At 71.6% G+C, this 56590-nt stretch carries 50 protein-coding genes (1 of these 50 only partly in view); 26 read left to right on the top strand and 24 right to left on the bottom strand.

Features of this window, described 5'->3' with window-relative positions; all coding sequences use genetic code 11:
- Positions 1–617, bottom strand: partial view of a HelD family protein gene (locus tag ACIHFD_RS52650; RefSeq protein ID WP_397373319.1) — the beginning only. 1384 nt of this gene lie to the left of the window's left edge; 617 of the gene's 2001 nt are visible here — the first part of the coding sequence; it begins with the start codon at positions 615–617; its stop codon lies beyond the left edge, outside the window.
- Between the two features lie 418 nt (positions 618–1035).
- Between ACIHFD_RS52650 and ACIHFD_RS52645 the strand changes: the two genes are divergently transcribed.
- Complete coding sequence (locus ACIHFD_RS52645; RefSeq protein WP_350738530.1) at positions 1036–1371, top strand: hypothetical protein; 336 nt, start codon at positions 1036–1038, stop codon at positions 1369–1371.
- Between the two features lie 218 nt (positions 1372–1589).
- On the opposite strand, the gene ACIHFD_RS52640 is transcribed toward ACIHFD_RS52645, so the two are convergent.
- The 3 genes from ACIHFD_RS52640 to ACIHFD_RS52630 all read right to left on the bottom strand — a co-directional run bounded on the left by ACIHFD_RS52640 (position 1590) and on the right by ACIHFD_RS52630 (position 5295).
- A complete protein-coding gene (locus ACIHFD_RS52640; protein WP_350738527.1) occupies positions 1590–3236 on the bottom strand; it encodes a DNA repair helicase XPB in 1647 nt (548 codons plus the stop codon).
- 136 nt (positions 3237–3372) lie between these two features.
- Entirely contained in the window at positions 3373–3723 is a 351-nt protein-coding gene (locus ACIHFD_RS52635; protein WP_350738524.1) for a hypothetical protein, read from the bottom strand.
- Positions 3724–3816: 93 nt separating this feature from the next.
- The gene (locus ACIHFD_RS52630; protein ID WP_397373318.1) at positions 3817–5295 is read right to left on the bottom strand and encodes an AMP-binding protein; all 1479 of its coding nucleotides are present in this window, start codon (positions 5293–5295) and stop codon (positions 3817–3819) included.
- Between the two features lie 351 nt (positions 5296–5646).
- On the opposite strand from ACIHFD_RS52630, the gene ACIHFD_RS52625 reads away from it, so the two are divergent.
- Positions 5647–7074 (top strand): hypothetical protein, encoded by a 1428-nt coding sequence (locus ACIHFD_RS52625; protein ID WP_397373317.1) that lies wholly within the window; start codon positions 5647–5649, stop codon positions 7072–7074.
- A 142-nt stretch (positions 7075–7216) separates the two neighbouring features.
- Here the strand turns inward: ACIHFD_RS52625 and ACIHFD_RS52620 are convergent, their stop codons facing one another.
- The gene (locus ACIHFD_RS52620) at positions 7217–9646 is read right to left on the bottom strand and encodes a helicase-associated domain-containing protein (RefSeq protein ID WP_397373316.1); all 2430 of its coding nucleotides are present in this window, start codon (positions 9644–9646) and stop codon (positions 7217–7219) included.
- Between the two features lie 45 nt (positions 9647–9691).
- Here ACIHFD_RS52620 and ACIHFD_RS52615 point away from each other — a divergent pair, with 45 nt between their 5' ends.
- A complete protein-coding gene (locus tag ACIHFD_RS52615) occupies positions 9692–10531 on the top strand; it encodes a hypothetical protein (RefSeq protein ID WP_397373315.1) in 840 nt (279 codons plus the stop codon).
- Here ACIHFD_RS52615 and ACIHFD_RS52610 read toward each other — a convergent pair.
- Complete coding sequence (locus ACIHFD_RS52610) at positions 10524–11141, bottom strand: helix-turn-helix domain-containing protein (RefSeq protein WP_363970162.1); 618 nt, start codon at positions 11139–11141, stop codon at positions 10524–10526. The two genes, ACIHFD_RS52615 and ACIHFD_RS52610, sit on opposite strands and share 8 nt — an antisense overlap.
- A 56-nt stretch (positions 11142–11197) precedes the next feature.
- The gene (locus tag ACIHFD_RS52605) at positions 11198–11593 is read right to left on the bottom strand and encodes a hypothetical protein (protein ID WP_350738507.1); all 396 of its coding nucleotides are present in this window, start codon (positions 11591–11593) and stop codon (positions 11198–11200) included.
- Between the two features lie 101 nt (positions 11594–11694).
- On the opposite strand from ACIHFD_RS52605, the gene ACIHFD_RS52600 reads away from it, so the two are divergent.
- A complete protein-coding gene (locus tag ACIHFD_RS52600; protein ID WP_364263654.1) occupies positions 11695–12315 on the top strand; it encodes an HAD family hydrolase in 621 nt (206 codons plus the stop codon).
- Positions 12316–12404: 89 nt separating this feature from the next.
- The gene (locus tag ACIHFD_RS52595) at positions 12405–12800 is read left to right on the top strand and encodes a cold-shock protein (protein WP_185068960.1); all 396 of its coding nucleotides are present in this window, start codon (positions 12405–12407) and stop codon (positions 12798–12800) included.
- An 11-nt stretch (positions 12801–12811) separates the two neighbouring features.
- Here the strand turns inward: ACIHFD_RS52595 and ACIHFD_RS52590 are convergent, their stop codons facing one another.
- A complete protein-coding gene (locus tag ACIHFD_RS52590; protein ID WP_397373314.1) occupies positions 12812–14314 on the bottom strand; it encodes an MFS transporter in 1503 nt (500 codons plus the stop codon).
- 137 nt (positions 14315–14451) lie between these two features.
- On the opposite strand from ACIHFD_RS52590, the gene ACIHFD_RS52585 reads away from it, so the two are divergent.
- On the top strand, positions 14452–15255 hold the full coding sequence (locus ACIHFD_RS52585) for a DUF3027 domain-containing protein (protein WP_397373313.1): 804 nt from the start codon (positions 14452–14454) through the stop codon (positions 15253–15255).
- A 56-nt stretch (positions 15256–15311) separates the two neighbouring features.
- Entirely contained in the window at positions 15312–18344 is a 3033-nt protein-coding gene (locus tag ACIHFD_RS52580) for a sacsin N-terminal ATP-binding-like domain-containing protein (protein WP_397373312.1), read from the top strand.
- 51 nt (positions 18345–18395) lie between these two features.
- Here ACIHFD_RS52580 and ACIHFD_RS52575 read toward each other — a convergent pair whose 3' ends face one another.
- Both ACIHFD_RS52575 and ACIHFD_RS52570 read right to left on the bottom strand, forming a co-directional pair.
- Positions 18396–19844: an alpha/beta hydrolase gene (locus tag ACIHFD_RS52575; RefSeq protein WP_397373311.1), complete on the bottom strand. Its 1449-nt coding sequence runs from the start codon at positions 19842–19844 to the stop codon at positions 18396–18398.
- A gap of 93 nt (positions 19845–19937) precedes the next feature.
- On the bottom strand, positions 19938–20147 hold the full coding sequence (locus ACIHFD_RS52570) for a DUF2530 domain-containing protein (protein WP_350738492.1): 210 nt from the start codon (positions 20145–20147) through the stop codon (positions 19938–19940).
- A gap of 83 nt (positions 20148–20230) precedes the next feature.
- Here ACIHFD_RS52570 and ACIHFD_RS52565 point away from each other — a divergent pair, with 83 nt between their 5' ends.
- The 4 genes from ACIHFD_RS52565 to thpR all read left to right on the top strand — a co-directional run bounded on the left by ACIHFD_RS52565 (position 20231) and on the right by thpR (position 24101).
- Entirely contained in the window at positions 20231–21673 is a 1443-nt protein-coding gene (locus tag ACIHFD_RS52565; RefSeq protein ID WP_397373310.1) for an NCS2 family permease, read from the top strand.
- Positions 21674–21791: 118 nt separating this feature from the next.
- On the top strand, positions 21792–22244 hold the full coding sequence (locus ACIHFD_RS52560) for a MarR family transcriptional regulator (RefSeq protein WP_355209525.1): 453 nt from the start codon (positions 21792–21794) through the stop codon (positions 22242–22244).
- A gap of 23 nt (positions 22245–22267) precedes the next feature.
- Positions 22268–23491 carry an MFS transporter gene (locus tag ACIHFD_RS52555; protein WP_363970176.1) on the top strand — a complete coding sequence of 408 codons (1224 nt, stop codon included), beginning with the start codon at positions 22268–22270 and terminating at the stop codon, positions 23489–23491.
- 52 nt (positions 23492–23543) lie between these two features.
- Positions 23544–24101 (top strand): RNA 2',3'-cyclic phosphodiesterase, encoded by a 558-nt coding sequence (thpR, locus tag ACIHFD_RS52550; RefSeq protein WP_350738481.1) that lies wholly within the window; start codon positions 23544–23546, stop codon positions 24099–24101.
- 95 nt (positions 24102–24196) lie between these two features.
- On the opposite strand, the gene ACIHFD_RS52545 is transcribed toward thpR, so the two are convergent.
- Positions 24197–25165 (bottom strand): aldo/keto reductase, encoded by a 969-nt coding sequence (locus ACIHFD_RS52545; RefSeq protein ID WP_397373309.1) that lies wholly within the window; start codon positions 25163–25165, stop codon positions 24197–24199.
- 88 nt (positions 25166–25253) lie between these two features.
- Here ACIHFD_RS52545 and ACIHFD_RS52540 point away from each other — a divergent pair, with 88 nt between their 5' ends.
- On the top strand, positions 25254–26522 hold the full coding sequence (locus ACIHFD_RS52540) for an MATE family efflux transporter (RefSeq protein WP_397373308.1): 1269 nt from the start codon (positions 25254–25256) through the stop codon (positions 26520–26522).
- On the opposite strand, the gene ACIHFD_RS52535 is transcribed toward ACIHFD_RS52540, so the two are convergent.
- Together ACIHFD_RS52535 and ACIHFD_RS52530 are read right to left on the bottom strand one after the other, a co-directional pair.
- Complete coding sequence (locus ACIHFD_RS52535) at positions 26519–27667, bottom strand: hypothetical protein (protein WP_397373307.1); 1149 nt, start codon at positions 27665–27667, stop codon at positions 26519–26521. The genes ACIHFD_RS52540 and ACIHFD_RS52535 overlap by 4 nt on opposite strands.
- Positions 27664–28191: a SigE family RNA polymerase sigma factor gene (locus ACIHFD_RS52530; protein WP_397373306.1), complete on the bottom strand. Its 528-nt coding sequence runs from the start codon at positions 28189–28191 to the stop codon at positions 27664–27666. The genes ACIHFD_RS52535 and ACIHFD_RS52530 overlap by 4 nt, the downstream gene beginning before the upstream one ends.
- Before the next feature lie 89 nt (positions 28192–28280).
- On the opposite strand from ACIHFD_RS52530, the gene ACIHFD_RS52525 reads away from it, so the two are divergent.
- The 4 genes from ACIHFD_RS52525 to ACIHFD_RS52510 all read left to right on the top strand — a co-directional run bounded on the left by ACIHFD_RS52525 (position 28281) and on the right by ACIHFD_RS52510 (position 32403).
- A complete protein-coding gene (locus ACIHFD_RS52525) occupies positions 28281–29327 on the top strand; it encodes a hypothetical protein (RefSeq protein WP_397373304.1) in 1047 nt (348 codons plus the stop codon).
- 123 nt (positions 29328–29450) lie between these two features.
- A complete protein-coding gene (locus ACIHFD_RS52520; RefSeq protein WP_397373303.1) occupies positions 29451–30692 on the top strand; it encodes an MFS transporter in 1242 nt (413 codons plus the stop codon).
- Positions 30693–30694: 2 nt separating this feature from the next.
- Positions 30695–31582, top strand: coding sequence for an NmrA family NAD(P)-binding protein (locus tag ACIHFD_RS52515; protein ID WP_397373302.1), 888 nt, complete (start codon positions 30695–30697; stop codon positions 31580–31582).
- Positions 31579–32403, top strand: a complete 825-nt coding sequence (locus ACIHFD_RS52510; protein WP_397373301.1) for a hypothetical protein — start codon at positions 31579–31581, stop codon at positions 32401–32403. The genes ACIHFD_RS52515 and ACIHFD_RS52510 overlap by 4 nt, the downstream gene beginning before the upstream one ends.
- Here the strand turns inward: ACIHFD_RS52510 and ACIHFD_RS52505 are convergent.
- Entirely contained in the window at positions 32351–32749 is a 399-nt protein-coding gene (locus ACIHFD_RS52505; RefSeq protein WP_363970193.1) for a hypothetical protein, read from the bottom strand. The genes ACIHFD_RS52510 and ACIHFD_RS52505 overlap by 53 nt on opposite strands.
- Positions 32750–32866: 117 nt before the next feature.
- Between ACIHFD_RS52505 and lhgO the strand changes: the two genes are divergently transcribed.
- The 6 genes from lhgO (at position 32867) to ACIHFD_RS52475 (ending at position 40482) form a co-directional block, all read left to right on the top strand.
- Positions 32867–34057, top strand: coding sequence for an L-2-hydroxyglutarate oxidase (gene lhgO / locus ACIHFD_RS52500; protein ID WP_397373300.1), 1191 nt, complete (start codon positions 32867–32869; stop codon positions 34055–34057).
- Between the two features lie 17 nt (positions 34058–34074).
- Entirely contained in the window at positions 34075–34767 is a 693-nt protein-coding gene (locus ACIHFD_RS52495; protein ID WP_225963761.1) for a response regulator transcription factor, read from the top strand.
- Complete coding sequence (locus ACIHFD_RS52490) at positions 34767–36179, top strand: sensor histidine kinase (RefSeq protein ID WP_397373299.1); 1413 nt, start codon at positions 34767–34769, stop codon at positions 36177–36179. The genes ACIHFD_RS52495 and ACIHFD_RS52490 overlap by 1 nt, the downstream gene beginning before the upstream one ends.
- A 65-nt stretch (positions 36180–36244) precedes the next feature.
- Positions 36245–36898 (top strand): response regulator transcription factor, encoded by a 654-nt coding sequence (locus tag ACIHFD_RS52485; protein WP_397373322.1) that lies wholly within the window; start codon positions 36245–36247, stop codon positions 36896–36898.
- A gap of 99 nt (positions 36899–36997) precedes the next feature.
- On the top strand, positions 36998–38818 hold the full coding sequence (locus ACIHFD_RS52480; RefSeq protein ID WP_397373298.1) for an ABC transporter: 1821 nt from the start codon (positions 36998–37000) through the stop codon (positions 38816–38818).
- Positions 38815–40482, top strand: a complete 1668-nt coding sequence (locus tag ACIHFD_RS52475; RefSeq protein ID WP_397373297.1) for a YfjP family GTPase — start codon at positions 38815–38817, stop codon at positions 40480–40482. The genes ACIHFD_RS52480 and ACIHFD_RS52475 overlap by 4 nt, the downstream gene beginning before the upstream one ends.
- 97 nt (positions 40483–40579) lie before the next feature.
- Here the strand turns inward: ACIHFD_RS52475 and ACIHFD_RS52470 are convergent, their stop codons facing one another.
- The 4 genes from ACIHFD_RS52470 to tdh all read right to left on the bottom strand — a co-directional run bounded on the left by ACIHFD_RS52470 (position 40580) and on the right by tdh (position 45073).
- Positions 40580–41746 (bottom strand): MFS transporter, encoded by a 1167-nt coding sequence (locus tag ACIHFD_RS52470; RefSeq protein WP_397373296.1) that lies wholly within the window; start codon positions 41744–41746, stop codon positions 40580–40582.
- Between the two features lie 43 nt (positions 41747–41789).
- Positions 41790–42692, bottom strand: a complete 903-nt coding sequence (locus ACIHFD_RS52465; RefSeq protein ID WP_397373295.1) for a LysR family transcriptional regulator — start codon at positions 42690–42692, stop codon at positions 41790–41792.
- Positions 42693–42874: 182 nt separating this feature from the next.
- On the bottom strand, positions 42875–44044 hold the full coding sequence (locus ACIHFD_RS52460; RefSeq protein WP_397373294.1) for a glycine C-acetyltransferase: 1170 nt from the start codon (positions 44042–44044) through the stop codon (positions 42875–42877).
- Positions 44045–45073 carry an L-threonine 3-dehydrogenase gene (tdh, locus tag ACIHFD_RS52455; protein WP_397373293.1) on the bottom strand — a complete coding sequence of 343 codons (1029 nt, stop codon included), beginning with the start codon at positions 45071–45073 and terminating at the stop codon, positions 44045–44047.
- 220 nt (positions 45074–45293) lie between these two features.
- Here tdh and ACIHFD_RS52450 point away from each other — a divergent pair, with 220 nt between their 5' ends.
- From ACIHFD_RS52450 to ACIHFD_RS52440, 3 genes are read left to right on the top strand one after another with little or no spacing between them, the layout of a single operon-like run.
- Positions 45294–46463, top strand: a complete 1170-nt coding sequence (locus ACIHFD_RS52450; protein ID WP_397373292.1) for a Gfo/Idh/MocA family protein — start codon at positions 45294–45296, stop codon at positions 46461–46463.
- Between the two features lie 53 nt (positions 46464–46516).
- Positions 46517–47098 (top strand): RNA polymerase sigma factor, encoded by a 582-nt coding sequence (locus tag ACIHFD_RS52445; protein ID WP_397373290.1) that lies wholly within the window; start codon positions 46517–46519, stop codon positions 47096–47098.
- Positions 47095–47694 carry a hypothetical protein gene (locus ACIHFD_RS52440; RefSeq protein WP_397373289.1) on the top strand — a complete coding sequence of 200 codons (600 nt, stop codon included), beginning with the start codon at positions 47095–47097 and terminating at the stop codon, positions 47692–47694. Before ACIHFD_RS52445 ends, ACIHFD_RS52440 begins: the two co-directional genes overlap by 4 nt.
- 12 nt (positions 47695–47706) lie before the next feature.
- Here ACIHFD_RS52440 and ACIHFD_RS52435 read toward each other — a convergent pair whose 3' ends face one another.
- From ACIHFD_RS52435 to ACIHFD_RS52420, 4 genes are all read right to left on the bottom strand, one after another.
- Entirely contained in the window at positions 47707–49368 is a 1662-nt protein-coding gene (locus tag ACIHFD_RS52435) for an alpha-amylase family protein (protein ID WP_397373288.1), read from the bottom strand.
- 53 nt (positions 49369–49421) lie between these two features.
- Positions 49422–50585 carry a PucR family transcriptional regulator gene (locus ACIHFD_RS52430; RefSeq protein ID WP_397373287.1) on the bottom strand — a complete coding sequence of 388 codons (1164 nt, stop codon included), beginning with the start codon at positions 50583–50585 and terminating at the stop codon, positions 49422–49424.
- A 63-nt stretch (positions 50586–50648) separates the two neighbouring features.
- Positions 50649–50849, bottom strand: a complete 201-nt coding sequence (locus ACIHFD_RS52425) for an EF-hand domain-containing protein (RefSeq protein ID WP_192788314.1) — start codon at positions 50847–50849, stop codon at positions 50649–50651.
- Positions 50850–50882: 33 nt separating this feature from the next.
- Positions 50883–51761, bottom strand: a complete 879-nt coding sequence (locus ACIHFD_RS52420; RefSeq protein WP_363970218.1) for a LysR substrate-binding domain-containing protein — start codon at positions 51759–51761, stop codon at positions 50883–50885.
- A 62-nt stretch (positions 51762–51823) separates the two neighbouring features.
- Between ACIHFD_RS52420 and ACIHFD_RS52415 the strand changes: the two genes are divergently transcribed.
- Positions 51824–52804 carry an aldo/keto reductase gene (locus ACIHFD_RS52415; protein ID WP_397373286.1) on the top strand — a complete coding sequence of 327 codons (981 nt, stop codon included), beginning with the start codon at positions 51824–51826 and terminating at the stop codon, positions 52802–52804.
- A 60-nt stretch (positions 52805–52864) separates the two neighbouring features.
- Here ACIHFD_RS52415 and ACIHFD_RS52410 read toward each other — a convergent pair whose 3' ends face one another.
- Positions 52865–54160, bottom strand: coding sequence for a hypothetical protein (locus ACIHFD_RS52410; RefSeq protein WP_397373285.1), 1296 nt, complete (start codon positions 54158–54160; stop codon positions 52865–52867).
- A 129-nt stretch (positions 54161–54289) separates the two neighbouring features.
- Positions 54290–56551, bottom strand: coding sequence for an MMPL family transporter (locus ACIHFD_RS52405; RefSeq protein ID WP_397373284.1), 2262 nt, complete (start codon positions 56549–56551; stop codon positions 54290–54292).
- Between the last annotated feature and the right edge of the window lie 39 nt (positions 56552–56590).

The following is a 56590-nucleotide window of genomic DNA, read 5'->3' as shown; positions in this document are numbered from 1 at the left end:
GTCTTCCCGGTGCCGGGGGCACCCTGGACGCACACCGTCTGGGCCAGGGTGGATCGGACGATCTCGTCCTGGTCCGGCTGGATGGTGGCGACGATGTCACGCATCGGGCCGGTGCGCGGGCGCTCGATCTCGTCGGTGAGGATCTGCGACGGGCCGATCTCGCCGCCCTCGCCCAGCGGCTCGTCCTCGAACGCGGTCAGCGCGCCGCCGTGGTACCCGAAGCGGCGCCTCCGTACGACTCCCATGGGGTCGGCGGGGCTGGCCTGGTAGAACGCCTGGGACACCGGCGCGCGCCAGTCGATGACCAGGGGCTTGCTGCCGCCGTCGTGCACGTGGCGGCGGCCCACGTAAATCGTGCCGGGGAGGTCGTCACCCGCCTGCCGGTCGAGGCGGCCGAAGAACAGCGGGGTGTCGGGGTGGTCGGCCAGCGCGGCCACGCGCTGGTCGAGGAGGGACTGGAGGATCTGCTGCGACACCCAGTCACCCGCCGCGTCCGCGGACAGCGACTGGGCGTGGGCGCGCATCGCCTTGAGCGCGGCCCTGGACTCGGCCAGGTGAGCCTGCTCGGAGGCCAGTACGTCGGAGGGTATGTCGGGGGCCAATTGGTGTCCGGGCATGCGAAAGCGCCTCCCTGGGTCGGAAACGAAGGTGGTAAGGCAGCGAATCGGCCAGTCTAATGGCGACGCGGGGCGGCCTCCAAAGCATTTACCCCTCCGGCCCCCCACGCGCCGCGCCACCCACCGTCCTCGCCGTTCGCCCGCCGCTGCTCTCAGCCTCGGCGCCCAACCGGCGTCGTCGGCAGGGTTCCTCGGAGGGCAGGCACGGCGGCGGGTCGGGCGAGCGGTCATGAGGGTGAGGTACGGGGCCGATGGGCGACGCGTCCGCTCGCCCGGCCCGGGTCGGCAACCGGCGTGCGGCGGGGGAGGGATACTCGACCGGGCGAAACGACGTCGCGCTGCGCCGGGGAGTCCAAGCGCGGCGGTGGGGTGATGATCGGGGCGAGTAGCGGTCTGCGGGGAGGGGTAGGGACAGGTGATGGCGCGGATTCAGCTGCGTTTTTCGCCGATCATTCCCACGATCGCCAGCTTCCTGCTCGCCGCCCTCTGGGCGTTGTCCGTCTTTGCGGGCTGGGGATCGGAGGCGTTCTGCCAAGGCGGCGAGTCCGCTTCGACCTGCTCCCAACGTCTTGGTACGGTCTCCACGGTGTCGGGGCTGTTCGCCGCGCTCGCCGCCTGCTGCACGGCGGCCGCCTGGCTCATCCCGTGGTCCAGGCAGGACCCGCGCACGTTCGGGCGGGTCATGGGCGCGGGGGTGGGCGCCTGGGTCGTCGCGGAGGGAGTGCTGTTCCTCGGCGGCCTGATGGCGCGGTAGGGCGCCCCCGCCGGCTCGAAGCTTCCCATCGGTAACAATCGGGAAATACCGAAAAATTCGGGCATATCAGGTGCGTTTGTCGGATCATGGGGGTATGTCGCAGGCGGCGTGATAGTACGCAGGTGAGGGGGGTGGTTCGATTGTCTTCGGCCCGCGGAGTTTCGTGGACGTGACAGCACGCTGAACATGCCTGGCCGCTCGAGACGAGCGGCCGGGCGTCACACCTCGCCGTGCACGTCGTCGGCGTCGATGATCTGGTACGCGTACCCCTGCTCGGCCAGGAACCGCTGCCGGTGCGCGGCGAACTCCTGGTCCACCGTGTCCCTGCTGACCACCGTGTAGAACCGGGCGCCCCCGCCGTCGGCCTTGGGCCGCAGCACCCGGCCGAGCCGCTGGGCCTCCTCCTGGCGTGAGCCGAACGTGCCCGACACCTGGATCGCGATCGCGGCCTCCGGCAGGTCGATGGAGAAGTTCGCCACCTTCGACACCACCAGCACCTGGATCTCCTTGTCGCGGAAGGCCTGGTAGAGCCGCTCCCGCTCCTTGACCCTGGTCTCGCCCTTGATGACGGGCGCGTTGAGGTGCTCGCCGAGCTCGTCGAGCTGGTCGATGTACTGGCCGATGACCAGCACCTGCTCGCCCAGGTGGCGGCGGACCAGCGCCTCGGTGACGTGGGTCTTGGACGGCGTGGTGGCGCAGAAGCGGTAGCGCTCCTCGGACTCGGCCATCGCGTACGCCAGCCGCTCCTCGTCCGTCAGCGTGACGCGCACCTCCACGCAGTCGGCGGGCGCGATCCAGCCCTGGTTCTCCATCTCCTTCCAGGGCGCGTCGTACCGCTTGGGACCGATCAGCGAGAACACGTCGCCCTCACGCCCGTCCTCGCGCACCAGCGTCGCGGTCAGCCCCACGCGCCGGCGGGCCTGAAGGTCGGCGGTCATCCGGAAGATCGGCGCGGGCAGCAGGTGCACCTCGTCGTAGACGATCAGGCCCCAGTCGCGGGCGTCGAACAGCTCCAGGTGCGAGTAGACGCCCTTCCGCCTGGTGGTCATCACCTGGTACGTGGCGATGGTGACGGGGCGGATCTCCTTCTTCGAGCCGGAGTATTCGCCGATCTCGTCCTCGGTCAGCGACGTGCGCTTGATCAGCTCGGTCTTCCACTGGTGGGCCGAGACCGTGTTCGTCACGAGGATGAGCGTGGTGGCCTGCGCGTGTGCCATGGCGGCCGCGCCGACGATGGTCTTGCCCGCGCCACACGGCAGCACGACCACGCCGGAGCCGCCGTGCCAGAACGCGTCCGCCGCCTCCTGCTGGTACGGCCGCAGCGCCCAGCCGTCCTGCAGCAGCTTGATCGGGTGGGCCTCGCCGTCCACGTAGCCGGCCAGGTCCTCCGCCGGCCAGCCCAGCTTGAGCAGAGCCTGCTTGACGTTGCCGCGGTCGCTCGGGTGGACGATGACCGAGTCGGCGCCGAGCCGCTCGCCCAGCATCGGCTGGATCTTCTTGGAGCGCAGCACCTCCTCCAGCACCGCCCGGTCGGTGGAGGTCAGGACCAGGCCGTTGACCGGGTCCTTCTCCAGCCGCAGCCGGCCGTACCTGGCCATGGTCTCGGCGATGTCCACGAGCAGGGCGTGCGGCACGGGGTAGCGGCTGAAACCGATCAGCGCGTCGATGACCTGCTCGGCGTCGTGTCCGGCGGCGCGGGCGTTCCACAGGGCCAGGGGGGTGACGCGGTAGGTGTGCACGTGTTCGGGAGCTCGCTCGAGCTCGGCGAACGGCGCGATCGCCTTACGGCAGTCGTTCGCTCGTTCGTGGTCGACCTCGAGCAGCAGTGTCTTGTCCGACTGGACGATCAGCGGTCCATCGCTCACTGGCTTTTCTCCGTGGGGTTCCGTACGGGGCCTCGCGCAACAGGACCATCGTCTCCCGATCCTGGCTCTCCCGCTCCGAGACTCCAACAACCCGCGCGCCCGGATTAGTCCTCGGACGGGCCAAGAGCCGCGGCCGTCAGTCGTCGAGATAGCCGGACAGGCCCAGGAAAAGGATGATGCCGGCGCTGAGCACGAAGCCGAGCCCGAACATGATCCAGCTCCAGATCACCATCGTGCGGGCGGCCTGCGGCTCCGTGCGGCCCTTGCTGAGTGCCAGGCCGGCCAGGATCGCGCCGGGCAGGCCGAGGAAGTTGCAGCAACCGACGAGCGCGAGGAGGTTGAGCACGAGGGAGACGATCGCGTTGGCGCTGGGCCCGTCGTCGCGCCGCGGCGGGGGATAACCGTAGCCGTACGGCGGCGGCGGCTGCTCGCCGTAGGGGGCGCCATAAGGCTGGTACGGGTAGCCCGACGGATCTTCCTGGCTCATGTTCACCTCCAGACACGTCAACACTTATCACGGAAAGGAGGCGCGCCTGACCGCGCTGTGAGATCCCACCATGGATCGCCAGGCCGAAGGCGGTCAGTCGAGGCGGGCCCGCAGCGCCTTGCGATCGAGCTTGAGCACGCTCGTCACCGGCACCGAGTCCACGAACCTCACCTCGCGCGGATACTTCACCCGCCCCACGCGCTCGCGGGCCCACTCGATCAGCTCCTCGGCCGTCACCGTCGCGTCCTGCCTGAGCTGGACGAACGCCACTACCTCCTCGCCGATCCGCGGCTCCGGGCGGCCCACGACACCCGAGACCACCACGTCGGGGTGGCGGTTGAGGGCGTCCTCGACATCGCGGGGGAACACGTTGAAGCCGCCCCGGATGATCAGGTCCTTCTTCCTGTCCACGACATAGAGGTAGCCGTCGTCGTCCACGCAGCCGATGTCACCGGTGCGCAGCTCCCTTCCGATCAGCGCGGTGCCCTCGGGGTCGGGTTCGTGCTCGCCCCAGTAGCCGAGCATCAGCGCCTCGCCCGAGACGCAGATCTCGCCGACGTCCCCGGCCTCCAGCTCCTCGCCCTCGCCGTCGCGGATGGCGATCGTGTAGCCGGGCAGCGGGAGGCCGACGCTGCCGGCCCTGCGCCTGCCCGGCGGGTTGAACGTGGTCACCGCGCTGGTCTCGGTCAGGCCGTACCCCTCGAGGATCTGCACGCCCGGCACCCTGCGCTCGAACTCCTCCAGCACGTCCCTGCCGAGCGGCGCCGCGCCGCAGGTGAGGAAGGACAGGTCGGGCAGTGGGTGCGACTCCAGCGGCTCGGCGAGGAGCAGTTGGATCATGGAGGGTACGACGGTGCCGTACTGGACGTGCTGCTCGGCGGCCAGCGCGAGGAACGTCTTCGGCTCGAACCAGCGCATCAGCACCGCCTGCTGCGGCTCCGTCGCGTGCATCGAGGCGACCGAGATGATCAGCCCGTACGCGTGCGAGAGCGGCACGGGCACCAAAGCACGATTTTTCCCTTCTTGGTGGGACATGTCCCAGACGTCCTTGGCCACCCGCCAGAGGCCACCGTGGCTCAGCATGACGCCCTTGGCCCGGCCCGTGGTGCCGCCGGTGTACATCAGAGCGGCCAGATCGCCGGGGTCCCTGGTCGCCGGGCCGCGTTCGGCTGACCGTTCCAGCTCGGCCGTGTCCACAAAAATCGGGATATCGACGGCGGTGGCCCGTACGGTCTCCACCAGTTCGGGCGAGGTGACGATCGCGGACGCGCCGCTGTCGAGCAGGATGTGCCGCAGCTCGTCGGCGCCCACCAGGAACACCGCCGGAGTGACCACCGCGCCCGCCGCCCACAGCGCCTGGTAGATCAGCGGCACCTCGGGGGAGTTCGCCATCATCACGACCACCCGGTCGCCGGGCCCGATCCCGCCCTCGGCGAACCCGCCGCACATCCGGCGCGCCCGCTCGGCGAGCGCGTGGCTGCGGTGCCAGACGCCCTCGTAGAACGTCGCGTCGTGATCGTCGAAGCGGCCCCAGGACTCCTCGGCCAACTGGCCCAGCGTTTGCTCGGTCACATGCCCAACCTGATGCGATCGTGGTCACGCCGTCAACCCTTGACTAGTCATGGTGGACGGGGCCCAGTTGACTGGTAAATGACAACATATCTCCCTCTATAGTCGTTCGTGTTTTCTTGTTGGCCTAGATCGTGTAATGGTGGAAGATCTAGGGGCCATGGGGCCTGCCGAGGCAAGGGAAGTCATGATCGACATGTCCGCGTCAAGCGGCCCCGAACGCGAACGTCACGCGAAAGACCAGGTCAGGGTGGCTTTGGTGACGCTCTGCGAGCTCTTCGTAGTAAAAGAAGAAACTTGTTAGGCGTAGTTATTTTCTGTAGAAAACTTTCCAGTCAACCCTGAGGTGAATTCGTGACCGAAACGCCTGAATCGGGCGAGATCGACCTCGATGACATAACGCTCGGCCAGAGCTTCTTAACGGTGTACGAGCACCTGCGGCCGCTCGCCGCGCCGGTCACCAGAGACCTGAAGCGACGGGACGCCGACGCGCTCCTGCGCTCCTACCTGGAGCCCGGCTGCTTCCCCGAGGCCGTACGCCGGCTCAGCGTCCGCCACCTGCTCGTCCTCGTGGGCGAGGAGGAGACGGGCAAACGACTGGGCGCCATCGCCCTGCTCTCCCGGATGTCCCTGGCCGAGAGCACGATCACCGTGCTGTCGCCCGCCGGCAGCGCCGCCGACCTGCTGTCCAGGACCGAGTACGAGCCGGGGCGGGCGTACCTGCTGCACGACTGGATCGCCGAGAGCACCGACAGGATCGAGCTGCTCAACCTGGCGCGCAAGCTGGCCGAGCTGGGCTCGTACCTGGTCATCACCAGGAACGGCGTCCCCTCCCAGGCGGCCGAGGTGGAGCAGCCGTGGGGCGTGCCTGAGCCGGGGGAGCTGTTCGACCTGTGCCTCAGGGCGTACGGACTGCGCGCGGGCCACAGCCCCGAGGAGCTCGCCCGGGCCCGGGACCTGGCGCTGACCCTGCCGACGCCGGCCGAGGTCGTGCGCCTGGCCGGACGGCTGGTGGGGGACGACGAGCCTTCGGGGGAGGACGTGGCGGCCTGGTTCGACACCAAGCCGCTGCTGCACGAGGTGCGGGAGGTGGCCGCGCTCGCGTTCCTGCACGGGGTGGGCGGGCCGGTGTTCGAGCGGCAGTTCGCCAGGCTTGAGAGGATCTGCCAGGCGCAGGAACGGCGGGTGCCGCGCGTGTCCCATCCGCTGGTCGCCCATGAGGAGGGCCGCGTCGCGTTCCGGGTGCCGCACCACCGCGGGCAGGTGCTCGCGGAGCTGGTCGGACGGTACGGGTTCTGGCTGTGGCAGCCGCTGCGCGAATGGGTGCGGTCGCTGGCCTGGGAGGGGGCCGACGTCCGGACGCGGGCCGCGGAGGGGGTGGCGTTGCTGGCGGCGTACTCGCTGAAGGATGCCCAGCTGGAGTTCCTGGACGTGTGGGCGCGGGGCGGGAACGCGGAGCGGCTGGCGGCGGGGGACGCGCTGTCGTACATGTGCGCCGACGACACGCTCGCCACCGAGGCGCTCAGGATCGCGCTCGCCTGGACGGCCGATCCCTTGGACCCGCGGGCCACGGCGGCGGCCGTGGCGCTGGGCGGCGGGCTGTCCGTCCGGTATCCGGCCGACGCGGTGCGGCGGTTGCGGCGGCTGGAATCCGGTGGCGGGCCCTCGGCGGGTGTGGCGGGACGGGCGTCGGCGCTGCTGGCCGAGCACGCGGGCCGGTGCCACGACGCCCGGGCCCGGACGGTCACCGCGCTGTCCGCGACCCTCGCCACGGACGGCTGACCCCACCCCGATGACGCTCGCCGGGGCCGCGGGACCCCGGCGAGCCCCCGCGCGTCGGGACCCCGCGCATCGAGACCTCAACGCTCCGGGGCCCCCGCTGGGACCCCCGCGCGCCGGGACTTCGGCGCGGCGGAGGCCGGGGTCAGAGGCCGGCGACGCCGGTGATGCGGTGGAGGGCGAATCGGTGGACGGCGGCCCGGGTCTCGTCGTAGGCGGTCAGGTAGCCGCCCTCCATCCGAGCCGGCTCCAGGATGCGCGAGGTCGCGTTCCCCTGCGAGTCGAGGTACCCGATCCACACGCGTACCCCCTGCTTGATCGCCTCCTGCAGGGCCGAGATCGTGGCCGTCGCGGGCCCGCGCGGCACCTGCCCGCCCGGCGCGTCCACGGGCTCGCGCCGCGCCAGGTGCGCCGCGTCACCGGCCCGCAGCGCGCGCACGGCCGCCGTCGCCACCTCCGGGTCCAGGCCGTTGGGCGACGCCACGGCGCGGACCGGGGCCAGCCCTTCGGTACGGCGGCTGTCGAGCTGCGAGATGATCACGTCGCCGTCGAGCGACTCGGCGACGGGCGCGTACCCCATCGCACGCAGCGAGTCGACCAGCGCCGCCCTGGACGAGCGGGAGGCGATCACGGTGGGGGCCAGCCTGCGCAGCCGCAGCGCGGTGGAGCGCCGGTCGGCGGTGATCTGGTCGAGCAGCGCCGGGTCGTCGCAGCGGATGTACGCGCTGGCCGTGCCCACCCGGATGCGCCCGTGGCGCCTGGCCACGTCGGTCACCAGGTACGACAGCGCCTGCGGCACCGGCGTGGCCGAGTGGCGGGTCAACATCGACACCAGCTCCTCGCCCCCGTGCCCCGCGTCGAGCGCCCGCCGGATCGAGCTCTCGCTGAACCGGTAGACGGTGGCCCCGCCCTTCGACTCCACGTCGGCGGTGAGCGTCATCCAGCGGTTGAGCTCGCTCGTCAGCGGCCCCGGCGCGACGGCGGTGAGGTCGGCCTGGAGCAGCACGTGATCGACGGGCTCGGGCAGCAGCGGCGCGAGCACCTCGGCGGGCTCGCCGCCTTCGAGCAGCGCCCGCCCGTGCGCCGACAGCGCGCCCAGCCCCGTCACGCCGACCTGCTCGGCCTCCCGCAGCGCGAACTCGGTGAGCTGCTCGCGCAGCGGCCCCCGGCGGCGCGGTTGCTCCCACGCCAGCCGTTCGAGGACCGAGTCACGCGAAGGCGCGAGGCCGGGCGCGGCGGCGAGCACGCCCAGCGTGGCCGCCCTGACCCCGGGCGCGGAGGAGCGGCGCAGGTCGGTGTGCAGGGCGTTGAACGGCCTGTCGCGCTCGTCGCTGCGTTTGATGGTCGCGCCCGCTTCGCCACTCGTTGGCATCGCTCCGCCCGCTCTCTCCTGGCGAGCTCCTGCGCTCCGGCCACCGACCAGGCCCGGTACACGGTCCATGTGCAGCCAGGTGAGCGCGAGGGTGACCCACCGGTCGGCGGTCGCCCTGACCCGCCAGAGGTCGTAGCCGGAGGTCGGCAGCCACTCGCCGTCCACGCCGCCCCCCGCCGCGATCAGCCCGGCCGCGTGCGCCACCTCGATGACCAGCGCCGCCGCCCACTCGGGCAGGTCCAGCTCGCCCGTCGCGCGCTTGAGGTCGCGCACGCCCAGGCCGCCGGTACGCAGCACGCCGGGCGGCTCGACACTCCACCGCTCGCACAGCTCCTCGACCGACCTGACGAACGCGAACGCCTGCCCGGCCGCCGTACGATCGGCCAGCTTCCGGTCGCGCGCCGTCCCTTCGAGCGGCGGCGGGAGGGCCAGCAGGCCGCGGTGCACCCGGCCGCCACGCAGGTAGAGGCCGACCTCGCGGGGGAGGGTCACGCTCTCCTCGCCGGTGGCCGCCAGCAGCCCTCTGGCCAGCAGCTCCTCGATGGGCGAACGGGCGGAGGCCACGCTCACCTCGCGCCTGGCGTTGGGCACGCGCCCGGTCGGCGGCCCCCAGGCGAGCTGGTCGAGCGCGCCCCTGGCCTCGGGTGAGACGGACCCGACCAGGGCGGCGGGCTCCGCCAGCGCGGCAGCCAGCCGTTCCTTGCCCGAGCCCTCGGTGCCCGGCGCGACCTCGTCGGCCATCTCGTCGAGCTGCTCGGGCGCGTGATGCCGGAACGCGTCGACCGCCTTCGGCCCGAGCCCGGCCGGGTCCTCGAGCACCTTGCGCACGCCGGGCCCCAGGTCGAGCGCGTCGTCGGGCCCGAAGACCAGCGCCAGCTCGAACAGCCGGTCCAGCGCGGCCGACAGCGCGGGCTCGGCGTCACGCGCGCCGCTCTCCGCGTCATCGTCCGCCAGGGCCGCGGCCACGAGCTCGCGCAGCCGCTCCTTGGGTATCGGCCCGTCCCGTACGGCCAGCGTCTCGACGACCGCCAGCGTGAAACGGTCGAGCCGGTCGAGCACCCTGGCGATCGCCGACGGGCTGCCCGCCCGCGACGCCAGACCTTCCAGATGCGCGGGCACCGGAGTGATCAGCTCGGGCCGCGCGGAGACGAGCGCCCGCAGCTGTTCGTCGGTGCGCCCCCTGATCCACTCCGTGAACTCCATCGTTGCCATGGTATGTCCCACCTGATTGGGGCAGCATTGCTTGACGTGATAGAGCGCGCGGACCAGCTCGTCCTGAACTACGTCTCCAAGGCGGCCGATGCCGCCCACGGCGTGCTCAGGGCCGACCAGCGGCTCGACTTCGCCAAGCGATTGCGCGCCAGGATCGAGGAGGAGCGGCGCGGCAGCCAGAACGCGCGCGAGGTGTCGAAGGTGCTGGCCAGGTTCGGCGACCCGGTGGCGCTGGTGGAGCGCGAGGCACGCCGGCTCGCCGAGGCGGGCGCCCCCACCATGCGCACCCCCATGGGCTCCGCCGAGGAGGGTCAGCCGTCCGGGGACGAGAGCTCCACGCGGCGCTTCCCCACGATCGTGGACGACGCCGACGCGCCCCCTGGCGTCCAGACGTACCGGAGGATCGCCAGGGAGAGCCTCGGCAGGGGCCGGGGCCTGCCGTTCGCCGGGCTGCGCAGGATGGCCATGTCCAGCGCGAACCCCATGGCGACCGGCGGCAGGGACGCCAGGACCCTGGTCAAGGAGCATCCGCGCGACGCCGCCGCGATGGTCGTCCTCGTGGTGGCCGCGCTGCTGCTGCCGTTCGACCTGCCGCCGGTGGCGATCTTCGAGATCCCCGTGCTGGTGTGGGCGGCCGGGGCGGTGCTCGTGCTGTTCAGCGAGAGCTGGAGCCTGCGCGACAAGCTGCTCGGGATCGGGGCGCCGCTGCTCGGCTACTCGGCGGGCGGTGTGCTCGTCGGTGGCCTGCGGGTGGGGAGCGAGCCGGGGTTACAGGCGTTCTTCGCGCAGTTCTACAGCGTCAGCGGCACCATGTTCATGATCGGTACGGGGCTGGGCGTGGTGTGGCTGGCCTACCGGCTGCTCGACGTCAGCTGACCGGCGCGGGGCTGGGCAGCAGGCCGACCGCCAGGCGCACCCACCCGGCGACGAACTGGTCCTTGTCCGCGTAGCCCGGCAGCTCGCCCACCGTCTCTTGGAACAGCCGGTAGTGCACCACGGAGCCGCCCAGCACCACGGAGATGCCGGCCCAGTCGACCTCGACGTCCTTGTACTCGGGCTGCGCCCTGAACCAGGTGACGATCGCGTCGAACATGGGCTGCAGCAGCCCTTCCCTGACCACGGCGACCAGCTCGGGGAACTGGCTCAGGTCGCGGAAGAACACCCGCGTCAGCTCGGACTCCTCGCGGACCTTGGCCAGCCCGGCGCGGCACAGGTGGGACAGGCGATCTTCGAGCGCCGCCGACGCCTCCATGCTGCTCAGCTCGGCCAGGCTCTCCGCCACCTGGCTCCTGGTGCGGGCGGCGTGCTCGTTGATCGCCGCGGCGAGCACTTCGTACTTGGACTTGAAGTGCCGGTAGAGCCCGCCGGCTCCGGGCGAGAGCCCTGAGGCGGCCTCGATCTCCGCCACGGAGGTGGCGGAGTAGCCCCGCTCCGCGAACAGCCGCAGGGCCTCATCGATGATCCGCGCACGGGTCGATCTGGTCATATCTATCCTGTTACCTCCGCCTTGAGAGTAGTCGCAGTGTGTGGCGGGGACCGCACTTACGGAGCGGCGCGCCGGATCAGGCCCGCCAGCGCCGAGCCGATGATCAGCCAGACGATCGCGGCCAGGCCGTAGTTGACCAGCGCGGTCCAGCGCGGGTCGGCGAGCTGGAACAGGTTGGCCAGGCCCAGCGACAGCCAGCCTGCGAGCGACTCGACGAACTGGTACCAGACGTTGGCCGGGTTGGCCTTGAACACCGTGAAGACCGCGTACAGGATCACGACCAGCGCCGCCATCCGCGAGGCGACCTTGACCAGATAGGCCAGGGCCGACACGGTCCGGGTCCAGACCGTCACGGTCGGGCCGCCGGGCCGGGCGGGTCTGTGCGGGCGCGGCGGGGCGGAGGAGGCGACGAGCCGGTCTCCGGCGTGCGGCGGTTGGGGGGCGTTGGTCACGGCCGGTCCTCTCCGATAAGTAATTCCTTTCTTCCCATTCCCACGGTCCCACAACAAGAGGCCGTTACGGGTCGTTGGACGGCGTTTGGCATCCTGCACATGTGACGACTTCCGTTGGATTCGACCTTGACATGACATTGGCGGACACGCGAGAGGGCATCGCGGCCGTTTACGACGAGCTGTCCGTGCGTTTGGGCGTGCCCATTGACTCGGCCGCGGTGGTGACCCGGCTGGGGCCGCCGCTGGAGGTGGAGCTGGCCAACTGGCTGCCCGCCGAGGAGGTCGCCGCGGCCGCCGACCTTTATAGGGAGATATATCCGCAAATAGGGGTGCCGGTGCACACGGCCATGGCAGGCGCGTACGACGCCATCGAGGCCGTACGCGCAGGCGGCGGCCGGGTGATCGTGGTGACCGGCAAGAACCTGCGTGACGCCATCGGCACGGTCAAGGTGCTCGGTCTCGCCGTGGACGAAGTGGTCGGTTCCGTTTTCGGAGCCGCGAAGGGATCGGCACTCGCGCGCTTCGGCGCGGCGGCTTATGTTGGTGACCATGTCGCGGACATCGAGGCGGCGCGCGCGGGCGGCGCCGTGAGCGTGGCGGTCGCGACCGGTCCATACACGGCAGGAGAGCTGCGTGAACACGGAGCCGATGTGGCGCTGGCCAACCTGACCGAATTCGCCACCTGGTTCGCAGGTTGGCGCAAGCATGATGAACTCCGGTAATTGCCCGGGATTTACCCGGTCGCCCTGGCGCGCTCCGGGGCATAACCTACATCCATCCATCTTTTCGACTGTTTGAACGAGGTCCTCCTGTGCCGAGTGGCAAGGTCAAGTGGTACGACGCCGACAAGGGTTTCGGCTTCCTCACCCGCGACGACGGCGGTGAGGTCTTCGTGCATTCCTCCGCGCTTCCCACAGGTGCGGCCCCGCTCAAGCCCGGCCAGAAGGTCGAGTTCGGCGTGGCCGAAGGGCGCCGCGGCCAGCAGGCGCTCTCGGTGCGGATCCTCGAGCAGCCGCCGACGCTGGCCAAGCCCAAGCCCAAGGCCAAGCGGAAGAAGCCGGATGAGATGGTCGTCATCGTCGAGGACCTGATCAAGCTGCTCGACGACGTCTCGACGTCCTACCAGCGGGGCAAGCACCCGGAGGCGGCCCACGCCAAGAAGATCGCGCAGGTGCTCAGGGCCGTCGCCGACGACCTCGACGCCTGAGACCCCCGGCGTCAGGTGTTCGGATTGGTGAGCGGTTTGGTCGGGTCGAGCGTGTCGGTCAGCTGGAGCTCCTGACCGCCCGCCTCGGCCCGCTGCCTGCGCAGCTTGTCGTCGGTCGCCCGCACGCGCCGCCGCCTGGCGATCAGCAGCCAGCCGAGCGTGGCCGTCAGCGCGACGGCCAGCGTGACCAGCCCGGCCAGGCTGCTCTCCGACAGTGACAGCACCAGCCCGACCAGGCCGCCGAACACCCAGGCGAGCTGGAGCATCGCCTCGACCACGCCGAACGTGGACGAGCGCACCTCCTCGCCGATCTCCCGCTGCACGATCGCGTCGAGCGCGAGCTTGCCCAGCTCCTGTGCGAAGGCCGTGACCAGCGAGATGGCCAGCGCGGTCCACAGGCCGAAGAAGATCGCGGTCGCGATGCTGGTCACGACGGTCACGGCCAGCGTGACCAGCACGATCAGCTGCGGCGAGTGATTACGCGTCCAGTTGGCCACGGCGGCGCCGGCCAGGCCCCCCAGCCCGGCCGCGGCCGCCAGCAGCGCGATCGTCTTGGGGATGTCGAAGAACGGATCCTGCAGCTGCCCGGCCGCGAGCCAGGGCACCGCCTTGTCCTGCACCAGGAACAGCAGGAAGAACAGCAGGAACCCGGAGAAGACGCGCAGCGCCACGTTGGCCCAGACGGCCTCGGCCACCGCGGGGCCCACCTTGAGCAGGGTGCGCCAGCGCGGCGCGGCTCCCTCCTCCTCCAGGTCGGGCGAGTCGATGTGGCGCGGCAGGCGTACGGCGGCGACTCCCAGCAGCAGGAAGGCCACCATCGCGACGCGTAGCACCAGCGCACTGCCCAGCCAGGCGGTCAGCCCGGCGCCGAGCGGCACCGCGACCCCCGCGGAGACTAACGTGAACAGCGCCACCCGCGCATTAGCCGACACCAGCGTGATGTCCGCGGGCAGCACGCTCGGCATGATCGCGGCCCGCGACACGTTGTACGCCTTCGACAGCACGAGCACGCCCAGCGCCCCGATGAACAGCGTGGGCAGGTCGCCGGGGCCCACCGCGGCCGCCATCGCGAAGCAGAGCAGCCCCCGCCCGAACAGCGTGCCCGCCATCACGTAGCGCCGCCCCGACCTGAACCGGTCGAGGATCGGCCCCACGAACGGCGCCAGCAGCCCGAACGGCAGCATCGTGATGACCAGGTAGAGGGCCACCGAGCCGCGGGCCTCGCCCACGGGCACGCCGAAGAACACCGTGCTCGCCAGTGCCACCGTGACCAGCGCGTCACTCGCGCTGTTGCCCGCCGACAGCTCGATCAGGCGGCCGAGCCCGGTGCGGCCGGCGCCGTTGGCGTACGTGAGGCGCCGGGTGGCCTTGCCGACTTTTCGCGCGCCCTTTGCCGTGGCCTTGCCCGCCCTGGCCGTGCCGCCGGCCGTGGCCCTGCCCGCGCGCACGGTGGCGCGTCCCGCGTCGGCGGCCCCGCGTGCCACCCGCCGCGAGATGTCGCGTGCCCGGCCCAAGCCTCCCTCCACGCATACCAGTCTTACCTGATTCGTCCGCGATCTCGGTGCGGGATCCCCCGTTGTGGGACTCTCAGGTCCGCCCATGGGTGAGAATGAAGTGTGAGCGAACAGCACCTTTCGGCGGAGGGCCCCCGATGAGCCGCACCAGGGCCCGCGTCTCCGCTCCCGACCAGGCCTGTGTCGCCGCGGTCGATCTGGCGCGCAGCGCGGCCGAGGAGCTCGCGTGGCCGGGCGAGCCCGGTGAGCACCTCGGGTTCGAGGGCGAGGGCGACCGGATCGTCACCCATTACTTCGCCTGTCTCGACCGGGCATACCGCGGCTGGCGCTGGGCCGTCACCGTCACGCGTGCCTCGCGGGCCAAGAAGGTCACGGTCAGCGAGGCCGTCCTGCTGCCCGGCTCGGGCGCGCTGCTCGCGCCCGAGTGGCTGCCGTGGAGCGAGCGCCTGCGCCCCGGCGACCTCGGCGTGGGCGACCTGCTGCCGACCCCTGAAGACGACGACAGGCTCGCGCCGGGCTTCACCGAGACCGACGACGACAGCGGCGACCATCAGGCGGTTTTCGAGTACGGCCTGGGCCGGGCACGTGTGCTCTCGGCCATCGGCAAGGACCTGGCGGCCAGACGCTGGCATTCGGGCGAGCACGGGCCGCACACACCGATCGCACACGCCGCTCCCGCGCAATGCTCCACCTGCGGCTTCTACTGGCCGCTGGCGGGTGGCTTGCGGCAGACGTTCGGGGTCTGCGCCAATGAGTACGCTCCTGACGACGGCAAGGTCGTCGCCGCCGACCACGGCTGCGGCGCCCACTCCGAGGCCGCCGTCCTGCCGCCGACCGTCGAGCAGGCCACGCCGATCCTCGACGACCTGGGCTATGACCTGATGGAGGAGGAGGCGGGCTCGGTCGACGAGTCGGCCTCCGAAGAACTCGGCCATTCCTGACAGAGCAGGCCGCTAACCTACGCGTGGCCGTTACCCCTCTACCAGGATCGTGATCGATGACCGACACCTATGGCACTGACCGGATGCGAGCCGCCGTCCTCTCCGCGTGGACGGCCTCGCCCGCGAGGTTCCGCGAAGACGCCAACGCCGAAGAGGACTTCGCGCTCGGCGGCTACCGGGACCGGCTGATCGTCGAGCTCGCCCAGAACGCCGCCGACGCGGCCTTGCGCGCGGGTGTGCCGGGGGTGCTGCGGCTGACGCTCAGGGGCGACGTGCTGACGGCCGCCAACACCGGCGCCCCGCTCGACGCGACCGGTGTCGAGGGGCTGTCGACGCTGCGCGTCTCCGGCAAACGCGACGAGGTGGGCGCGGCCGGGCGGTTCGGCGTCGGGTTCGCCGCGGTGGTCTCGGTCTGCGACGAGCCCGCCATCTGCTCGCGCGGCAGCGGCGCGGTCCGCTGGTCGCGTTCGGAGACCACGGCCGCGGTGGCGGAGATCCCCGCGCTCGCGGGCGAGCTGGCCGACCGTTCGGGGCACGTTCCCCTGCTCAGGCTGCCGTTCGACGCGCCGCCGCTCGACGTGCCCGAGGGTTTCGACACCGTCGTACACCTGCCGCTGCGCGACCCGGTCTGCGTGGACGCGGTCCGGGTCATGCTCGCCGAGACCAGCCCGGCGCTGCTGCTCGGCATGCCCGCGCTGGAGGCCATCGAGATCGACCTCGACGGGTCGGTCCGCACCGTGGCCGCGGACGGCTGGCATGTGGTCTCGGAGTCGGGGGAGTTCACGGCCGAGGAGGTGAGCCGGCTCTTCGCCGACCGGCCCACCGAGGAGCGCGCCCGCCCCTACTGGTCGCTGCGCTGGGCGGTGCCGCTCACCGGCACCGGCGAGCCAGGGCCGCTGCCCGCCGCGGTGCCGCCGGTGGTGCACGCGCCGACGCCCAGCGACGAGCCGCTCGACCTGCCCGCGCTGTTGATCGCGTCGTTCCCGATGGCCACCGACCGGCGCCACTTCGCCAAGGGGCCGCTGACCGACTTCCTGGTCGAGCGGGTGGCCGACGCCTACGTCCGCCTGCTCCAGGAGCTGCCGCGCACGCCCAAGCTGCTCGACCTGGTGCCGTCGTTGATGGGCAAGGGCGAGCTGGACGCCAGGATCCGCCGGGCCGTGCTGGCCAGGCTGCCCTCGACGCCGCTGCTGCCGGCGCTGTCCGCGCCCGCGCCCGCCGTGCAGACCCCGTCCTTCGCCGACGCGGAGGTCTACGAGCCCGACGCGCAGTGGCAGGTCGAGCACCCCGCCCGTGAGCCCGGCGACGACGGGTGGGTGGTCGCGGGCCAGGAGGCCGCCGTGGTGGCCGCCGGCTCCGCCGAGCTGCTCGCGGCGGTCGCCGACTTCGTGCCGGGGCTGCTGCCCGCCGGATGGCCCGCCAGGCATCCGGCGATGGCCGCGCTGGGCGTGCGCAGGGTCGAGCTGGCCGACGTGATCGATCTGCTGTCGGGCGAGGCCGTGGAGGCGCGCGAGCCGTCGTGGTGGCGCTCGCTCTACGAGGTGCTGCCCGCCGACGATCCCGAGTCGCTGGGCGCCCTCCCGGTGCCGCTGACCGACGGCCGGCTGGTGCGCGGGCCGCGCGGCACGCTGATCCTCACCGACGGCGGGGCCGAGCTGGACCTCAGCCCGCTGGGGCTGCGCATCGTGCACCCCGAGGCGGCCCACCCCGCGCTGCTCAGGCTGGGCGCGGCCGAGGCCACGCCGCGCACGATCCTCGAAGACCCGCTGACCAAGGCCGCCGTCGCGCAGTCGCTCGACAGCCCCGACCCGGAGCCGGTGGCGCGGGCCGTGCTGTCGCTGGTGGAGGCCTCGGCGCTGGCGCCCGGCGAGGCGCCGTGGCTGGCCGAGCTGGCCCTGCGCGGCACCGACGGCGAGCTCTACCCCGCCGGTGAGCTGATGCTGGCCGACGGGGCGCTGGCGGGGCTCCTGGAGCCCGGCACGCACCTCGGGGTGGCCGCCTCCGAGCTGGAGGAGGAGTACGGCGCGCGGGTGCTCGCCGCGGCCGGGGTGCTCGACGGGTTCGCGACCGTCCACGAGGCGGACGTGCTGCTCGACCAGGACGACTGCGACCACGACCTCGACGGCGAGGACGACTGGCTCGACCACGTGCTCGACCTGCTGCCCGAGCTGGGCGTGCCGCCGATGGTGCCGGAGTTCCTGGCGGTGCGCGACCTGGAGCTGGTGGCCGACTGGCCGGCCGCCCTCGCGCTGCTGAGCCGCCCGCCGCTGCGGGCCGCCCTCCACCCGCTGCGGGTGGCCGGCGTGGAGGTCCCGTCCTACACGGCGTGGTGGCTGGCCAACCACCCGGTGCTCGACGGCCGCAAGCCGCTGGAGCTGCGGCTGCCCGGGGCCGACCCGCTGCTCCAGGGCCTCTACGCGGACGCGCCCGCGGGGCTCGACGAGGCCGCGCTGTCGATGCTCGGGGTGCGCACGACGCTGTCCGAGCTGCTCGCCTCCCACGGAGGCCCCGAGGAGCTTCTTGACCTGATGGCCGACCCGGCCGTCGAGGTGGACCGGGCGCAGCTGCGGGCCCTGTGGATCGCGCTGGCGGGCGTGGATCCGTCCCGGGTGGCCCCGCCGTCCCGCGTCCGCGCGGTCCTGGCGGGCTCCATCGCGGTGGCCGCCGCGGAGGACGCGGTGGTGGTGGAGGCGCCCGACCTGCTGCAGCTCGTGGTGGACCGGCCGCTCGTGCTGGCCCCGTACGACCTGGCGGAGTCGCTGTCCGAGCTGCTCGACCTGCCGCTGGCCGGGGAGCTGACCTCCGGGGAGGTCACCTCGCAGGGCCAGGTGCGCCCGGTGCCCCCGGAGGTGCAGGCGCTGCTGCCGACGGCGCCCACCAGCTACGTGGAGCACGAGAAGCTGCTGGTGGACGGGGTGGAGTGCACGTGGCGCTTCTTCGAGGGCATGGTCCACTGCACGGGCCTCGACGGGCTCGCCCGCGGCCTGGCCTGGGCGACCGGCCAGTGGAACGACCGGCTGGCGGTGGCCGCGCTGCTGCGTGACCCGGAGTCGGTGCCCCTCCTGCTCGCCGAGTCCGACCTGTCCTGACCTGTCCTGACCGCCGGTGGGGAGGCGCCCCCGTGGTGCCTCCCCGGAGCGTCAGGCCGCGCAGGCGGTGGACCTGGCGGGCACCTTGCCCTCCAGCACGTACGCGTCCACCGTCCGCATGACGCACGCGTTGCCCGTCAGGTAGGCCCCGTGGCCCTCGCCCTCGTACGTGACCAGGACGCCCGTCTTGAGCTGGTCCGTGAGCCGGGTGGCCCACTGGTAGGGCGTGGCCGGGTCGCCCTTGCCGCCGATGACCACGATGGGCCCGGAGCCGGTCGCGTCGATGCGCTTGGCCGCGTCGTCGCCCGGCACCGGCCAGTGGGCGCAGGGAGCGCCCGAGCCCTCCACCGACAGGACCGGGAAGATCTTCTCCACCCGGTCGTTGACCTTGGCGACGTCGTCGGCGGTGGGCCGCTCGGCGGTGTCGGCGCAGCTGATCGCCTGCAGGCTCGTCATCATCGTCGTGTACGTCCCGTCGGCCCTGCGCCCCGTGTACGCGTCCGCCAGCATGAGCAGCGCCGTGCCGTTGCCCTTGATCGCCGCCGCGGCGGCCTGCTCCAGCACCTGCCAGGTCGCCTTGGCGTAGAGCGGGGTGATGACGCCGAGCTGGCCCAGCCCGTACGTGAGCTCCCGGTCCCCCACCTTGAGCGGCTTGTCCTTGAGCCCGTCGAGCAGGCCCACGACCGCCTTCTCGACGGCGGCGGGGTCGGCGCCCAGCTCGCAGCTCTGCGCCACGCAGTCCTCGGCGAACGCCTGGAACGCGTGGTCGAAGCCCTCCGCCTGCGTCACCGCCCGCTGTTCCCACGTGACCGTGGGGTCGAAGGCGCTGTCCAGGACGAACCGGCCGACGTTCTTGGGGAACTGGGTGGCGTACACGGCGCCGAGGTGCGTGCCGTACGAGAGGCCGAAATAGTTGAGCTGCTTGTCTCCGAGCGCGGCCCTGAGCAGGTCGAGGTCCTTGGCGGCGTTCACGGTGCCGACGTACGGCAGGAGCTTGCCCGAGTCCTGCTGACACGCCGCCGCGAACTCCCCGGCCAGCCGGTCGCCGTCGGCCTCGGTCGTCGACGCGAGCAGCTTGGCGATCTGGCCGCCGCACCTGACGCCGGAGCTGCGGTCGACGCCGCGCGGGTCGAAGCTGACCAGGTCGTAGCGGGTGCCCAGGCTCCCGAACGCCCTGGCGGCCTGCGCCATCGTGTCCACGCCGGACGCGCCGGGGCCGCCGAAGTTGAAGACCAGCGAGCCGAGGCGGTCGCCGGTGGCCTTGACGCGGATGAGCGCGAGGCCGATCTTCTCACCGTCCGGTCTGGCGTGGTCGAGCGGGACCTGGAGCTTGCCGCACTCGACGCCGGGGGCGGGGGGCGCCGGATTGCCGTCCGGGCCCATGAGGTCGGTGCAGGTGCTCCACGCGACCGTACCCGGCTCCTGGGCGGGCCGGTCGGCCGTGCCGCAACCGGCGAGCACCACCGCGCTCAGGAGGACTGTCCCTATGGCCTTCTTCATGCTGACAAGCATGCTGAAGCCGGGATAAGCCGAGGTAGTGGGTGAAAACACCACATCCGGATGACTTCAGCGAAGCGCTGGAGATGACGAATGTCAGTTTCGCTGCCGGCGGCGTACGAACCACATGCCGAAGAGCCCGAAGCCGATCCCGGTCACGCAGGTCCAGATCCACCAGGTGTTCTCGGGAGCGGGACGGAAGATCAACAGGGCGACCAGCACGACGGCCCAGACCGCGGTGCCGATGGCGACGGCGGCCGTGTCGTTGGTCTTGATCGGCTCCGGATCGGGATGCCACTGCTTCACGTTGTCCAGCCTAGCTTGCAATAGGGTCTCGATCTCATTACCGACTCTTTCCGCAGCTCATCCTGCCTGTCACTGTTCGCGTCGTGAGCGACACTCGTAACGCTATCGACCGTTTCTTCCAAATCTCCCAACGAGGCTCGACCGTCTCCCGTGAGGTGCGGGGCGGCCTGGCCACGTTCTTCACCATGGCCTACATCGTGGTGCTGAACCCCATCATCATTGCCAACGGCACAGACGTGCAGAAGCAGGTCATCGGCGACGGCACGACGCCCAACGTGGCGCTCGTCGCCGCCGGGACGGCTTTCGTCGCGGGCGTGCTGACGATCCTCATGGGCGTCGTCGGCCGGGTGCCCTTCGCGATGGCGGCGGGCCTGGGCCTGAACGCCTTCGTCACCTTCAACATCGCCTCGGTGATGACCTGGGAAGAGGCCATGGGCCTGGTCTTCCTCGAAGGCGTCATCATCGCCATCCTGGTGCTGACCGGCCTTCGGACGGCGGTCTTCCACGCCATCCCGGCCCAGCTCAAGACCGCCATCAGCGTGGGCATCGGCCTGTTCATCGCGTTGATCGGCTTCGTGGACGCCGGCTTCGTGCGGCGCGTGCCCGCCGGGCCGCCCCTGGAGATGGGCATCGGGGGCAGCCTGACCTCGTGGCCGATCTTCGTGTTCGTGATCGGCCTGCTCGTCACGGCCGTGATGGTGGCGCGCAAGGTCAAGGGCGCCATCCTGATCGGCATCGTCGGCACCACCGTGCTGGCCATCGTCGTGGAGCTGATCACCAAGTCCGGCCAGTTCTCGGCCAAGAACCCCGGCGGCTGGCAGCTGAACGTCCCGACGGTCCCCGACCAGATCTTCGGCTTCCACAACCCGCTCACGCTGTTCACGGAGTTCGACCCGTTCGGCGCGTTCAGCAGGATCTCCGTGCTGCTGGCCGTGCTGTTCGTCTTCACCCTGCTCATCACGGACTTCTTCGACACCATGGGCACCATCGTGGGCGTCGGCCGCCAGGCGGGCCTGGTGCAGGAGGACGGGACGCTGCCGCGTACCAGGGAGATCCTGCTCGTCGACTCGATCGGCGCGGCGGCCGGCGGCGCCGGGTCCGTCTCCTCCAACACCACCTACATCGAGTCGGCCGCCGGAGTCGGCGAGGGCGCCCGCACCGGTCTGGCCAGCGTGGTCACCGGGTTGCTGTTCCTCGTGGCGATCTTCTTCGCGCCGCTCGTCACGGTCGTCCCGTACGAGGCCGCCGCGCCCGCGCTGATCGTGGTCGGCTTCCTGATGATGACCTCGATCCGCGACATCGACTGGGATGACTTCGAGATCGCGATCCCGGCGTTCCTCACCGTCGTGATCATGCCGTTCACGTACTCGATCTCCAACGGCATCGGCGCCGGCTTCATCAGCTACGTGCTGATCAAGGTCGTGCGGGGCAAGGCGCGCGAGATCCACCCGCTGCTGTGGGGGGTCACGATCCTGTTCGTCCTGTACTTCGCGATCGGCCCGATCCGCGTGCTCTTCGGCGTCTGAGCACGCCCCTCGAAGCCGCCCTGCGCGTGCGGGGCGGCTTCGAGGTACCAAGGAGGTACCAGATATTTGCTTTCGGAAATTTCTCGACATGCCGTATAGTTAGCAAAGGTAATGACACATGCTAACCAAACCCCAGCCCAAGACGGACCTGCGCAGCGACGCAGGCCTGGCTTCAGCCCTGCGCGTCTCAATGGCAAGGCTGACCAGGCGCCTACGACGACAGGCGGCAGCCCACTCGCTGACTCCCACGCAGTTCGCGACGCTCGCCGCGGTGGAACGGCATTCCGGGATAACCCCCGGAGAATTGGCCGAGCTCGAGAAGGTTCAGCCACCCTCGATGACGCGCGTGATCGCCGCCCTCGAGGAGCGCGGCCTGGTCTCGCGCAGCCCGCACCCGACCGACCGGCGCCAGGTGACCGTGACGGTAACCGAGGCCGCCGAGAAGCTGCTGAAGGAGGAGCGACGCCGCAAGGAGGCGTGGCTGACGCAGCGGCTGAAGGAGCTCTCGCCGGAGGAACGGTCGGTGCTCCGCCAGGCGGCGCCGATTCTGGAGAAGCTCAGCAGGATATAGAGCCTGAAGAACCCAAGACCGGGATGTTCCGGTCGCTCAGGATTCCTAACTACCGCATGTTCGCGGCAGGTGGCATCGTCTCCAACGTCGGCACCTGGCTGCAGCGCACCGCCCAGGACTGGCTGGTGCTCGACCTCACCCACGGCAGCGCGGCGGCGCTCGGAACGGCGACCGCGCTGCAGTTCCTGCCGATGCTGATCTTCGGGATGTTCGGCGGCGTGCTCGCCGACCGCTACCCCAAGCGGCCCATCCTCATCGCCGCCCAGTCGCTCATGGCCACCCTGGCGCTGACCATCGGTGTGCTCACCATGACGGGCTCGGCCCAGGTCTGGCACGTGTACGTGATGGCGTTCCTGCTCGGCCTGATCTCCTGCGTCGAGGTGCCCACGCGGCAGGCGTTCGTGGTCGAGATGGTCGGCCGGCGGGACCTGTCCAACGCCATCGCGCTGAACAGCTCCATCTTCAACCTCGCCCGCGTGGTCGGCCCGGCGCTCGCCGGTGTGCTGATCTACGTGCTCGGCGGCACGGGGCCCATCTTCCTGATCAACGCGACGACCTTCGGCGCGGTGATCTCCAGCCTGGTCTTCATGCGCAGGTCCGAGCTGAACCCCGCCGCGCCCGTGCCCAGGGCCAAGGGCCAGCTCCGCGAGGGGCTCCGGTACGTGATCGAGCGCGAAGAGCTGCTCATGCCGGTGCTGCTGATCGGGTTCGTGTCGATGTTCTCGCAGTCGTTCTCAATGTCGATCGCGCTCATGGCGCGCGAGGTGTTCAAGGCCGGGGCGTCCTCGTTCGGGCTGGCCTCCAGCATGTTCGCGGTGGGGGCGCTCGGGGGCGCGCTGCTCGCGGCGCGCCGGGCGCGCCTGTCACGCAAGGTGCTGGTGGCCGGGGCGCTCGGGTTCGGGCTCTTCCAGATCGCCACCGGGCTGGCCCCGTTCTACCCCGTCTACCTGCTGCTGCTGATCCCGACCGGGATCGCGCTGATCACCATCAACACGGCCGCCAACGCCAGCGTCCAGATCGCCACGTCCCCGGACATGCGGGGCCGGGTCATGGGGATCTACATGCTGGTGTTCACCGGCGGGGCTCCCGTGGGCGCGCCGCTCATCGGCTGGCTGTCGGAGCTGGGCGGGCCGCGGGCGGGCGTGATCCTGTCCGGCGTGCTGGTGCTGGTCGGCACCGGGCTGGCGATGCTGGTGACGCGCCTGATCACCGCCCGCGTCGCGAAGCCGGCGCTCGCCGTCGCCTGAGCCCCCACCCCTGGGGCCCAGGCGGCAGGTGGGCAAGAGACAATCAGGTGGTATGAGGCTGTTCGCGGCGCTGGTGCCGCCCGACGAGATCCTGGACGAGATCTCGCGCGCCATCGCGCCGCACGTCGGGCAGGTGCCGGGGCTGCGCTGGCCCGACCGTGCCACCTGGCACATCACGCTGGGCTTCTTCGGCGAGGTGCCCGAGCAGGTGCTGCCCGAGCTGGAGGAGCGCCTGGCCCGCGCCGTACACCGCTACAGCGTCCTCGACCTGGCCTTCACCGGCTTCGGCGCCTTCTCCTCCGCCCGCCGGGCCAGGGTCTTCTGGGTGGGCGTCACGGGCGACTCCATGACGAGGCTGGCGGACTCGGTCAAGGCGGGCGCCCGGCGGGCCGGGGCCGTACAGACCGATGAGAAACGGTTCCACCCGCACCTCACGCTGGCCCGCGCCAAGACGGAGACGGACCTGCGCCCGCTGGTCGAGTCGCTGTCCGGGTTCAGCGGCTCGCCGTGGCGGGCGGAGCAGGTCCGTCTCGTCCGCAGTCACACAGGGCCCCAGGTGAGGTACGAGTCACTCGCCGAATGGGCGCTCGCACCCTCCGGGCAGAGCTAGGCTCCAGACCGTGGATCGTCCTCGCATGTGGCTGCTGCCGATTGTGCTCGGCCTGCTCCTGCTCATCGTCGTCGTCGGCGCTCTGGTGAGCTGACTTACCAGGCGTAGTCCTCGGGGGCCGTCTTGTGACCGGGGAAGATCTCGTCGAGACGGGCCAGCGTGGCCTCGTCAAGGTCGATCTCCAGGGTGCGCAGGCTGCCCTCGAGCTGCTCCAGGGTGCGCGGGCCGATGATCGGCGCGACCACCGCCCGCTGCTTGAGCAGCCAGGCCAGGGCCACGTACGCCGGGTCCTCGCCCAGCTCGTCGCAGAGCTTCTCGTACTGCTCGATCTTGTCGCGGTGCTTCTCGAGCTGCTTGACCATGTGCTCGGAGGCCGAGCGGCCCTTGTCGATCTTGCGCAGCACGCCGCCGAGCAGGCCGCCGGCCAGCGGGCTCCACGGGATCACACCGAGGCCGTAGTCCTCGCACGCGGGCAGCACCTCCAGCTCGACCGCGCGGGTGAGCAGGTTGTAGTGGGACTGCTCGCTGATGAGGCCGTTGACGTTACGCCGGGTGGCCGCCTCCTGGGCCTTGGCGATGTGCCAGCCGGCGAAGTTGGACGATCCCACGTAGATGATCTTGCCCTGCTGGCGCAGGACGTCCATCGCCTCCCAGAACTCCTCGTACGGGGTGTCCCGGTCGACGTGGTGCGCCTGGTAGATGTCGATGTAGTCGGTCTGCAGCCGCTTCAGCGAGGCGTCGCAGGCCTTGCGGATGTTGAGGGCGGACAGCTTCTGGTCGTTGGGCCAGTCGCTCATCTTGCCGTTGAGCTTGGTCGCGATGACGGTCTTCTCCCGGCGCCCGCCGCCCTGGGCGAACCACCGGCCGACGATCTGCTCGGTGATGCCCTCGCCCAGCTTCCAGCCGTACACGTTGGCCGTGTCGAAGAAGTTGATCCCCAGCTCCAACGCCCGGTCCATGATCGCGAAGGAGTCTTCCTCCGTGGTCAGGGGGCCGAAGTTCATGGTGCCGAGGCAGAGCGGACTCACCTGGAGGCCACTGCGTCCGAGGTTGACGTAATCCATGACTTCAACCCTAAAGACCTGGAGTGCACTCCAGGCCATACACTAGGTCCATGATCTCCAATGGAGCGCTGACGGACCTCCGCGCTTCATGATCGCTTTACTCCGCGCCGCCGTGCCGCTGTTCCTGGCGATGGTCGCGGGCATGGTCGGCTCCCTGGTGGTCACCTCGGTGCTCGGCAAGCATGACACAGTGACGCTGGCCGCGTTCGCGGTCGTGACCGCCGTGCTCAACCCCGCCGGCGCCGCGGTGCAGGGCGCGCTGCGCGGGCTCGGGCCGTTCGTGGCCCCGTACCGGGACGACCCGGCGGCGGCCGTGCCGATCGTGCGGGACGCGCGCTGGCTCAGCCTGGCCACCGGCCTGGTCGGCGCGCTCGCCGTGATCTGCGTGCCGCTGATCGCGAGCGCCACCGGGGTGCCCGGCGAGGTGGTGCGCGAGATGGGCCTGCTGCCGTACTTCCTCGCGGTGTCCCTGCTGGTCTTCGCCTCCACCGGAGGTTCGAGCACCATCCTCATCGCGCTCGGGCACACCCGCAGCGTGCTCTGGCCGACCCTGGTCTCCGGCGTGGTGCTGGGCGGGCTCACCGTCGTGCTGGTGCCGCCGCTCGGGCTCACCGGCGTGGGCCTGGCCTGGCTGATCTCGGGCACGGCGGCGGCGCTCGTGGCGACCTACGGCGTGCGGCGCGCGCTCGGGCGGCCCATCGGGCAGGCCCGGCCCAGGACCGGCGAGATCGTCGCCCTGGCGAAGGTCAGCATCCCGCTGGCCGGGACCGTGCTCATCAAGTTCGGCGTGCTCGGGGTCGTCACCTTCGCGGCCGGCACCACCAGCACGCGCGACACCGCCGCCCACGCGGTGCTGACCACCCTCACCGGCTTCATCATGATGGCCTCGCTCTCCGTCGCCCAGGCCGCGATGCCGGACGTGGCCCGCGCCCCCGACCCGGCGGGTGCGCGCCGGGCCAACCGCACCGCGGCCCTGCTCGCCGTCATGGGGACGCTCACCGGGGCGGGCCTGCTGCTCGGGCTCGGGGAGCAGCTGCTGAGGCTGTTCAGCGACGACGCGGCGGTGCGGGAGCGCGTGCTGGGGCTGCTGCCGCTGATGCTGCTGGCGTCGCTGCTGGACGCGGCCCAGGCGGTGCAGGGCTTCGGCCTCACCGCGCTCAAACGCTCCGCCGCCAGCCTGTCCTACTTCGCGATCGGGTACGGGCTGCTGGTCGTGGCCGCCGTACCCGTGGCCAGGACCTGGGGGATCACCGGCCTGTGGGTGGCCATGGCGGTGGCCAACGGGCTCCTGGTGGTGCTCCAGGGCACCGGTTTCCACCGCCACAGCGCCAAGGTGGGCCGGGTCCTCGTCGGCTAGAAACCCGGGAGGGAGAGGTCGCCCGCCCAGGCCTTGTACGTGTACTCGGCGAGCTTGCGGATCCTGCCGGTGTTGACGTCGATCGCGTACGTGACCTCGCCCAGCGTGGGCACGCCGCCCTCCTTGCCCCCCCAGGCGCCGCTGCTCGGCTTGTCACTGATCACCACTTCCGTGGAGCTGTGCCAGCCGCCGATGCGCGGGCCGCGAACGTTCTTCGGGACGTCGGTGAACTCGGCCCTGGAAAGGACCTTGCCGGTGGTGACGTCGAGGGTGACGACCGTGTCGACGGGGCGGGTCACGAGATGGTCCTTGATCTCCTCGCCGTCGAGGTAGGCCACCGTGCGCCCGTTCGCGGACAGCTCGCTGACCTGCCGCGAGGTCTTGTTCAACGGCGTCACCTTCCCGCCGTCGAACAGCCCCAGCCGGTCCTTGTCGTCGCTGACCACGACCGGGCTCCCGCCGTTGCCGATCCGCCGCGCGCGCCAGCCCTCGGGGATCTCGGTCACCTGGCCCGTCTCCATGTCCACCACGGCGCTCGTCCGGCCCAGCAGGCCGAGGAAGCGCCCGTCGGGGGAGAGCAGCAGCACCATCCCGTCCTTGACCATCGTCTCCCGCGTGACGGTCTGCGGGGTGAGCCAGATGCGGCCGTCGGCCAGGTCCCGGACCGCGAACTTCTGGTCCTTCTCGCTGTAGTAAGCCACCCGCTTCCCGTCCGAGGAGATGGTCAGGGGGCCGCCGGTGTTCATGTAGTTCTCGGGGGCCTGCTCGGTGTACACGCTGAGCGCCTCGGGCATCCGGAAGCTCCCGCCGGTGCGGGTCACCAGCCGCCACTGGGCGCATTCCTTGCCGAAGGTTTTGGTGTTCTTCCGGTAGTCCCACTCCCTGCCGCAGAAGTCGTAGTACGCGTACGCGGCCGGGTCCACGCCGGAGGCGGGCAGCACGTTCGCGATCTCGCCGCTCATCGTGGCGCCGCCCGGGGTGGTGATCAGGACGGTGGCCGTGAGCGCCGTCGCGACCAGCGACGCCAGCGCCGAGCCGAACGTCGCCGCCTTCCACCTGCGTGCCCCCCGCACCGCGCGCTCGGCCAGGTCGACCTCGGGCGCCTGGGCGGCGATCAGCTGGAGCTCGTCACGGAACCGGGTCATCGGTAGACCTCCTCGGGATCGACGTCGTGAAGCAGTTCGGCCAGCTCGGGGGCGAGGGCGCGTAAGCGGCCGAGCGCGTGGCTGGTCTGGCTCTTGACCGTGCCGGGCGAGCAGCCGAGCAGGTCGGCGGTCTCGTCGACGCTGCGGTCCTCGTAGTACCGCAGCACCAGCACGGCCCGCTGCCGTGGCGTCAGGCGCAGGAGTGCCCGCTGCAGCGCCATGCGGTGCAGGCTCACGTCCTCGGGGCCGGCCCCGTGCCCGATCTCCGGCGGGTGCGCGGTGAGCGTCTCCTTGGCACGCCTGCGCCGCCGCCAGGAGATGTGCTCGTTGACGAGCGCCCTGCGGACGTACGCCTCCGGATTGCCGTCTTTCATCAGCTTCCGCCAGTGCCTGGCCGTCCGCATCAGAACGGTCTGCAGCAGGTCCTCGGCCTGCTGGGCGTCGCCGGTGAGCAGGTACGCGGTACGCATCAGCGCGTGCTGGCGTCCGCGGACGAACTCCCTGAAGCCCTCATATGGGTCCATGCGTCTCCTTCCACCCGCTATCAACGCGGACACGAGCGGCGGCGTTGGAGGTCGGTCTTGGGCGGCGACTCGTGGGGCATGATGTCGGAGTGGGGGATGGAGTGATGCGGGCGCTGGCCGCCGCGGGGGCTGTGGCGATGGCCACCAGTGTGCTGTTCACCGTTCCCGCCCGTGCGGCGGTGGCGGACGAGGGGATGGAGAAGCTTTTCACCTTCAAGGACCCCAAGATCACGGAGTCCAGCGGCCTGGCCGTCTCGCCGACGCACGCGGACACCTACTACACGCACAACGACAGCTCCGCCAGCCCCACCTTCTACGCCGTGGACGGCAAGGGGCGGACGCGGGCCACCTTCCAGGTGAAGGGCGCCCAGGCGAGAGACTGGGAGGCCATGGCCGCGACCAAGGACCCGGCCACGGGTCAGGCCGCGCTGTGGTTCGCGGACATCGGCGACAACCTCAACGGGGCCTGGCCGGACGTCTCCATCTACCGCGTGGTGGAGCCCCAGGCCATCAAGGACGCCACCCTGCCCGCGACCCGCTACCGCTTCCGCTACGCCGACGGCGGCCGCAATGCGGAAGCCATCATGATCAACCCCAAGACGGGGCGCCTCTACGTGGTGTCCAAGGAGTTCTCGGGGTCCGTCTACGCCGCGCCGAAGAAGCTCCGTACCGACAGGACGAACGTCCTGCGCAAGGTGGCCACCGCGCCCCTCATGGCCACGGACGCCGCCTACGCCCCCGACGGCTCCTCGTACGTCATCCGCACGTACTTCTCGGCCACCCTCTACCGCCCGTCGGGCGAGATGATCACCAGGGTGTCGATGCCGGAGCTGAAGCAGGCGGAGTCGATCACGTACACGGCGGACGGCAAGTCCCTGCTCACGGGCACGGAGGGGCCCCGAAGCCCGGTCTACCGCGTCACGATCCCCGGCGCCGCCCAACCCGCCACCGCCGCCACCACTCCCAGCCCGACCGCGACCGCGCGGCAGGCCCCCGCGAAGGACGCGGGCACGACCTCCCAGGCGGCCGTCGACGCGGGCGCGACCGGCTTAACGGCCAAGGACATCCTGATCTGGATCGCTGCCGCCGCGACCGCCCTGGGCGCCATCACCTTCATCGCCCGCCGCACCCGCTGACCCCACCCCATCCGGCCCCCGTCCGCCGCTCGGAATGATCGATCGTGAAACGCGATTGTTCCGATGAAAAACATGCGTTGGACTCATAGATGCTCCATCGCCCAGGCTGTCCGCATGACGGCGATGAGACCTCAAACGGACGGCCGCCTGTCGCGCGGAATGCTCCTGCTCATGTCAGTGGCGACCGGGTTGGCGGTCGCCGGCAACTACTTCGCGCAGCCGCTGCTCGACCTGATCGGCCGGGAGCTGGGCGTCGGGCCGTCGCAGGCAGCACTGGTGGTGACAGCCGCGCAGGGCGGGTACGCGCTGGGGCTGATCCTGCTGGTGCCGCTCGGCGATCTGGTGGAGCGGCGGCGGCTGGCGGTGGCGCTCTACGCGGCGACCGCGGTGTTCCTGCTGGTGTCGGCCACCGCCCCCAACGGCACGGTGCTCCTGGCCGGTACCGCCCTGACCGCGCTGACCTCGGTGGGAGCGCAGGTCGTGGTGCCGTTCGCGGCGACGCTGGCTGACCCGGCCGAGCGCGGCCGGGTGGTCGGCACCGTGATGACCGGGCTGATGCTCGGGCTGTTGCTGGCGCGCACCGCGTCCGGCGCCCTGTCGGAGGTGGGCGGGTGGCGGACGGTCTACTGGGTGAACGCGGTCCTGATGGCGCTGATGGCCGTGCTGTTGCGTACGTTCCTGCCCCGGCTCGGCGGGGACGGCGGCCGCCTGACCTACCTCGGCCTGCTGCGCTCGACGGTGGCGATGTTCCGGCACGAGCCGCTGCTGCGGTGGCGGGCGGGGATCGGCGCGTTGAGCCTCGCCTCGTTCAGCGTGCTGTGGACGGCGCTGACCTTCCTGCTGTCGGGGTCGCCGTACGACTGGCCTGAGTCGGCCATCGGCCTGTTCGGGCTGGTCGGCGTCGTGGGCGCGCTGACCGCCACGGTGGCCGGGCGGCTGGCCGACCGCGGATACGTACAGGTCGTGACCGGCGCGGGGACGGTGCTGCTGGTGGCGTCCTGGCTGGCGCTCGCGGCGGGGGCGCGGTCCCTGATCTGGCTGGTCGCCGGCGTGGTCGTGCTGGACCTGGCGCATCAGGCGGTGCTCAACAGCAGCCAGAACGTCCTGTTCGCGCTGCGGCCCGAGGCCCGCAACCGGATCAACTCGGCCTTCCTCACCGTCTTCTTCGCCGGGGGAGCGGTGGGGTCCGCGCTGGCGTCCGTGGTCTGGGTGCACGGGGGCTGGACCGGCGTGTTCGTCCTGGGCGCCGCCCTTTCGGCCGGGATCGTCGTGCTCTGGGCCCTGGAACGCATCACCGTCAAGCGGTCGGCGGGCGAATCCCCGAAGACCGTGCTCCATACCCCCGCCACTGCCAAAGGAGAATGAGCGTGTCACGCACCGTACTGATCACCGGGGCCACCGGAACCGTGTCCACCGCGCTGATCGACGTGCTAAAAGGAGCCGAGGTCGACCTCCGCGCGCTCGTCCGCGACGAGTCCGGCGCGGGCGGCCTGTCCGAGCAGGGGGCCGAGGTGTTCGTGGGTGACCTCGACGACGCCCGGTCGCTGCCGCCCGCCTTCGAGGGCGTGCAGGACGTGTGGCTGCTCACCCCGAACGGCCCGCGCGCCCCGGAGCACAGCATGAACGCCGGGTGGGCCGCCCGCCAGGCGGGGGTGGAGCGCGTCGTCCGCCTGTCCGTCGTCGGCGCGGCGCACGACGCGCCGAACCGCAGCGGCAGGCTGCACGCGCTGTCCGACCAGGAGCTCGAACGGTGGGGCATGCGCTGGACGATCCTGCGCCCGCACTGGTTCATGCAGAACCTGCTGAACGAGGCGGGCGACATCGCCGCCACCGGTACGTTCTCGCTGAACCTGGCCTCGGCGCGGATCGGCATGATCGACGTACGCGACATCGCCGGGTGCGCCGCCCGCGTGCTCCTCGACGACCCCGACCGTCACCACGGCGAGACGTACACGCTCACCGGCCCGCGCTCGCTGACGTTCGACGAGGTCGCCGAGCAATTGAGGCTCGCTCTCGGCAGGTCGGTCACGTACCTGCCGGTCGGCGACGACGCAAAGCGCAAGACGCTGCTCGGCTACGGCGTCCCGACCTGGATCGTCGACATGCTGGAGGAGTACGCGCAGGCGTACGCCTCCGGCTGGGGCGACTTCACCACCGACACGGTCGCCGCCCTTCTCGGCCGCCCTCCGCGCGACATCGCCGACTTCGCCCGCGACCACGCCGCGGCGTTCACCTCCACCGGAGGCGGCAAGTGACGCGATCGATCAGGGCCCTCGGCGCGATCCTCGCCGCGCTCGCGCTGGCCGTCACCGTGGGCGGCTCCGCCGGAGCGGCCGCGGACCGGCGGGCCGGGGATCTTCCGGCCTCGATCTCGCTGCCCGACGGCTTCCGGCCCGAGGGCATCGCCACCGGCACCGGACCTTTCGCCTTCATCAGCTCCATGGCCGACGGCTCCATCTACCGCGCCGACCTGCGCACCGGGCGCGGCGCGATCATCAGCCGCGGACCCGGCACGCCGTCGCTCGGCATGAAGCTCGACTCGCGGGGCCGGCTGTTCGTGGCGGGCGGCACGGGCGGTGACGCGCGGGTCATCGACTCCCGCACCGGCCGGGTGCTGGCCTCCTACCGGCTGGTCACCGGCCCGGCGTTCGTCAACGACGTCATCCTCACCCGGAACGCCGCGTGGTTCACCGACTCCACCAACCCGGTGCTCTACAAGCTGCCGCTGCGCGGCGGACGGCTGCCCGCCACCGCGGTGCGGATCCCGCTCACCGGGAACCTGGAGTACGGCGACGGCTTCAACGCCAACGGCATCACGCCCACTCCGGACGGCCGGGGCCTGATCGTCGTGCAGTCGAACACCGGAGGGCTGTTCCGCGTCGACCCGTCCGGCGCGACCCGCCGGGTGGACCTGCACGGCGAGTCGCTGCGGGAGGGTGACGGCCTGTTGCTGCGCGGCCGACACGACGCCGACCCCGGACACGCCGTACGATGCCGTCGCCATCCCCCGGCCCTGACCTGCGTCAGGACGGCGAGGGACCCGCCCGCCGCCCCTGCCCGCGCATGGTCGCGGTGAAGAACTCCCCGCGCAGGGCCTGCCCGACCACCTCGATCGAGCGGGCCAGCCGGACCAGGCGCGGGCCCTCGTGCCGGTAGACGTCGAGCACGGCCTCGATCGCGTGCGGCGGGAGGTGCCCCTTCAGGTCGACGGCGGCCTTCCGGTAGCCGGTCCTGGCCGCCTCCACGGCGGCGTCGACGTGATAGCGCGCCATGCTGACCAGCGCGATCGGATGGCGCCGGAGGACCTCGTGCTGCCGGTAGTCCGGCGGGAGCGCGTCCAGGAGCCAGGTCGTGGCGGACAACTCCCAGTCGGGGACGCTGGGTGGCCGGACCTCGGGTGGCCACTCCGGCGGAAGATACATGCCGCCATCGTACTCATGTTCGACTGAATGTCCTGGAAAGGCCCGCTGTTCTCACCGGCTCAAGTGCTGGATCGCCCGGATATAGCGGGGACGGCCGGTTAGCCGGAAAATCGTCGTGTGACGGAGAAGATCGGAGTCGTGGGGGCGGGCATAGTCGGCCTGGCCGTGGCGCGCGAGCTGGCCAAGGCCAGGGGCGCCGAGGTGACCGTGCTGGACAAGGAGCCGCACGTCGGCGCCCACCAGACCGGCCACAACAGCGGCGTCGTCCACGCGGGCATCTACTACCCGCCGGGCTCGCTCAAGGCCCGGCTGTGCCGCGAGGGCGTGGCGCTGCTCAAGGAGTACTGCGCCGCCAACGCGCTGCCGTACGACGAGGTCGGCAAGCTGGTCGTCGCGAGCACCCGTGCCGAGCGGCCGCTGCTGAGCGCGCTGGCCGAGCGGGCGCGCGCCAACGGCGTGCCGGGCATCGCCGAGCTCGACGGGCTGGCGCTGCGCGAGATCGAGCCGCACGCGGTCGGCGTCGGCGCGATCCACTCGCCGCACACCGCGATCTGCGACTTCCCCGCGGTCGCGCGGCGGCTCGCGCTCGACGTGGAGGAGATGGGCGGGTCCGTACGGCTCTCGCATCCGGTCAGGGCGATCAGGGAGCGGTCCGGGGGCGTGGACGTGCTCGCGGCCAAGCGGAAGTTCACCTTCGACCGGCTGGTGGTCTGCGGCGGCCTGGGCACTGACACGGTGGCCGGGATGGCGGGACATCCAGGGGATGTGCGGATCGTCCCGTTCCGAGGGGAGTTCTACGCGCTCCAGGGTGCGGCCAAGGGCCTCGTCCGCGGGCTGATCTATCCGGTGCCGGATCCGCGCTACCCGTTCCTGGGGGTGCATCTGACGCGCCAGATCGACGGCGGGGTGCTGGTGGGGCCGAACGCGGTGCTCGCTCTGGCCTACGAAGGCTACACCTGGCGAAATATCCGAAATTTCGGTCAAATTCTTGGCTGGCCGGGGACGCTTCGCATGGCCAGGAGCCACTGGCGCACGGGGATCAAGGAGGTCTACGGGTCCCTCGTCAAAGGCGCGTTCGTCCGGGGCGCCCGCCGCTACGTCCCCGAGCTCACCGCCGCCGACCTTGTACGGGCCCCCGGCGGCGTACGCGCCCAGGCCGTCGCCAGGGACGGCCGCCTGGTCGACGACTTCGTGGTGGACGTGCACGGCAACATCGTCCTGGTGCGCAACGCGCCCTCGCCCGCCGCCACCTCCAGCCTGGCGATTGCCCGACACATTGCCGGAATTGTCCCAGCACTCGTCCGATGAGGGCATCCTTGGATGTGATGGAATCACGCCTGCTGATCGTCGAGGACGATCCCAACATCCTCGAGCTCCTGGCCGCGAGTCTGAGGTTCGCGGGTTTCGACGTGACCACCGCGAAGAGCGGCCACGACGCCGTCGCCGCCGTGCAACGGCACCGGCCCGACCTCGTCGTGCTCGACGTCATGCTGCCCGACCTGGACGGATTCGAGATCGTCCGGCGGCTGCGCGGCGGCGGGCTGCACACGCCCGTGGTGTTCCTGACCGCCCGTGACGAGACCGAGGACAAGATCCGCGGGCTCACGATCGGCGGCGACGACTACGTGACCAAGCCGTTCAGCCTGGAGGAGGTGGTCGCCAGGATCCACGCGGTCCTGCGCCGTACGAACGGCGACCTCCCGGCCGCCCCGCCGCGGCTGACGTTCGCCGACATCGAGCTGGACGAGGAGAGCCACGAGGTGTGGCGCGGGGGCAACGCGGTGGCGCTGTCGCCGACCGAGTTCAAGCTGCTGCGCTACTTCATGACGAACGCCGGCCGCGTCCTGTCCAAGCCGCAGATCCTCGACCACGTGTGGGACTACGACTTCCGGGGCGAGGTGGGCATCGTCGAGTCGTACGTGTCCGTGCTCCGCCGGAAGATCGACAACCGCAGCCCCCGGCTCATCCACACCCTGCGCGGTGTTGGATACGTCCTACGCCTGCCACCGAGTCCCTGATGCGCGGCCTGCCGCTCCGGATCAAGCTCATCGCGTCGATGCTGGCCCTGCTGGGGTTCGGCATGACCTTCATCGGCCTGGTGAGCGTCTCGGTGCTGCACGGCTACCTCATCGACCGGGTGGACAGCCAGCTCGGCCTGCTCAACGCCCGCATGCACAAGAAGGTCGTGAGCGACTGGCGCAAGGACAGGGAGACCTCCGAGCGGCCGATCATCATCGAGTCCGACGCGATCGTCCTGGTCAAGGAGCCGGGCGGCGATTTCCTGCCGATGCTCACCGACCGCGACGTGGACCTGAAGCCCAAGCCGGTGCTGTCGCCCTCGCCGGGTGCGGAGGCGTACACGACGCCGGCGATCAAGGGGGACGGCGAGTGGCGGGTGCTGGAGCGCGTGGTCCAGCGGCAGACGCTCGTGGTCGCGGTGGACCTGGAGGAGGTCGACGCGATCACCAGGCGGCTCGTGCTCATCGAGCTGCTGGGCGGCGGCGGCATACTGCTCCTCCTGACCGTCGTGGGCATCACGATCGTGCGGCGGAGCATGCGCCCGCTCGGCCAGATCGAGCGCACGGCCGAGGCCATCGCCGGCGGTGAGCTGGGTCGCCGGGTGCCGGACGCCGACCCGCGTACCGAGGTCGGGAGCCTGGCCAACTCGCTGAACGGGATGCTCGCCCAGATCGAGGCCGCCTTCGCGGCGCGGTCGGCGTCGGAGGCGGCGGCCCGCCGCTCCGAGGACCGCATGCGCCAGTTCGTCGGCGACGCCTCCCACGAGCTGCGCACCCCGCTGACCTCCATCCGCGGCTTCGCCGAGTACGCCAGGCAGAACCCCGGCGCCGACCCCGCCGAGCTGATGCAGCGCGTGGAGAAGGCCGCGGGCCGGATGAGCCTGCTGGTGGACGACCTGCTTTTACTGGCCAGGGTGGACCAGCAGCGGCCGCTGAAGATGCGGCCGGTGGACATGCTGGCGCTGGCCGCGGACGCCGTGCAGGACGCCAGGATCCTCGCGCCCGACCGGATCATCAAGCTGGACGTGGTCGGCGGCGCGGCCCTGATCGTCTCGGGCGACGAGGTACGCCTTCGCCAGGTCATCAGCAACCTCGTCACCAACGCGATCATCCACACCGAGCCCGGCTCGCCGATCATCGTACGCATCGGGGCGGGCTCGGAGACGCTGTTCCTCGAGGTCGTCGACAACGGCCCCGGACTGACGCCCGAGCAGGTCGAGCACGTCTTCGAACGCTTCTACCGCGCCGACTCCGCAAGATCGCGCCGCCGTTCCGGCGAGGACCGGGGCAGCGGGCTCGGCCTGGCCATCGTGCAGGCGCTCGTCCAGGCCCACGGCGGCACGGTCACGCTGGACAGCTCGCCGGAGGCCGGCTCCACCTTCCGGGTCGAACTCCCACTCGCCTTGGAGTGAGCCTTCAGCTAACCCTCAGGTGGCTGGGTCACTCTAAGTAGGTGACGAAACCCGAGGCGCTGATCATGGTGGTGGACGACGAGCCCAGCATCAGGGACCTCCTGTCCGCCAGCCTGCGCTTCTCCGGGTTCGAGGTGCTGACCGCCGCCGACGGGCAGGAAGCCGTGGAGGTGGCCGACCGGGCCTCGCCCGACCTCGTGGTGCTCGACGTGATGCTGCCGGACCTCGACGGGTTCGAGGTGGCCAAGCGGATCGACGCCCCCGTGCTGTTCCTGACCGCGCGCGGCGACACCGAGGACAAGATCGCGGGCCTGCGGGTGGGCGACGACTACGTGACCAAGCCGTTCAGCCTGGAAGAGGTGCAGGCCAGGATCCGGGCGGTGCTGCGGCGCACGCGCGGGGAGGGCGCGCCGGCGAGCAGGCTCAAGGTGGCCGACCTGGAGCTGGACGAGGACGCCCGCGAGGTGTGGCGGGCTGGCCGGCAGGTGCGGCTGTCGCCGACGGAGTTCAAGCTGCTGCACTACTTCATGGTCAACGCGGGGCGGGTCCTGTCGAAGGCCCAGATCCTCGACCATGTCTGGAACTACGACTTCGGCGGCGACGCCGGCGTCGTCGAGTCGTACGTGTCCTACCTCAGGCGCAAGGTGGACGACGTCGAGCCGCGCCTCATCCACACCCTCCGCAGCGTCGGCTACGTGCTGCGGGAGCCGCCCGGCTAGGCGCGACACCTCGCCACCTGCGGTGGACCGCCGGACGCGGCTCACCGTAGCGTGGGTCGTATGGAGCCGCTGGCCGCGCCGGAGACTAGCGTGGGCCGTATGGATCTGCTGGCCGCGTTGGAGGCGCTGCGCCGGCCGCTGGATCGCGAGCTGTTCCCGCTGGCGGTCGGTGAGGCGGCGCGAGACCGGCGTGCGCTGCGCGAGCTGGCCGGGCAGCTCGACGACTACCTGCTGCCCCGGCTGCGCGCGCTCGACGCGCCGCTGCTGGCCGTCGTCGGCGGGTCCACGGGGGCGGGCAAGTCCACGCTGGTCAACTCGCTGGTCGGGGCCGACGTCAGCGAGCCGGGCGTGCTGCGGCCCACCACGCTCGTTCCCACGCTCGTGGTCAGCCCGGCCGACCAGAGCTGGTTCATGGGCCAGAACGTGCTGCCCGGCCTGTCCCGCGCCACCGGCACCGGTCCGGGGGCGCTGCGGGTGGTCACCTCCGACGCGCTGGGCGCCGGCCTCGCGCTGCTCGACGCGCCCGACATCGACTCCGTGGTGGTCGCGAACCGGGAGCTCGCCGCCCAGCTGCTGGCCGCCGCCGACCTGTGGCTGTTCGTCACGACGGCCGCCCGTTACGCGGACGAGGTGCCGTGGAGCTTCCTGCGCTCCGCCCGCGAACGCAGCACCGCCCTGGCCCTCGTACTCGACCGGGTGCCCCCGGACGCGGTCGAGCCCGTCTCGCGCGACCTGACCCGCCTCCTGGCCGAGAACGGCCTCGACGGCACGCTGCTGTTCACCGTCCCCGAGGCGGCGCTGCCCTCGGAGAAGGCCAGGCTGCCGGAGGAGACCGTGCGGCCCATCTCCTCCTGGCTCACGGGGCTGGCCACCGACGCGGCGGAGAGATCCCGCGTCGTACGCCAGACGCTGTCCGGGGCGCTCGACAGCCTGGCCACCCGGGTGCCCGCGCTGGCCGTGGCCGTCGAACGCCAGCAGGCAGCCTTCGACACCCTGCGCTCCGTCGTGTCGGGCGCCTACGCGGGCGGCATCGCCGACTTCGACGCGGGCATGCGTGACGGGTCGCTGCTGCGAGGCGAGGTGCTGGCCCGCTGGCAGGACTTCATCGGCACCGGCGACCTCATGCGCTCCCTGGAGAGCCGGGTCGGGTGGTTGCGCGACAGGATCGTCGGCTTCTTCACCGGGCAGATGCCGGAGGGCCAGCTCAGGGACGCCTTGGAGAGCGGGGTGGGGGCACTCATCAGGGGCGCCGCCGACGGGTCCGCCGAACGCGCCCTGGAAGGCTGGTCGGCCGCGCCCGGCGGGCCCGGCCTGCTGGAGCGGCTCGGGCCGATGGAGTCCGCCCGCCTCGGCCGCGCCGCTCCCGACGTGGGCAAGCGCGCGGAGGCGACGGTCCGGGGGTGGCAGGAGTTCGTCCTGGACCTCGTACGAGAGGAAGGGCGCGAACGGCGGACGGCCGCCCGCGTGGCCTCGTTCGGGGTGAACGGGGCGGGGCTGCTGCTCATGCTGGGCGTGTTCGCCTCCACAGGAGGGCTGACCGGGATCGAGGTGGGGATCGCGGGCGGCACGAGCCTGCTGTCGCAGAAGCTGCTGGAGGCCGTCTTCGGCGACCAGGCCGTGCGGACGCTGACCGTGCGGGCGCGGGACGACCTGCGGGATCGGGTGCGGCTGCTGCTGGAGGAGGAGTCGTACCGGTTCACGGCCCAGCTGGAGGCGATGGAGCCGCCCCGGGGGACGGCGAACGCGCTGCGCGGCGCGGCCGAGCGCATCCATGCCCACCGCGCGGAGCTCCCGGCGACGGCGGCGGGCGGACAGGACGTGACCGCAGGCGGAGAAGGTGCGACCACGGGTGGACAGGACGCGACCGCAGGCGGAGAAGGCGCGACCACGGGTGGACAGGACGCGGGGGACACGCCGTGAAGCTGCTGCGCCGCAAGGAGGGCCCGTCCCTCGACTCCCGTCTGGCCGCCCTGCTGGAGGCCGCCGAGCTGGCCGAGGGGCGGCTGCCGGAGGAGGCGGTGTCCGGCGCGCGGACGGTCGCCGAACGGGCCGGCGTGCGCCGTACCCTCTCGATCGACCACACCGTGGCCGCGCTGGCGGGCGCGACGGGCAGCGGCAAGTCGTCGCTCTACAACGCACTCGCCGGCACGGACCTGGCGGCGGTGGGCGTCGTACGGCCCACCACCTCGGCCGCCCAGGCGGCGCTGTGGGACGGGGAGGGCTCGGGCCCGCTGCTGGACTGGCTGGACATTCCCCAGCGCCACCCCGCCGCCTCCGCCTCCGACCTGTCCGGACTCGTCCTCCTTGACCTGCCCGACCACGACTCCATCCAGGTGTCCCATCGCCTGGAGGTGGACCGGCTGGTGGAGCTGGTGGACCTCCTGGTCTGGGTGGTGGATCCGCAGAAGTACGCCGACGCCGCCCTCCACGACCGCTACCTGCGCCGGCTGGCCGCCCACCGGGGCGTCATGCTGGTGGTGCTCAACCAGGTCGACCGCCTGCCGGACAGCGCCGTCGACCGCTGCCTCCGAGACCTGCGCCGCCTCCTGGACGAGGACGGCCTGGCGGGCGTGCCGGTCCTGGCCGTTTCCGCCCGCACCGGCGCCGGCCTCGCGGAGCTCCGCGCGCTCCTGAACGACCGCGTCGCGGAACGCAAGTCCTGGTCCACCCGCCTGGCAGCCGACATCGCCACCGCCGCCGCCCGCCTCGGCGCTCCGGAGGAGGCCCCGGCGGGTCAGGCGATGGACCGGGCGCTCACGGCCGCGCTCTGCGAGGCGGCCGGGGTGCCGTTGGTCGTGGAGGCGGTGGCCAAGGGGCACCGGCACCGCGCCGTCGTCGCCACGGGCTGGCCCGTCACCCGCTGGATCCGCAAGCTCAGGCCCGACCCGCTCCGCAGGCTCCGCATCGGCACCATGGCCCCGGTGGGCGGGCCGGTGGGAGAGCTGCCCGCGGGTGGGTCCTCGGGGAAGTCGGCCGCGTCTTCGGGGCAGGGGCCTGGGACCGAGGTAGTCGGCCGTACGTCCGTCCCGGCGGCCTCGGCCGTACAGAGGGCCAGGGTCGAGACGGCGATCAGGGACGTCGGCGAGGCGGCCGCGGCGGACCTGCCCGGCCCGTGGGCGGCGGCGGTGCGGCAGGCGGCGCGCTCCCGCTCCCAGGAGTTGACCGACGCGGTGGACCGGGTGGTGGCCACGACGTCCGCCGGCGCGACGCGGCGGCCCAGGTGGTGGCGGGCCGTGAACGTCCTGCAGTGGCTGGTGTTCGCGGCCATGGTGGCCGGTGCTCTGTGGCTGGGCGGGCTGTTCGGGATGGACTATCTGCGCCTGCCCCAGCCGCCGCTCCCGACCGTGGGCGTGGTGCCGTGGCCGACGGTGCTGCTGGTGGGCGGGGCGCTGGCGGGTGTGCTGATCGCGCTGCTGTCCCGGCTGGCCGCCTGGGCGGGTGGCAGGCGACGGGCCCGGCGTACGGCCAGAGCCCTGCGCACGGCCGTGGGCCGGGTCGGCGACGATCTCGTGCTGGCCCCCGTGCGGGGGGAGCTCGACCGGTACGCCCGCTTCACCGAGGCACTCACCCGAGCCCGCGCCTGACCCACGCGGCTCACCCGGAACGCACGATGCCGTCGCGCCGGGAGCAGCGCGGCTCACCCCGTGCCGTCGCGCCGGGAGCGGCGCGGCTCAGCGCGGCTCAGCGCGTGCCGTCGCGCCGGAGGAGGACGGTCGCCAGGGTCGCGCCCGCCAGCGCGAGGCCGGAGGCCGCCAGGAAGGGTGCCGAGGCCCCTAATCGTTCCCCGGCCACCCCGGCCACCCCCGACCCCAGCGCACCCCCCACGCCGATGGCCGTGGAGACCCACCCGAACGCCTCCGCCTGCGCCCCCGGCGCGAACTCGTCCACCAGCAGCGACGACGTCGTCAGCGCCGGATTGAGCGCCAGCCCTCCGCCGAACAGCACCATCCAGAAGACCGGCCACGACTCCACCAGCGCCAGCGGCGCCAGCATCGCCCCGAGCGCCAGCATCAGCGCCACCAGCCGCACCCCGACCCGGGACCGCCAGGATCGGGCCCCGTAGGCGGCGGCCCCCGCGATGCCGCCCACGGACAGCGCGGCCACCAGTACCCCGGTGGCCGCGGGCGCGTGGCGGGCGGTGGCCAGCGCGGGCACGCCCACCTGCAGCGCCCCCAGCGTCCCGCCGAGCAGCAGCACCACGGCCAGCAGCACCGCCATCCGCCGGTCCGCGAACACCCGCCCGCGCTCCCGCTCGGGCCCGCGAGCCCCCGACCGCAGCGCCCGGGCGAAGCCCAGCGTCGCGGCCCCCGCGGCGACGGCCACCAGAGCCAGCCCCAGCGAGGTCGTGGTCAGCGCGATCACCACCCCGAACGCCAGCGGCCCCACCAGCATGGCCAGCTCCTGCACCAGGTAGACCAGGCTGTAGGCGGCGGTACGCCCCTCGTCCGGCACGCGGCGCCCCCATTCGAGCCGCATGCTCACGGAGACCGGCGGCAGCCCGGCCCCGGCCACCCAGGCCAGCGCCACCACGACCCACCAGAGCCGGTCCCCGGCGGCCGCGACCAGCGCGACGAGCGCGGCCACGTGCACCAGTGCGGTGGCGGCCAGCACCGGCCTGGACCCGCGCCGGTCCATGAGCCGCCCCTGCACCGGCCGCCCCATGCCCACCCCCATGGCGAACGCCGCCGCGGTCACCCCCGCCAGCGTCAGCGAGCCGCTCGCGCCCTGCACCACCAGCACCGTCCCGATGGGCGCCACCTGCTGCGTGAGCTGCGCCAGGAACCCCAGCACGGCCTGCGCGGGCACGCCGGACAGGCCGAGCAGGGTTCGATGACGCGGGCCTCCCATGGGCCGCACGCTATCCCGAAGATCAGGATAAACCGGGGTTGTTTCATCCCGCGTCGAGAGAGCGGCCGATCGTGCGCAGCGCCGACAGGAGCGGGCGCAGGAGGGGATGGGCGTCGGAGCCGCGGCGTACGGCGGCGAAGACGCGGCGTTCGGGCCCCGGCGTCCGCCGGACCGCCACCCCCGTCAGGGCCATGTCGCGCAGGGCCAGCCGTGGCACCAGGGCCACCCCCGCCCCGGCCCCGACCAGGGCGACGACGGCGCGGAAGTCGTCGGAGCAGTGGGCGAGGTTGGGTGTGAAACCCGCCTGCTGGCAGGCGAACGTGATCACGTCGTGCACCGGATTGCCCGGGTAGGGGCCGATCCAGGTCTCCGAGGCGAGCGAGGTCAAGGTCGCCTCCGACGCCAAGGGGTGGTCGTGGGGGAGCACCAGGTCGAACGGCTCGGCGTAGAGGGGCAGCCGGGACAGGCGCCGGTCGGCCGCGTCGGGGGCGCCCCGGTACTCGACCGTGACGGCCAGGTCGGCCTCGCCGTCCAGCAGCATGGCCAGGCTGTGGTCGCCCTCGGCGTCCAGCACGCGTACGTGCAGCCCCGGGGAGGTGGCGCGCAGGGCGGCGATGGCGGGGGAGAGCACGGCGCCGATCGCGGTGGCGAAGCAGGCCACGGTGACCTCGCCGGCCTCGCCCGTGGCGTACGCGGCCACCTCGGCCTTGGCGCTTTCGAGCTGGGCGAGCACCTCGTTCGCGTGGCCCAGCATGATCTTGCCGACGGCGGTGAGGTGGACGCCGCGGCCGTCGCGGGTGAACAGCCGGTGGCCCACTTCGTGCTCCAGCGCGACGAGTTGCTGGGACACCGCGGAGGGGGTGAGGTGCAGCGCGGCCGCCGCGGCGGTCACCGTGCCGTGGTCGGCCACCGCCCGCAGCGTGCGCAACCGCCGCGTGTCTATCACCCGTGCTCCTTGGCCTCACTCCGTGAGGCGCGCCCGATCGCTGGGATCCGTCGCAGCGAGAATACTCACCCGCCGGTCATGACCACGCACGACCAGGCCAGGACGGCCGGGCCAGGGCGGGATGGCCGGGGCTCTGCGGCGCTCAGGGCCCCGGCGGTCGGCTGTGATCGGCGGGCGGGGTGTCAGCCGCGGGCCTGGATGAACGCCTGGACCGCGCGGTCGACGTCCTCCGCGGAGTGGGCGGCGGAGAGCTGGACGCGGATCCTGGCCTGACCGTGCGGCACGACCGGGTACGAGAAGCCGATGACGTAGATGCCGAGGTCGAGCAGGCGTTCGGCCATCGCCGCGGCCTCGGAAGCGTCGCCGATCATCACAGGCACGATCGGGTGGTCGCCGGGCAGGATGTCGAACCCGGCCTCGGCCATCTCCCCCCGGAAGCGCGCCGTGTTGGAGCGGAGCTGCTCGCGGGCCTCGTTCGAGGTCTCCAGCAGGTCGAGGATGCGCAGCGACGCCGAGGCGATGACGGGGGCGAGCGAGTTGGAGAACAGGTACGGGCGCGAGCGCTGGCGCAGCAGCTCGCAGATCTCCTTGCGGGCCGAGACGTAGCCGCCGCTGGCGCCGCCGAGCGCCTTGCCCAGGGTGCCGGTGATGATGTCGATCCGGTCGGTGACGCCGTGCAGCTCCGGCGTGCCGCGGCCGGTCGGCCCGACGAAGCCGACGGCGTGGGAGTCGTCGACCATCACCATGGCGTCGTACCGCTCGGCCAGGTCACAGATCTCCCGCAACGGCGCGAGATATCCGTCCATGGAGAACACGCCGTCGGTCACGATCAGCCGCCGCCGCCCCTCCGACGCCTCCTTGAGCCGGGCCTCCAGCTCGGCCATGTCGCGGTTGGCGTAGCGGAAGCGCTGGGCCTTGGAGAGCCTGATGCCGTCGATGATGCTGGCGTGGTTGAGCGCGTCGGAGATCACCGCGTCCTGGGCGTCGAGCAGGGTCTCGAACACGCCGCCGTTCGCGTCGAAGCACGAGCTGTAGAGGACGGTGTCCTCCATGCCGAGGAAGTCCGACAGGCGAGCTTCGAGCTCCTTGTGCACCTCCTGGGTGCCGCAGATGAACCGTACGGACGCCATGCCGAACCCCCACCGGTCCAGCGCCTCCTTGGCCGCCTCGATCACGGTGGGGTTGTCGGCCAGGCCGAGGTAGTTGTTGGCGCAGAAGTTCAGGACCTCGCGCCCGGCGACGCTCACCGACGAGCTCTGCGGGGAGCCGATCACGCGCTCGGGCTTGAGCAGCCCGGCCTCGGTGATCTCGTCGAGCGTCGTACGCAGCTGCTCGCGCACGTTCGTGAACATTCAGGCGCTCCAATCGAGAATGACCTTGCCCGTCCGGCCACTGGCAGCAGTGTCGAAGGCGGCGTCGAAGTCTTGGTACGGGAACCGGTCGGTGATGACGGGGGTGAGGTCGAGGCCCTTCTCCAGCAGGACCGACATGTTGTACCAGGTCTCGAACATCTCCCGCCCGTACACCCCCTTGATCGTGATCATGGAGGTCACGACGGTCGCCCAGTCGACGGCGAACTCCTCGGCGGGTAGCCCGAGCATGGCGATCTTCCCGCCGTGGGTCATGTTCGCGATCATGTCGCGCATGGCCTGCGGGTTGCCGGACATCTCCAGCCCCACGTCGAAGCCCTCGCGCATGTGGAGCTGGCGCATGCCCTCGGTGATCGAGGTCCTGGAGACGTTGAGGGCGAGGGAGACGCCGAGCTTGCCGGCCAGGGCGAGCCGCTCGTCGCTGACGTCGGTGATCATCACGTTGCGCGCGCCGACGTGCGTGGCCACGGCCGCGGCCATCAGCCCGATGGGGCCCGCCCCGGTGATCAGCACGTCCTCGCCGACCAGGGGGAAGGACAGTGCGGTGTGTACGGCGTTCCCGAACGGGTCGAAGATGGCCGCCACGTCGGGATGGACGGGGGCCTGGTGCACCCAGACGTTGGAGGCGGGCAGCGTGACGTATTCGGCGAAGGCGCCGTCCCTGTTGACGCCGAGGCCCACCGTGTTGCGGCACAGGTGCCTGCGGCCCGCCATGCAGTTGCGGCACTTGCCGCACACGAGGTGGCCCTCGCCGCTGACGAGGTCGCCGACGGCGACGTCCTCGACGCCCGGCGCCACCTCGACCACGTGGCCGGAGAACTCGTGCCCGACGATCAACGGGAGCTTCAGGGTATGCCGCGCCCAGTCATCAAATTTCCGGATATGCAGGTCGGTGCCGCAGATGCCGGTCCGCAGGACCCGGATCTTCACCTCGCCGGGACCCACCTCGGGCTCGGGTACGTCCACAAGCCAGAGGCCGGCCTCGGCCTTCTCTTTGACCAGCGCTTTCATGGCTCCATTCCCCCCAGTCCGAACCTAACGCACTGTGCCCTCTCCCCTCCCGGGATGTCCATCGAGGCTTTCTTAAGTGCCCCCACAGCTCCGCTTCACGCCCCAGCAAAGGCGGGTCTGCGGACTCCGTATTGCTCAGAGCTGCATAGTTCAAGCTATTTATATGCACAAATGAGTACTAGCCTGGCGTCTGCTGCGGCTGATTCGGGAAGGGACATCAGTGGAAGACCTGCGTATCGGAGTCATCGGCCTCGGGCTGCGGACGAGCCTCTCCCTGCACGCGCACCGGCCGGGCAAGGGTGCGGTCGTGACCGCGCTGTGCGACTCCGACCCGGCGGTGCTCAAGAGCCAGGCGGGGCGGTTCGAGGCGGAGTTCCTGACCCGGGACTACCGCGAGCTGCTCGACCGGCCCGACCTCGACGCGATCATCGTCAACACCCCCGACGACACCCACGAGCGCATCGCCATCGACTGCCTCCAGGCCGGCAAGGCCGTCTACCTGGAGAAGCCGATGGCGATCACCGTCGAGGGCTGCGACAACGTCCTGCGCGCCGCCCGCGACACCGGCACCCGCCTGTACGTGGGCCACAACATGCGGCACATGGGCGTGGTCCGGCTCATGCGCGACATCATCCGCAAGGGCGACATCGGCGAGCCGAAGACCGTCTGGGTGCGCCACTTCGTCTCCTACGGCGGCGACTACTACTTCAAGGACTGGCACGCCGACCGCACCCGCACCACGGGCCTGCTGCTGCAGAAGGCGGCCCACGACCTGGACGTCATCCACTGGCTCGCCGGCGGCTACACGACCAGGGTGAACGCGTTCGGCGACCTCATGGTCTACGGCGACCTGCCGCGCCGCGAGCCCGGCACGCCGCGGCCCGACGGGTGGCTGGAGGAGTACGAGTGGCCCCCGACCTCCCGCACCGGCCTGCACCACGTCGTGGACGTCGAGGACGTCTCGGTGATGAACATGCGGCTCGACAACGGCGTCATCGCCGCCTACCAGCAGTGCCACTTCACGCCCGACTACGTGCGCAACTACACGGTCATCGGCACGGAGGGCCGCCTGGAGAACTTCGGCGACGAGCCCGGGGACACGGTCAAGGTCTGGAACCGAGGCCCCACGGCCTACCGGGACGACTGCGACATCGCGTACAAGGTGCCTCCGGCGGAGGGTTCGCACGGGGGAGCGGACGCGCAGATCGTGGCGGAGTTCTGCCGGTTTGTCCGGGACGGCGGCGCGACGGACACCTCGCCGGTGGCGGCCAGGATGAGCGTGGCGGCGGGCTACATGGCCACGATGTCGCTGCGCAACGGGGGAATGCCGTACGACGTGCCGCCGCTTGACGCGGAGCTGGTCGCGTACTTCGACAACGGCCAGAGCTGATCCCGCGGGAACCCGGCGCGTCGCGCGGACAGTAGACAGATGTGGATATGTCGATGCGTACCCGCATACGCGACGGGGACCAGGCGGCGTTCGGGGAGCTCTTCGACGACTGCGCGAAATCCGTCTACAACCACGCCTTCCGCCTGACCGCCAACTGGTCCACGGCCGAGGACGTGATGGCGCTGACGTTCCTCGAAGCCTGGCGGTTACGGGGCCTGATCGACCCCGAGGGCGGCTCGCTGCGCCCCTGGCTGCTCGGCATCGCCACCAACGTGGCCCGCAACGTGCGCCGGGCCGCCCGCAGGCACGACGACGCGCTGGCCAGGCTGCCCAGGGGCGAGCAGGTGCCCGACTTCGCCGACGAGGTCGTGGGCCGCATCGACGACGCCGGGCGGCTGGCGGCGGTGCGGCAGGCATACGGGCGGCTGCGCCGCCAGGAGCAGGACGTGTTCGCGCTGTGCGTCTGGGCCGGGCTCGACTACGCCCAGGTGGCCGAGGCGCTCGGCATCCCCGTCGGCACCGTGCGCTCCCGGCTGTCGCGGGCCAGGAAGAAACTCGCGGCCGCCGGGGAACCGCCGCCGCCGACCCGACAGGTAGTAGGTGAACCCGGCCCCGACAAGGAGGAGATCCGATGAACTGGCCGACCGAACGCGATCTTCCCGAGGGCCGTCACCGACTGCTCAAGGAGTTCGTGATGACCGAGATCGACCGCAGGCCCGCCCGCAGGCGATTCCCGCGCCCCGCCCTCCTGGCCCCCGTCGCGGGGCTGGCGGCCGCCGCCGCGGTGGCGGTCCCGCTGCTGCTCGGCGGGGCCCCGGCGTACGCCGTGACCAAGGGGCCCGACGGCTTCATCCGCATCACCATCAACGAGGCCAAGGACCCGAAGAGGCTCCAGGAGGACCTGCGGGCCATGGGGGCGAACGTGGTGGTGGACTACATCCCCCATGGCAAGAAGTGCAGCCCGCAGCCGCGCAGCAGCCACTTCCTCAGCAAGGAGGAGGCGCCGCTGTCGGTGTTCCCGGCCCCGAAGGGCTGGGAGCCGACCGAGGACATGGAGCCGGGTTTCGTCATCGACCCGAAGGTCATCGGACCCGGACAGACGGGGGTGCTGGAGTTCAGCGTCGCGGAGGTCGGGGGCGGCGTCGTGGCGGGCATCTGGGCCGCCGTCGGCGAGGGCCCCATCGCGGACTGCGAGCTGGTGGACACCACGGACGCCCCCCTCTCCCACTGACCCGTCCCCAGGTCAGCGGGCCTTGACCGAGGCGTCCTCCGGTGGCAGCTCCCGGGGGGAGGCACGGAGCCAGCGGGAGCCGTACGGGTCCATCGGGAGCCGTACGGAGCCCTTGGCCGAGACCTCCAGCGTGCCGTCCACCAGGAGGTCCGTGAGCTGGTGGCCCTCAAGTCCCTCCAGGGTCAGCTCCACGTCCCTGACCGTGTCACAGAGGTTGTACGCGACCACCACCGTGGCCCCGTCGGCGTCGCAGCGGTGCGCGAGGACCGCCCGGTCGCCGGTCTCCAGCACCGTGTAGTCGCCCCACGCCAGTTCGGGGCACTCCCGGTAGCGCTCGATGAGCAGCTGGAACCAGCGCAGCAGCGAGTCCACGTCCCGCTTCTGGTCGGCCACGTTGACGCGGTCGGGGGCGAAGGAGCCGTCCGGGATCTCGCGTACCGGCTCGGCCTGGGTGAAGCCGCCGTCCGCGGACCACTGCATCGGGACGCGGACCGCCATGCGGCCCTCCGCGTCGAGGTTCTCGCCCATGCCGATCTCCTCGCCGTAGAAGATCACCGGCGTGCCCGGCAGCGAGAACAGCAGGCTGTAGGCCATCTTCATGCGCCGCAGGTCCCCGCCGAGCATCGTCGGCAGCCGGCGGCGCAGGCCGCGGCCGAAGATCTGCATGTCCTCGCGCGGGCCGAACGCCTCGAAGACGTCCTGCCGCTCCTCGTCCGTGAGCTTGTCCAAGGTGAGCTCGTCGTGGTTGCGCAGGAACACGGCCCACTGGCAGTCCTTCGGCGGCTCGGGGCGCTCGCGCAGGGCGTCGGCGAGGGGCGTGGCGTCGTTGCGCGCCAGCGACAGCCAGGCGTTCTGCATGCCGATGAAGTCGAAGCACATGGTGAGCTGGTCGCCCAGACCCTCTCCGAAGAACCGGGTCAGGTCCTTGTACGGGACGTTGACCTCGCCCAGCAGGATCGACCCGCCCTTGCGCCGCGTCATGAACGCCCGCAGGTCCGCCAGGAACTCGTGGGGGTTCGCCAGCTTCGGATCGACGTTCTCGATGAGGAACGGCACCGCGTCGACCCTGAACCCGGACAGCCCGAGCTCCATCCAGAAGCCGAGGATGCGCGCGATCTCGTCCCTGACCTCGGGGTTGCCGACGTTCAGATCCGGCTGGTGCCGGTAGAAGCTGTGCAGGTAGTACTGTCCGGACCCCTCGTCGTACTGCCAGACGCTGTTCTCCTTGTCGGGGAAGACGATCTGCGAGGGGTCGTCGGGCTCCGGGGAGTCGGACCAGACGTACCAGTCGCGCATGGGGGAGTCCCGGCTCGACCGGGCCTCCACGAACCAGGGGTGCCGGTCGGAGGTGTGGTTGACGACGAGGTCCGCGATCACCCGCAGCCCCCTGTCGTTGGCGGTGCGCATGAACTCCACGAAGTCGCCCAGCGTGCCCAGCCGCGGGTCGATCCGGTAGAAGTCGGTGATGTCGTATCCGTCGTCCCGGTTGGGGGTGGGGAAGAACGGCATGAGCCAGAGACACGTCACGCCGAGCCCCGCGAGATAGTCGACCTGCTGGGTCAGTCCGCGGAAGTCGCCCACGCCGTCGTCGTTCCCGTCCTTGAACGTCTCCACGTCGAGGCAGTAGACGACGGCGTTCTTCCACCAGACGTCGGAGGTGTACGTCAGTCGCATGGGTGGCCGCTACCCGCCACGCGCGCGCTCAGACCGCCGTGTCCGCAGGAGGTTCAGGTACGGATGCTCGCCTGGACGGCCTGCCTGGCCCGCAGCGCGATCTCCAGCTCGAAGCGGATGTCCGGATCGGCGAGCTGGTCGCCGAACAGTTCCTCCAGCTGCCGCAGCCGGTAGCGCACGGTCTGCGGGTGCACGTGCAGCGTGGCGGCCACCTCGCCCGCGCCCCGGCCGTGCCGCAGCCAGGCCAGCAGCGTCTCCGCGAGCCGGTCCTGCTGGGCGGGTCGCAGGTCGGCCAGGGGCGCCAGCCGCGCTTCCGCCAGCGTGCCGACCAGCTCCTCGTCCTTGAACACCACCAGCGTCGCCATGTGGTCCGCGCACCGCAGCGGCCCCCGGGGCAGGATGCCGCGCCGCGACAGCTCCAGGGCCTCCCCGGCCCAGCGCAACGAGGTCGCGGCGGCCGAGAGAGGCACGGCGGGGCCGATCGCGGCCTGGCGTCCGCGCAACGCCTGGTCGAGCAGCTGGGCCTGGCCGGGACCTGTGGGGTCGGGCGCGAGCAGGCAGGGCACGGGCCTGTCCAGCCCGGTGAGCACGTCGGGCGGCAGCGCGGGGGCGCGGTAGGCGCCGTGCCGGTCGTCGAACGCCACGCAGGCGACCGTCCTGGGCTGCCGCCACCCGGCGGCCTTGGCCAGCTCGGCGATGGCCTCCGCGCTGGCGGGCGGGCGGCTGAGCAGCAGGTCGAGCAGGCGGCCGCGGCGGCGTTCGGTCTCGCCCGCGGCGTGCGCCCTGGCCTCCTCGAAGCCCTCGGCCGCCGCGTCGGCGAGCTGGTCGAGGTAGACGAAGATGGCCTCGCCCAGGTCGTACAGGGTCTGCGGGGACAGCCGCAGCGGCTCGGCGAGCTCGGTCAGCCGCCGCCAGCAGACCCGGGCGCCGAGCCGCATCGCGGTCTGCAGCGGCTCGAGGTTGCGGCCCTCGGCCGCCTCGCCCCTACCGATCATGCGGAACGGCTCGGGGTCCCAGGGGGCGCCCGGGTTCTCGACGCGGTCGAGGAAGCCCTCGATGGCCTGCTCGGCCGCCATCCTGACGACCTTGATGTAGAGCTCGTCCGATGGCCTGGCGTACTCGGGGATCCGGGTCTGGATCTCCTCGATCACCTCTGCCGAGACCCTGCCGATGCCCGCCCTGAGCGCCTGCACGGGGATTTCACTCGTGATGACCATCGTCCCTCCCGTCGCCATTGTGACCCAGGCAACAGGAGAATGTGTAGCAAGAGCTTGTTTTTGTCACTTCTGGAGGAAAGCGGCGAACTCCTCCAGGTCGATCAGGCCGTCGCCGTCCTTGTCGAGCTTCAGCACGCCTTCCTGGGCGGCCTCCAGGGTCACCGGCTGGCCGAGCACCTCCATCAGCTTCACGAGCTCGACGGCGGAGATGCGGCCGTCCTTGTCGGCGTCGATGAGGTCGAAGGTGATGGCGTAATCGCTCATGGGGGTCACCCTTCCACGTGAATGGATGTCGCGTCAGACCTTAGTGGCGACCCGTCGTAGCGCGTCGACGAATGCCATGACTTGTGGACTCACATCCCCTTCTCGCCAGGCGATGGCGAGTTGCCCGGGAGCCAGCCCGGTCACCGGGCGGTAGGCCATCCCGGGCCGGTTGTAGAGGGCGGCGTTCCCCTCGGCGACCAGCACCACCCCGAGCCCGCTGGTCACGGCCTCGAACACCTCCTCCGGCGTGTTCGCGGTGAACCCGACGACCGGCTCGTCGTCGCGGGCGTCCCGCGCGAGCCAGAAGTCCCGCAGCGGCCCGGCCTCCGGCGGCAGGGCGATGAACGGCTCGTCGCGCAGCGCCTCGAACGGGATCTCCGCCAGCTCCGCGAGCGGATGGCCGTCCGGCATGGCCACCCCTCTGCCCTCGGTGGCCAGCACGTACGTCCGCAGCCCCGGCGGCACCGGCAGCCAGATGAACGCCACGTCGGAGGACCCGTCGGCCAGCCCGCCGCTGGGGTCGTCCCAGCCCACCAGCCTGAGCGACACCTCCCATCCCGGCATCGCCGTACGGAACCCCCGCAGCGCCTCCTGCTGCAGCCCCCTGCCCACGGCCGTCTGCATCCCGATCACCAGCGTCCCGGCGGGCGCCGCGGCCCGCGCGGACTCGACCCCGCTCGTCCACCGTTCGAGCAGGTCGCGGACGATCGGCAGGAGCGCCTCGCCCTGCCTGGTGAGCACCACGCCGCTGTGCACCCGCTCGAACAACCGGAACCCGAGCTGCCGCTCCAGCACCCTGAGCTGCTTGGACAGCGCCGGTTGGGACACGAAGAGCCGCTCCGAGGCCCGCGTCACGTTCAGCTCCTCGGCCACGGCCATGAAGTAGCGCAGCTCACGCAGGTGCACGTCCATAACCAATGGTTATACCAAGGGGTCTTGGACGCGGCAGAGGCGCGCGCAGCAGGATCGAGGCCATGAAGACACGTACTCTTGGCAGCTTGCGGGTTCCCGCCATCGGCTTCGGCGCCATGGTCCTGTCGCCGGGCGTCTACGGGGACGTCGACGACGCCCGCGCCGAGGTGGCGCTCAAGGCCGCGCTCGACGGGGGCGCGACCCACGTGGACACCAGCGACGCGTACGGCGTGGACGGCCACAACGAGCGCCTCGTGGGCCGGGCGATCAAGGGCCGCAGGGACGAGGTGGTGGTCGCGACCAAGTTCGGGCTCGCGATCCCCGAGGGTGAGCCGGGCAGGTCGCACCCGGTCGGTTACGCGTTCAACGAGCTACGGGTGAACGCCGACCCCCGCCTGATCCGGCGCTACGCGGAGCGCAGCCTGCGCAACCTCGACACGGACGTGATCGACCTCTACTACTCGCACTATCCCGACCCCGGCGTCCCGATCGAGGACATGACCGGCGCGCTGGCCGAGCTGGTGCGGGACGGGCTGGTCAAGCACATCGGCCTGTCCAACGTGACGGCCGCCCAGCTCAGGGCCGCGCACGCGGTCCACCCCGTGACGGCCGTGCAGAACGAGTGGTCGATGTGGCGCCCCGTGGATCCCGGCCTGCCGGCCGCCGCGCGGGAGCTCGGCGTGGGGATCGTGGCGTGGAGCCCGCTCGGCACCGGCTTCCTGACGGGCACGGTGGAGGCGCTCGCCGAGGGCGACTTCCGGCACAACGCGCCCCGCTTCTCGGCGGAGAACCTGGCGGGCAACAACGACCGCTACGCCCCGATCAGGGCCCTGGCGGCGCAGCTCGGCATCACGCCCGCCCAGCTCGCCCTGGCCTGGCTGCTGCACCAGGACGAGCACGTGGTGACCATCCCCGGCAGCCGCACTCCCGCCCACATCGAGGAGAACCTGGCGGCGGCCGACCTCACCCTCCACGCCGACACGCTGGCCAGGGTCGACGAGGCCCTCGCCAAGTTCGAGGTGACGGGCGGAACGCTCCTGTGAACGCGACCGGCCAGGGCGCGCATCGCGCTCCTGGCCGGTCTCGTACGTCTTCGGTATGTCTCAGGCGGCGTGCAGGTAGACCTGGCCGAAGACCTCCGACAGGTTCTTCAGGTCGGTGGCCACGTCGACCTCGGGGTTGGCCGGGTCGTAGATGGTCGCCAGGCGGGGGCGGACCGCGTCGAGCTTCTTGAGCTGGTCCCAGGTGATGTTGGCGGCCCACTTCTCGCCGTACACCCGGCTGACCTGGCCCTGGTCGTTCTGCCAGCGGGTCCACAGGGTGACCGTCTCGGCGGCGTCGTCCTGGAGCGGGGAGGCGATGCGCTCGGTGATCGCCTTGGTGGCCTGCTCCTCGTTGAGGTTGGAGGTGCCGGCGGCGGCGAAGGAGGCGTCCTCGCTGGCGATCTGCGCGTAGGCGTCCCAGGCGCGGGCGCGGACCTGGATCCACTGGTTGCGCTGGGCCTCGGTGGCGTCGATCTTCCAGGTGGCGTACTCGGTGCCCAGGTGGCCGTCGTCCAGGGAGAGCTGGTCGATCAGGCCCTTGGAGAGCCAGGCGCCGATGCGGTCGGGGTCGAGCAGCGGGTACTTCTTGGTCATCTCGGTCTTGCAGGCGTCGTTCGCGCCGCAGCCGAACAGCGGCACCACCGTGTGCACCGACAGCTTCTTGCCCGGCACCGCGGTACGCAGCGCGACCGTGGCCTCATTCACGAACTTGTCCAGCTCGTCCGCCGTCGCGAACGTCTTGTTGTAGCCGAGCTGCGAGGTGAACCGGATGCCGATCACCCCGGGCTGCGTGGCGACCAGCGCGGCGATCTTCTTGACGCCCTCGGCCAGCTTGCCGGCCTTGTAGTCGTCGGCCAGCTCGGTCTCGATCCACAGGCGCATGGTCGTCTGGACGGCGGCCTGCGCGGCCTTGCCGGCCGGGGTCTCCTGCGCGGACTCCTTCTCGGCGGCGCTGATGCCGGTGGGGTCGACGTAGCCGCACTGGTCGCCGTTCTGGCACTCAGGCGTGCCGCCGTCCTCGGCGCCGGGGACGTCCGGGGAGTCGACGTCGTGCATCTCGCCGTCGCCCTCGGAGTCGGTCGGGCAGGAGTTGCCCTCCTCGGTGCAGTCCACCAGGATCGAGTTGGAGGGACCGGCTTCCTGCATGTGCTCGCCGTCGTTGTCCAGCCAGAACTTCGCGATGTCCGCGGCCTCCTCGGGGGTGGCCAGCCATCGGCAGACGACGTACGCCGGGGTGTCGGCCGACATCAGGTCGTTGCAGCCTCGGGGGTCGTCCTCCGACCACGCCGGGACGCCGACACCCAGGAGCGAGAGGGCTAATCCGATGACGAAGATCTGCCGCAGCCGCTTTCGCATGGCACCTTTACTTCCAGGGGATGATCGTGGGCATATCGCACACTATCCGGACGATCAATAACGTTCAATGAGATCTATGGCTTCTTCACGCACTATTCGACGCGAAGTAGCCGCGCTTGTTACGAGAACTCAGTCGTCCACCTCGACCCACGTCCAGCCCGCGCCGCCGGGGTCGGCGCGTACCGCCCGGGTGCGCCCCGCCGCCACCTTCACCCATCCCGGCTGCGGAGGCTCGGCGGGCACCGGCACCGGATCGGTGTCCGCGCCGAAGACGGCCGGCCGTCCCTTGACGGTGATCGCGGGCCGCCCGCCCGTCAACGGGCGCCGATCGCCCTGGGGAGCGGGCGGGAGTGAGGGCCGCTCGCGGGGCGGCTCGACTTCGTGAACGCTCGGGGACGCGGCGGGGGATCGGGCGCGCAGCGGCCACCAGTTCGCCGGGCCCAGCAGCCGCAGGGCGGCGGGCACCAGCAGCAGCCGCACCAGCACGGCGTCCACCGCCACCGCCACGCACAGACCCACCCCGAGCAGCCTCACCACCGCGATCCCGGCCGTCGCGAACGCCCCGCCGGCCGCCACCATCAGCAGCGCCGCACCGATGATCACCTCCCGCGGCTCCGCCACCGCGGAGTCCCCCGTACGCGCCTCCGTGACCAGGAACACCTGGTGGACGACCGACAGCCCGAACGCCACGACCCCGATCAGCAGCGCGACGGAGACGTCCAGGGGGCCGGCGAAACCCAGGAAGCCGCTCCGGAACACCCACCCGATCACCCCGAACGACGCAGCGGCGGACAGCAGGCTCGCGATCACCGCCGGAACGGGCAGCACCAGCGACCCGAAGGCGAGCGACAGCACCGCCGCCATCGCCGAGCACACCACCACCGCCAGCCACGGCAGCATGCCGGAGAGCCCGGCCAGGAGGTCCAGCCGCGCCGCGACGGGCCCGCCGACCACGACCTGCCGGACGTCCGGCCCCTGGGCCGCGGATCTGATCGCGGCGACCAGGTCCCCGGCCTGCGCCGACAGGGGATCGAGGTCGTGGCGGACGGCCAGCCGCACGGCGCGGTTCGGCCGCGAGAGGCCCGCCGTCTCGACCCCGGTGACGTGCGGCAGCCGTTCCAGCCGCTCCGTGATGGGGCGGACGTCGAGCGCGGTGACGGCGGTGCCGTCCAGCGGCTCCACCACGACGTGCACGTCGATCGGCGACAGGGCGTTCCTGGCGAAGTCGCGGTCGATCGTCTCGGTCACCCGGCGGCCCTCGGAGGCGGCGGGCAGGGCCCGGTGGTCCGCGTTCCCGAACTCGACGCGCAGCAGCGGTCCCGCCAGCGCGACCAGCACGATCGTCACCGCCACCAGGTACACGGCCGGCCGGCGCGCCACGCCGTCCCACAGCCCGCCGTCCCGCCGTACGGACATGGGCCTGACGCGCAGCGCGTCCACGCGCCGCCCGAGCACCCCCAGCAGGGCGGGCGCCACGAGCACCGCGACCACCGAGGCGACCAGCGCCACGGCCGCCGCCGCCAGCCCGAGCGAGCCCAGGAACGGCTGCGGGAACAGCGTCAGCCCCAGCAGGGACGCGGCCACGCTCACCCCGGCCACGCCCACGGTCCGCCCGGCCGTGGCCACCGTGCCCGCCACGGCCTGCTCGTTCGACGCCCCGCCCCCGATCTCCTCCCTGAACGCTCTGAGCAGGAGCAGCGAGTACGCCGCCGCCAGCCCGAGCCCGAGGAGCACGACGGCATAGAAGGAGTAGACGGACACCCCGGGCAGCAGCGCCAGCGCCCCGAGCACCGCGAGCAGCCCCACGACCAGCGGCAACAGGGCCGCCACCAGGCTCCCGAACACCACCACGAGCAGCACCAGCAGCACCGGCGCCGCGACCGCCGCCGCGCGGGCCAGGTCGGCGGCGGCCTCGCCGTCGAGCTCGGCCTGCACCGGCACCGGCCCGCCGACCGCGACGCGCAGGTTCTTGACGGCCCTGAGCCGCGCCGCGACCGCCGCGTAGCTCGCCCGCTTGGCGCCCTTCAGCGTGACGATCGCGTACGTCGAATGCCCGTCCCCGGACACCATCGCCTTCGACCCGGTCGTCCAGTATGTGACCATCCCGCGCACGTACTCGGCCGGCAGCCCGCGCAGCGAGTCGTGCACCGCCTTCTTGTAGCGCGGGTCGCGCACCTTGACCGCCGGGTGCCGGTAGAGGACGACCACGTCGGGGCTCTGGCCGGCGTACCACTCCGCGCTCCAGCGCGCGGCGGTCGCCGAGTCGGCGCGCGGGTCCTCGAAGCCGCCGCCCACCGCCTGCCCGGACAGCGCCAGCGGCGCGACGAGCAGGGCCGCCACCAGGCTGAGCGCCAGCAGCGTCCATCTACCGCGATAGACCAGCCGCCCCAATGGAGTCCCCTCGCCGACAGCAGGGTCCTAGCAAATTAC

It is taken from the genome of Nonomuraea sp. NPDC051941 (assembly GCF_044593615.1).
The sequence above is the reverse complement of the archived record's forward strand: the minus strand, read 5'-3'. Positions and strand labels throughout refer to the sequence as shown.

What these genes read in the sequence shown, in the direction of transcription:
- ACIHFD_RS52645 (WP_350738530.1), top strand. Translation starts at nt 1,036, where the DNA reads ATGGCGCGGATTCAGCTGCGTTTTTCGCCGATCATTCCCACGATCGCC.
- ACIHFD_RS52635 (WP_350738524.1), bottom strand. Translation starts at nt 3,723, where the DNA reads ATGAGCCAGGAAGATCCGTCGGGCTACCCGTACCAGCCTTATGGCGCC.
- ACIHFD_RS52620 (WP_397373316.1), bottom strand. Translation starts at nt 9,646, where the DNA reads ATGGAGTTCACGGAGTGGATCAGGGGGCGCACCGACGAACAGCTGCGG.
- ACIHFD_RS52610 (WP_363970162.1), bottom strand. Translation starts at nt 11,141, where the DNA reads ATGACCAGATCGACCCGTGCGCGGATCATCGATGAGGCCCTGCGGCTG.
- ACIHFD_RS52585 (WP_397373313.1), top strand. Translation starts at nt 14,452, where the DNA reads ATGAGCCGCACCAGGGCCCGCGTCTCCGCTCCCGACCAGGCCTGTGTC.
- ACIHFD_RS52580 (WP_397373312.1), top strand. Translation starts at nt 15,312, where the DNA reads ATGACCGACACCTATGGCACTGACCGGATGCGAGCCGCCGTCCTCTCC.
- ACIHFD_RS52575 (WP_397373311.1), bottom strand. Translation starts at nt 19,844, where the DNA reads ATGAAGAAGGCCATAGGGACAGTCCTCCTGAGCGCGGTGGTGCTCGCC.
- ACIHFD_RS52560 (WP_355209525.1), top strand. Translation starts at nt 21,792, where the DNA reads ATGCTAACCAAACCCCAGCCCAAGACGGACCTGCGCAGCGACGCAGGC.
- ACIHFD_RS52555 (WP_363970176.1), top strand. Translation starts at nt 22,268, where the DNA reads ATGTTCCGGTCGCTCAGGATTCCTAACTACCGCATGTTCGCGGCAGGT.
- thpR (WP_350738481.1), top strand. Translation starts at nt 23,544, where the DNA reads ATGAGGCTGTTCGCGGCGCTGGTGCCGCCCGACGAGATCCTGGACGAG.
- ACIHFD_RS52545 (WP_397373309.1), bottom strand. Translation starts at nt 25,165, where the DNA reads ATGGATTACGTCAACCTCGGACGCAGTGGCCTCCAGGTGAGTCCGCTC.
- ACIHFD_RS52540 (WP_397373308.1), top strand. Translation starts at nt 25,254, where the DNA reads ATGATCGCTTTACTCCGCGCCGCCGTGCCGCTGTTCCTGGCGATGGTC.
- ACIHFD_RS52535 (WP_397373307.1), bottom strand. Translation starts at nt 27,667, where the DNA reads ATGACCCGGTTCCGTGACGAGCTCCAGCTGATCGCCGCCCAGGCGCCC.
- ACIHFD_RS52530 (WP_397373306.1), bottom strand. Translation starts at nt 28,191, where the DNA reads ATGGACCCATATGAGGGCTTCAGGGAGTTCGTCCGCGGACGCCAGCAC.
- ACIHFD_RS52520 (WP_397373303.1), top strand. Translation starts at nt 29,451, where the DNA reads ATGAGACCTCAAACGGACGGCCGCCTGTCGCGCGGAATGCTCCTGCTC.
- ACIHFD_RS52505 (WP_363970193.1), bottom strand. Translation starts at nt 32,749, where the DNA reads ATGTATCTTCCGCCGGAGTGGCCACCCGAGGTCCGGCCACCCAGCGTC.
- ACIHFD_RS52495 (WP_225963761.1), top strand. Translation starts at nt 34,075, where the DNA reads ATGGAATCACGCCTGCTGATCGTCGAGGACGATCCCAACATCCTCGAG.
- ACIHFD_RS52490 (WP_397373299.1), top strand. Translation starts at nt 34,767, where the DNA reads ATGCGCGGCCTGCCGCTCCGGATCAAGCTCATCGCGTCGATGCTGGCC.
- ACIHFD_RS52485 (WP_397373322.1), top strand. Translation starts at nt 36,245, where the DNA reads ATGGTGGTGGACGACGAGCCCAGCATCAGGGACCTCCTGTCCGCCAGC.
- ACIHFD_RS52480 (WP_397373298.1), top strand. Translation starts at nt 36,998, where the DNA reads ATGGATCTGCTGGCCGCGTTGGAGGCGCTGCGCCGGCCGCTGGATCGC.
- ACIHFD_RS52470 (WP_397373296.1), bottom strand. Translation starts at nt 41,746, where the DNA reads ATGGGAGGCCCGCGTCATCGAACCCTGCTCGGCCTGTCCGGCGTGCCC.
- ACIHFD_RS52460 (WP_397373294.1), bottom strand. Translation starts at nt 44,044, where the DNA reads ATGTTCACGAACGTGCGCGAGCAGCTGCGTACGACGCTCGACGAGATC.
- tdh (WP_397373293.1), bottom strand. Translation starts at nt 45,073, where the DNA reads ATGAAAGCGCTGGTCAAAGAGAAGGCCGAGGCCGGCCTCTGGCTTGTG.
- ACIHFD_RS52445 (WP_397373290.1), top strand. Translation starts at nt 46,517, where the DNA reads ATGCGTACCCGCATACGCGACGGGGACCAGGCGGCGTTCGGGGAGCTC.
- ACIHFD_RS52440 (WP_397373289.1), top strand. Translation starts at nt 47,095, where the DNA reads ATGAACTGGCCGACCGAACGCGATCTTCCCGAGGGCCGTCACCGACTG.
- ACIHFD_RS52435 (WP_397373288.1), bottom strand. Translation starts at nt 49,368, where the DNA reads ATGCGACTGACGTACACCTCCGACGTCTGGTGGAAGAACGCCGTCGTC.
- ACIHFD_RS52430 (WP_397373287.1), bottom strand. Translation starts at nt 50,585, where the DNA reads ATGGTCATCACGAGTGAAATCCCCGTGCAGGCGCTCAGGGCGGGCATC.
- ACIHFD_RS52425 (WP_192788314.1), bottom strand. Translation starts at nt 50,849, where the DNA reads ATGAGCGATTACGCCATCACCTTCGACCTCATCGACGCCGACAAGGAC.
- ACIHFD_RS52420 (WP_363970218.1), bottom strand. Translation starts at nt 51,761, where the DNA reads ATGGACGTGCACCTGCGTGAGCTGCGCTACTTCATGGCCGTGGCCGAG.
- ACIHFD_RS52415 (WP_397373286.1), top strand. Translation starts at nt 51,824, where the DNA reads ATGAAGACACGTACTCTTGGCAGCTTGCGGGTTCCCGCCATCGGCTTC.
- ACIHFD_RS52410 (WP_397373285.1), bottom strand. Translation starts at nt 54,160, where the DNA reads ATGCGAAAGCGGCTGCGGCAGATCTTCGTCATCGGATTAGCCCTCTCG.